The following is a 56,129-nucleotide window of genomic DNA, read 5'->3' on the forward strand; positions in this document are numbered from 1 at the left end:
CGCTGCGCGGGCTGGAGATCGAGTGGCCGGACGGCCCGGTGCCGCTCGACGGCCTGCTGAGCCTGGCCGCCGCCGGCGTGCCGCTCACCGCCGAGCGTGCCGCGCTCCGGGTGCCCGCCGACCTGGCCGACCTGCTCACCGACCGCGGGTGGCTGGCCCACACCGCCGACGGCACCGCCCGCTGCCTGGCCGACCTGCGCCGCGAGGAGCACAGCGTACGCCTGCGCCGCCTCGCCCATCCGTTGGCGGCCGTGCCGCAGGTGAGCATCGTCATGGCCACCAGGCGCCCCGCGTTCGTCGGCGCGCCGCTGGCGCAGATGGAGCGCCAGCGCGACGTCTCGGCGGAGGTGCTGCTCGGCCTGCACGGGGTCGCGTTCGAGCAGGTGCGTGCGGCGGTCGAGTCCTGCTCCCTGCCCGTGCGGTGGGTCGAGGCTGACGCGTCCGTGCCGTTCGGCGACGTGCTCAACCAGGCGGCGGCGATGGCCGGCGGCGACCTGCTGGCGAAGTGGGACGACGACGACTGGTACGGCCCGCGTCACCTGGCCGACCTGTTCATGGCGCTCACGTACGCGGAGGCCGACGTGGTGGGGACGACGGCCGAGTTCTTCTACCTGGAGCCGTTGCGGGCGACGATCAGGCGCACGACGTTCGCGAGTGGGGCGAGTTATCCGAGTGAGGTCTATTCCGATCATGTCGCCGGCGGCACGATCATGGTGTCGCGGGCGAAATTCCAGGAAATAGGCGGCTTTCCGGCCTTGCCGCAAGCCGTCGATCGCGAATTCCTCAAGGCGGCGGAGCAGGCCGGAGCCCGCATCTACCGCACCCACGGGCTGGGCTACGTCCTGCGGCGGGGGCTCAGCGGCGATCACACGTGGCAGTTGCCGCTGGCCCACTTCCTCAAGGTGGCCGTCAACCAGTGGCGGGGCTTCCGCCCGAGCGCGCTCATGGAAGCGGCGTGACCGTCCACGACGGCTCCATGAGCCACCCGGAGGACCGGGGCCCAGGCGGAGCCGAGAGCCCGTCTACGGCAGGCCGGCCGGCGGAGAGCGGGTCGGCGGGAGGTCGGTCGGCGGGGAGTTCGTTCCAGAACGGGGAGCTGGCGGGGAGTTCGTTCCAGAACGGGGAGCTGGCGGGGGGTTCGTTGCAGAACGGGGAGCTGGCGGGGGGTTCGTTGCAGAACGGCGGGTTGGCGGGGAGTTCGGTGGTTCGTCGGGTGCGGGGGAACGACTATCGCGTTCTCGCCAGGCCCGACCAACACTTCACGCCGACCCTGACGGTCAGCGTCGTGGTCCCGGCTTACGGCGGGCAGCAGCAGCTTGACCTGGTGCTCGCCGCGCTGGCCAGGCAGACGTACCCGGCGGAGCTGACCGAGATCATCGTGGTCGACAACGGCAGCGAGCCGCCGCTGCGGCTGCCCGCCGAGCGTCCCGGCCTGACCCGGCTGATCGGCTGCGAACGTCCCGGCCGGGCCGCGGCACGTAACGCCGGGCTGGCCGCGGTCACCGGTGAGGTGATCCACTGGCTCGACTCCGACGTGGTGCTCACGCCGGGCGCGATCGAGGCGCACATGCGGTGGCACCACGCGGCGCCGTACGTGGTGGTGACCGGCTACATCAGGTTCACCGAGGCCGAGTTGCCCGCCGTGCTGCCCGCCGACCTCGAAGGCCACTTCGAGCCGGCCGAGCCGCACGCCTGGATCGTGGACCTGGTCGACCGAACCGACGGCCTCACCGCCAGCCCGCAGCGCCCCTTCAGCCTGCACATCGGCGGCGCGACCTCGGTCAACGCCCGGCTGATCAAGGCGGCGGGGCCGATGGACGACGATCTCGTGCTCGGTCAGGACACCGAGATGGGCTACCGGCTGTGGCAGGCGGGCGCGGTCTTCGTACCGGAGCCGGCGGCGCGCGCCTACCATCTCGGGCCGACGATGCGGATGCGCGACAAGCCGTCCATCGACCGGGTCAGCCACGCGTTCGTGGCCGACCGCATCCCGGCCTACCGCTGGCTGAGGGGGCATCCCGGACGGCAGTGGAAGGTCCCGTACGTCACCGCGGTCGTGGACGGCACGGCCGGGTACGACCCCGTACGGGCCAGCGTGGACGCGTTGCTGGCCGGCACCGTGCCCGACGTGTCGGTGCTGCTGACCGGCCCCTGGGACACCCTCGACCGCGACCGCCGCGCCCCGCTGGAGGACCCGGTCCTGGAGCTGGTGCTGGTCCACGGCCACTACGAGCACGAGGGCCGGGTACACCTGGCCACGACCGGCGACGGCGGGGGACACGCGGGTGGTGAGGCGGCCGTGGACCCGGCCGTCCCCTACGTGCTGCGCCTGCCCGCCGGGTGGATCCCCGGCGAGGACACCCTCGCGCGCCTGCTCGACCTGGCCCGCGACGAAGGGCTCGGCCTGGTGAACGTGCTGCTGCGCGAGTCGGCGGAAGGCGTCGTCACGGCCCGCCTGGAACGCGCCGCGGCCTTCGCCAGGGCCCGCCTGGTCGCCGCGCCGGGGGAGGACCTGGACGACGCGGTGGACACGGTGTCCGGCGTCGTATGGGTGGACGGCGAGACCTACGGCTTCACCACCGAGGCACGGACGCCGGTGGGCCGTCGGGGAGCGTACCGGGCCGGGATCGAGGCGCGGGCGGAGGTGGAGCGGCTGACCGCGGAGGCCGAGCGGCTGCGAGGTCAGATCGCCAAGTGGAAGGAGGAGGCGGGCCGCTGGCGCAAGTCGGCCGTGGAGCTGCGCCGCGAGGTCAGCACACTGCGCCGCCGGGTCGCCGCCGCCGAACGCGCCGCACAGGCACAGGCCCAGCAGGGCCTGCGCACGATGGTGTCGGCCACAAAACGCGCCCTCCGCAAACGCCTACGCGGCTGACACCCCCGCCCGGCCCCGCGCCATTCGGCCCAGCCCGTGCGACCTGGCCCGTGCGGGCGGCGACATGCGGTCCGGCCCAGTGCGGTCGGCCCGTGCGGTCGGCCCGTGCGGTCGGCCCGTGCGGTCGGCCCGTGCGAACTGGCGACGTGTGGTCCGGCCCCGTGCGCGGGCGGGCGTAGGGCGTCGCGCGGTCAGTTCGGGCGTAGGGCCGACTTCAGGCGGCGAAGGAGGGTCTTCTCCGGTGGCTCCACCGTCACCTTCACCGGTGCGGGGATGGTGACCGGGTCGGGCTGCGCGGGAGCGGGCCAGAAGCGGTCCGGTGGCTCGTGGCGTACCCCGTGCGTGGCGTCGATGACCGCGTCGAGGTCGTCGCCGGGCCCGGAGAGCAGCACGGCGCGGCCGAGTGCCGAGGTGCGCTCCAGGCGGGCCGTGCGCCCGTCGGGCAGGTCCACGACGAGCACGCCCGCGAGGTCCTTCTGCACCGACTCGATCATCCGCTCCAGCGTCGCCCGGTGCAGCGGTACGTCCACCGGCCCCCGGTAGCGGAACGGGGTCGGCGCGGGCGTCGGCGCGGCCTCGTCGATGAGCCGGACGCGTTCGTCGTGCGCGAACAGGTCACGCATGAGCCGCAGCTCGAAACACGGGTCCGACAGCGCGAACCGGCGCGAGTCGTCCAGCCGCGACCACGGCCCCACCAGCGTCACCACGACGTCCTGCAGCTTGCCGTCCAGCGCCGCCGCGACCGCCTGCCGCACCACCGACTCCGAGGTGTCGGTCACGTCGAGCACGACCTCCACGTACGGCACCAGCCACCGCCGCCCCCGGTCCTTGCGCAGGTCGCGGCGCAGTGGGATCCGGTGCGCCAGGTACGGCTCCACCGCCCGCACCGCCCGCTCCCTGTCGCGGTGCTGGGCGGGCAGCCCCAGGTGCACGGCCTGGGCGTCGGTGTCGGGCACGAAGACGACGCCGTGCATGGCCAGGCGGTAGGAGAACTCGGTGTCCTCGCCCCGCGCCACGTTCGGGTCGAGACCGCCCACGGCGTGGAAGACCTCCCGGGGCAGGGCGAAGGTCGGGCCGGTGCACACGTGGTACGGATTGCGGCTCTTGCGCAGCCCGTCCGTCTTGGCGATCGTCGCCTCGGTCGAGCTCGACCTGGCCCCTTCGAGGTCGAAGACCTCGTCCAGCCGCTTCGCCGCGGCGATCTGGGCGGCGGTGACGGGCGGCAGCTCGACGAATCTTTTCATCCCGATCGTGACCAGGTAGTCCGTCACGTGGTGCCACCGGGCCAGCGCCTCGATGTGCTCGCGGCAGGCCACCATGTCGGCGTCGAGCCGCTGGATGATCTCGCCGTCGGCCGCCTTGGCGCCGGTGTTGACCGCGTTGGAGATGCCCCAGCCGTCGCGGACCCGTACGAGACGGGTGTTGACCGGGCGCAGCTCGGGCAGCCGGATCGGCGGCCGGCTGCCGTCGTCGACGACCAGCACCTCCATGAGGTGCTCCGGATACGTCTGTACGGACAGCGCGGCCAGCGTCAGATCGAGCTTGTCCTGCCCGCCGTGAGCGGGTATCACCACGCTCACGGAAAGTGCGGGTGACCAGGCGCCGAGCTGCGGTGCCGCCACTGGTGAATAGTCGTTCTGCCTCAGAGCAGGACGCGCGTTCATGGTCGTGACCCCCTGCCGAGACCTTATCGGGAGATGCTGAGAATTTCCTGAATAGTGCTCCTGTCCAATGGACGGGTCCGACCCGTGGACACGGCTCAGCGACGGTCCCCGGCACCCCGTACACTCTGTGCCCAACAGCGCAGGTAGGGAGTCATCATGAGCAGGTCGTGGCGTGGCCTCATCGAGGAGTACCGCGAGCGTCTTCCGGTCACCGCGAAGACGCCGGTCATCACGCTGCTCGAGGGCGGCACGCCGCTGGTGCCCGCGCACCGCGTCTCCGCTCTCACGGGGTGTGACGTCTACCTGAAGGTGGAGGGGGCCAACCCGACGGGCAGCTTCAAGGACCGCGGGATGACGATGGCCATCAGCAAGGCGGTGGAAGAGGGGGCCAAGGCGGTCATCTGCGCCTCCACCGGCAACACCTCGGCCTCGGCCGCGGCCTACGCCGTGCGCGCCGGGCTGACCTGCGCCGTGCTGGTGCCGCGGGGGAAGATCGCCATGGGCAAGCTGGCCCAGGCGCTCGTGCACGGAGCCACGCTGCTGCAGGTCGAGGGGTCGTTCGACGACTGCCTGGAGATGACCCGCAAGCTGTCGTCCAGCTATCCCATCGCGCTGGTCAACTCCGTCAACCCGTTCCGGCTGCAGGGGCAGAAGACGGCGGCGTTCGAGATCGTCGACACGCTCGGCGACGCCCCCGACATCCACTGCATCCCGGTGGGCAACGCGGGCAACATCTCGGCCTACTGGATGGGCTACCAGGAATACTTCGACGACGGGGTCGCCACCAGGCGTCCGCGCATGTTCGGCTTCCAGGCCAGCGGCTCGGCGCCGATCGTCGAGGGCGCGCCCGTCGCCCATCCCCACACGATCGCCACCGCGATCCGCATCGGCAACCCGGCCTCCTGGTCGCTGGCCACCGCGGCCCGCGACGAGTCGGGCGGGACCATCCAGGCGGTGACCGACCGGCAGATCGCGGCGGCGTACAAGCTGCTGGCGCAGGAGGAGGGCGTGTTCGTCGAGCTCGCCTCGGCCGCCAGCGTCGCGGGCTTGCTGCAGGCCCACGCACAGGGCATGGTGGAGCCGGGGCAGCGCATCGTCTGCACGGTCACCGGCAACGGACTGAAGGACCCCGACTGGGCCATCTCGGGGGCGCCGGCGCCGGTGGTCATCCCCATCGACGTCCACGCCGCCGCGGCGGCGCTCAACCTCGCCTGACGGGGGCGCACGGGGGAGTGACGAGAGAAAAGTGAACGCATGAGGACCGTTGCCATCCGCGTGCCCGCCACCTCGGCGAATCTGGGGCCCGGATACGACGCGCTGGGGCTGGCGCTGAGCCTGCACGACGAGGTCAGGGCCACGATCGTCGACGAGCGCGGCGTCCACGTCACCGTGGCGGGCGAGGGTGCGGGGGAGGTGGATCTCGGCGAGGGGCATCTGGTCGTCAAGGCGATGCGCGCGGCGTTCGGCCGCATGGGGGTGCCTCAGCCGGAAGGGATACGCCTGCACTGTCACAACCGGATCCCGCACGCGCGCGGGCTCGGATCGTCGTCGGCCGCCGTGTGCGCGGGCATTCTCGCCGCGCGCGCCCTGGGCGGCGGCGAGCTTTCCGACGACGACGTCTACGCGCTGGCCACCGAGATGGAGGGCCATCCCGACAATGTCGCCCCTTGCCTGGCCGGTGGGCTGACCGTGGCCTGGTTCGACCACGCCGGGGTTCCGCGTATGGTGAAACTGGCTCCCGACCAGCGCGTCCGTCCAGTCGCCGTCGTTCCTTCGACGCGGCTGTCCACGGAGGCCGCGCGGGGGCTCCTGCCGAAGGACGTGCCCCACGAGGACGCCTCCTTCAACGCCGGCCGGGCCGCGCTGCTGATCGCGGCGCTGACCCAGCGGCCGGAGCCGGGGCTCCTGCTCGCCGCCACGGAAGACCGCCTTCACCAGCACTACCGCGCGCCTGCCATGCGGCAGAGCGCGGATCTGGTAGAACGTCTCCGTGCAGTGGGCGTGCCCGCGGTCGTTTCGGGAGCGGGTCCCACGGTTCTTGCGTTTTCGACATCGGATACGCAGGATTTGATCGCGCCAGAAGTGGGTAATGACTGGCACATCCAGCAAATGGACGTCGACCCGGTTGGTGCGGACGTTCAGTTCCCCGAGACACGCTGATACCTCTTTAGACCTTCAGGGAATAGCCGTGTGCGCTGGTGATGTTAGGCTGATAGCCGCACCAGATGCCCCCTTGGTGGGTGCGTGCTTGTCAGCCATACATCGCTGCATCATGCTTCACGTCGCGAGGCGGAAGCAGCGCGGCTGTCTCCCCGGAATCCGTTGCCTCCGGTTGGCCCACACCCGGTTGGCTCAACGTGAGGTGGCGACGACGGGGATCTGCGCGTTCGAATCATCTCGACATCTGGTTGGCGACAGCAATCTGGGGGGTGTCAGCCACGCGCCAAGGGCCATCGGCGGCGTGGACGAACCCCTCCCCAAGAGTGGCGGCTGCCTGAGACGACAGCCGAAGATCGCAGAGTGCACCCCGACCCGGTCTGTCCCGCCGGATCGCAAGCACCTCCGGGACGCCCGGGAGAACGAAACCGGCGCCCGACCCCTGGGAAGGACCTTTTAGTTGAGCGACACCACCGAACTCCTCTCCGACGCATCAGGCGCTGAGCCGGCGTCCGGCGACACCCCCACCCGCGCAGCGGCCAAGCCGCGTGCGCGTCGCTCCGGCACCGGCCTGTCCGCCAAGGTGCTGCCCGAGCTGCAGAAGATGGCCGCGGAGCTGGGCATCAGCGGGACCGGGCGCATGCGGAAGAGCCAGCTGATCGCGGCCATCCAGGAGAAGCAGGGTGGCGGTTCCGGAGACGGCGCAGCGACTGCCGCACCCGCGGCTGAGGCAGCCGCCCCGGCTTCGACGGAGGCGGCCCCCGCGACGGAGCGGCCCACCCGTGCACGCAGGGAACGTTCCCGCTCCAAGACCGCCGAGGACTCCGCTCCGCAGCCCGCCGCCGCGGCGACGGTCGCCGCCGCGGAGCCCGTGGCCGTCGCGCCCGAGCCGGTCGCGGCCCCGGTCGAGACCGTGGTGGAGCAGCAGGCGCAGCCGGTCGAGGCCGGCCAGAGCGACACGCGCGCCGAGCGCGGCGAGAGCCGGCGCGAGCGCCGCAGCCGCGGCGAGCGCCGTGAGCGTGGCGACCGTGGCGACCGCGGTGACCGTTCCGCCGACCGCGGTGAGGGCGGCCGCGCCGAGAGCCGTGACGGCGGGCGCGACAGCGGTCGTGACCGTGACCGTGACGGTCGCGACGGTGGTCGTGACGGCCGTGGCGAGCAGCGCGACCGCTCCGCCGCCGACGCGGGCAGCCGTGGCGACCAGCGCGGTGACCAGCGGGGTGACCAGCGCGGCGACGACGACGACCGCGGCGGGCGCAGCCGCAGGGGCCGCTTCAGGGAGCGCAACCGTGGCCGTGGCCGCGACCGCTTCGACAGCAGCGAGCCCGTCATCGGCGACGACGACGTGCTCATCCCGATCGCCGGCATCCTCGACATCCTCGACAACTACGCGTTCGTCAGGACCAGCGGCTACCTGCCGGGCAGCAACGACGTCTACGTCTCGCTCGCCCAGATCCGCCGCAACGGCCTGCGCAAGGGCGACGTCATCACCGGCGCCGTCCGCCAGCCGCGCGACGGCGAGCGGCGCGAGAAGTTCAACGCCCTGGTCCGCCTCGACACCGTCAACGGCATGGACCCGGAGCAGGCCCGCAGCCGGCCCGACTTCAACAAGCTGACGCCGCTCTACCCGCAGGAGCGCCTGCGCCTGGAGACCGAGCCGAACATCCTCACCACGCGGATCATCGACCTCGTCTCGCCGATCGGCAAGGGCCAGCGCGGCCTCATCGTCTCGCCGCCCAAGGCCGGTAAGACGATGGTGCTGCAGGCCATCGCCAACGCGCTCACCCGCAACAACCCCGAGTGCCACCTGATGGTCGTGCTCGTGGACGAGCGGCCAGAAGAGGTCACCGACATGCAGCGGTCGGTCAAGGGCGAGGTCATCCACTCGACCTTCGACCGTCCCGCCGAGGATCACACCACCGTCGCCGAGCTCGCCATCGAGCGCGCCAAGCGCCTGGTGGAGCTGGGCCACGACGTGGTCGTGCTGCTCGACTCGATCACCCGTCTCGGCCGCGCCTACAACCTGGCGGCCCCGGCCTCCGGGCGCATCCTGTCGGGTGGTGTCGACTCCACGGCGCTCTACCCGCCGAAGCGGTTCTTCGGCGCCGCCCGCAACATCGAAAACGGCGGCTCGCTGACGATCCTCGCCACGGCCCTGGTCGAGACCGGGTCCAAGATGGACGAGGTCATCTTCGAGGAGTTCAAGGGCACCGGCAACATGGAGCTCAAGCTCAACCGCTCCCTGGCCGACAAGCGGATCTTCCCCGCGGTGGACGTCGACGCGTCCAGCACCCGTAAGGAAGAGATCCTCATGGGCAAGGACGAGCTCCAGATCGTCTGGAAGCTGCGTCGCGTGCTGCACGCGCTCGACATGCAGCAGGCGCTCGAACTGCTCCTGGAGAAGATGAAGGAGACCAAGTCCAACGCGGAGTTCCTGCTCCAGGTCCAGAAGACCACGGTGAGCAACGACCGCGACTAGCGTCCGCGTTCGCCGAAGGGGCGGTGGGGGTCTTCCCCGCCGCCCCTTCCGCGTCCGGGCCGGGGCACTGGGGCTAGCCCTACCCCGTGACGGGAGTCATCCGTATTCACCGCGAGGCCCGGCGCGTGCACTCTGAACTACATGCGTTCTGTGGCGTTGAAGGACCGCGTGCCGCTCGGGCCCAAGGGGCCGCTGGGGGTCCTGGTCGACCCGATGACCTGGCGGGCGGCCCCCTACCTGCTGGTCACCGGCTTCGTCGGGCTCGGCTGGTTCGCCGTGCTGAGCATCACGATCCCCCTCTCGCTCACGCTCACAATCGTCTGGGTGGGCGTCCCGCTCATGATGGCCACCGTGCTGATGTGGCGCGGCGGGGCGATGCTGGAACGCCGGCTGCTGCACGCGGCGTTCGGCGTCAGGATCGCCGACCCGTACCGGCCGCGGCCCGAGCGCGGCGTCGGCGCGCACCTGCGCTGGCTGCTGTCCGACCCCGCCACCTGGCAGGACCTGGGCTATCTGCTGATGCTGCTCCCGCTCGGCGCGGTCGAGGTGGGGTTGTCGTTCGGGCTGTGGTTCGCGTCGATCACGTTCCTCCTGCAGCCGCTGCTCTATTTCGTGTACGCGACCGGCGGCGGCTACAACGACCTGCTGGTCGGCGACTGGGCGCCGGGAGCGGTGATCGCCGCGGTCTTCGGCGGCCTGCTCCTCGTGCTGACGGCCTACCTCGTCCGCGGCATGGCCTGGCTGCACGGCACCCTCGCCACGGTGCTGCTCGGCGGCAACGAGGAGGAACGGCTGCGCGCCAGCAGGGCCAGGGGCATCGACGCCGCCGAGGCCGAGCGGCGCAGGATCGAACGCGACCTGCACGACGGCGCCCAGCAGCGGCTGCTGTCGGTCGCGGTGGACCTGGGACGGGCCCAGGCGAAGTTCGACAGCGAGCCCGACGAGGTCAGGACGCTCATCGCCCAGGCGCACGCGGGCACCAAGGCGGCCATCGCCGAGCTGCGGAACCTGGCCAGAGGCATCCACCCGGCCATCCTCAGCGACCGAGGGCTCGACGCCGCCCTGTCGGGGCTGGCCGCGCGGGCGCCCATCCGGGTGGACGTCTCGGTCGAACTGGACGAACGGCCGCCGCCCGCCGTGGAGAGCATCGCGTACTTCATCGTGGCCGAAACTTTGACCAACATGGCCAAGCACTCCGGCGCCACCGAGGCGTCCGTCACCCTCATCAGGGATCATCGCGGCGTGGTCGTGGACGTCTGGGACAACGGCATCGGCGGCGCGGTCCTCAGCCCGGGCGGCGGGCTGTCCGGGCTGGCCGACAGGGCCGCCACCATCGACGGGGTGATGGTCGTGCACAGCCCGGTGGGCGGCCCGACCCTGATCCGCGCGGAGCTGCCCTGCGAGTGGTAGCCGTGCCCGACGCGCGGGGCGATGGACAGCCCGGCGTCCTGCCCTGTAGTCATGGGGCCATGCGCGTGGTCATCGCCGAGGACTCCGTACTGCTGCGCGAAGGGCTCGCGCGCCTGCTCGCCGACGGCGGCATCGAGACGGTGGCGAGCGTCTCCGACGGGCCCGCGCTGGTGACGGCGGTGCTGCGGCACGAGCCCGACCTGGCGATCGTCGACGTGCGCATGCCACCCAGTCACACCGACGAGGGGCTGCGGGCTGCGCTGCAGGTGCGCGCGGCCAGGCCGGACTTCCCGATCCTCGTGCTGTCGCAGTACGTCGAGGAGCGCTACGCGGGCGAGCTCATCGGCAGGGCCGTCGGCTACCTGCTGAAGGAGCGGGTCGCCGACGTGGCCGAGTTCCTGGAGGCGGTGCGACAGGTCGCCTCCGGCGGCACGGTCATCGACCCCGAGGTGGTCGTGCAGTTGCTCAGCCGGCAGCGGCGCGGCGCCCCGCTCGACTCGCTGTCGCCGCGCGAGCGCGAGGTGCTGGCGCTGATGGCGGAGGGCCGCTCCAACACCGCCATCGCCGCCCGGCTGGTCGTCACGGAGGGCGCGGTGGAGAAGCACATCTCCGGCATCTTCGCCAAGCTGGCGCTGGGGCCGGCGCCCGAGGACCATCGGCGGGTGCTCGCCGTGCTGACGTACCTGGGACGCTGAAGCGCCGGCGGGGGCCACGGCGGGAGGCGGTGGGGAATGCCTGATGGCCTGGGATGGTTGCACGATCTGGCACACTGGTAGCTGACCATTTTGCGGTTCCGGTTCCCGCCACGCGTGAAGGCGACCCGGCGGCCGCACCCCGAAAGGACAGCGATGAAGCGCGACATCCACCCTGACTACAACGTGACGCAGGTGACCTGCTCCTGCGGCAACACGTTCACCACCCGCAGCACCGCGAAGAACGGCGTGATCCACGCCGACGTGTGCTCGGCCTGCCACCCGTTCTACACGGGCAAGCAGAAGATCCTCGACACCGGCGGCCGGGTGGCTCGCTTCGAGAAGCGCTTCGGCAAGAAGGCCGCGGGCAAGTAGCTCCACCCACGCCGGCCCGGACGCACGCGTGCGCCGGGTCGGCGTTGTTGGTGAAACGGCCACACTCCACGAAAAGGGACCACGGTGAATCTCGACGAGTTGCTCAAGGAGTATTCCGAGCTGGAGTTGAAGCTCGCCGATCCCGCCGTGCACGCCGACCAGAACAAGGCACGCACCCTCGGCAGGCGCTACTCGCAGCTGACGCCGATCGTCGGCACCTACCGTGAGCTCGAATCGGCCCGCGAGGATTTGACGGCCGCCAAGGAGCTGGCCGGCGAGGACGAGGGGTTCGCCGCGGAGGCCGCCGAGATCGAGGCGCGCATCCCGCAGCTTGAGGACAAGCTCCGGCATCTGCTCATCCCGCGCGATCCCAATGATGACAAGGACATCATCATGGAGATCAAGGCGGGCGAGGGCGGCGAGGAGTCCGCGCTGTTCGCCGGCGACCTGCTGCGCATGTATCTGCGTTACGCCGAGCGGCTCGGCTGGAAGACCGAGGTCATCGACAGCCAGCCCTCCGACCTGGGCGGATACAAAGACGTCACGGTCGGCATCCGGGCCAAGGGCGACGAGGGCGTGTGGTCCAGGCTCAAGTTCGAGGGCGGGGTCCACCGCGTGCAGCGGGTGCCCGTCACCGAGTCGCAGGGCCGCATCCACACCAGCGCCGCCGGCGTGCTCGTCTATCCGGAGGCGGAGGAGGTCGACGTCCAGGTCGACCCCAACGACCTGCGCATCGACGTCTACCGCTCCAGCGGCCCCGGCGGCCAGAGCGTCAACACCACCGACTCCGCGGTCCGCATCACCCACCTGCCCACCGGCGTCGTCGTCTCCTGCCAGAACGAGAAGAGCCAGCTCCAGAACAAGGAGTCGGCGCTGCGCATCCTGCGCGCCCGGCTGCTGGCCATCGCCCAGGAGGAGGCCGAGGCCGCCGCCCAGGCCGAGCGCAAGTCGCAGGTGCGCACCGTCGACCGCTCCGAGCGCGTGCGCACCTACAACTTCCCGGAAAACCGCATCTCCGACCACCGCGTCGGCTTCAAGGCGTATAACCTCGACCAGGTTCTCGACGGTGAGCTCAACGCCGTCACCCAAGCCCTCATCGACGCCGAGATGGCGGAGAAGCTCGCACAACACTCATGACATTTCTGCTGGACGAGATCGCGCTCGCCACCGCCCGGCTGGCCGAGGCAGGTGTGCCTTCGCCGCGCACCGACGCGGAAGAGATCGCGGCATTCGTCCACGGCGTGCGCAGGAGCGAGCTGCACACCGTCAGGGACTCCGAGTTCGACGCGCTGTTCTGGGAGGGCGTCGCCCGGCGCGAGGCCCGCGAGCCGCTGCAGCACATCACCGGCCACGCCTACTTCCGCTATCTGGAGCTCGCGGTCGGGCCCGGCGTGTTCGTGCCCAGGCCGGAGACCGAGGTGATGGCCGGATGGGCGATCGAGACGCTGCGGGAGATGGACGTCACCGCGCCGCTCGTCGTCGATCTCGGCACCGGGTCCGGCGCCATCGCGCTGTCGATCGCCCAGGAGGTGGCGCTGGCCGAGGTCCACGCCGTCGAGGTCGATCCGGGGGCGTACACCTGGGCCAAGCGCAACATCTCCGAGCACGGTCAGGGCCGCACCCACCTGCACCCGGAAGATCTCGCCGAGGCGCTGCCCGAGCTCAACGGCAAGGTCGACCTGGTCATCTCCAACCCGCCCTACATCCCGCCCGGCGCGATCCCGCGCGACCCCGAGGTGCGCGACTACGACCCGTCCCGCGCCCTGTTCGGGTCGGGCGACGACGGGCTCGGCGAGGTCCGCGCGGTCGAGCGCACCGCGCGCCGGCTGCTGCGTCCCGGTGGCTGGGTGGCCGTCGAACACGCCGACGAGCAGGGCAGGGCCGTCTACCTGACCTTCCCCGAGGACAACGGATGGCGTGACGTACGCCTGCGCCAGGACCTCACCAGAAGAGACCGCTTCGTCACGGCCAGGCTGGGCCAGGACTAGGATTCACGCCAGCGGCGCGGCCCCCTCCTGACCAGCAGGAAGCCCGGCGACCGTACCAGGAGGAAGGAGGAGGCCTCGCGAACGCCGCTCCCCGCCGAGCGGAGCGAGGCGATGAGATCGTGGGACGACGTTTTGACTGCTCCAACGCGGAGCAACGGACCGAGGGCCTGACGGAGGCGGCGGCCGCCGTCCGCCGCGGCGAGCTCGTGGTGCTGCCCACCGACACCGTCTACGGCATCGGCGCCGACGCCTTCACCCCTGCCGCCGTCACCTCCCTGCTCGACGCCAAGGGCCGGGGCCGCGACATGCCGCCGCCGGTGCTCGTGGGCACCGTCAGAGCCGCCACAGCGCTCGTGGACGACATGGGGGCATACGGGCAGGACCTGATCGACGCCTTCTGGCCTGGGCCGCTCACGCTCGTCTGCAAGGCCAACAGGGCCCTTTCCTGGGACCTGGGCGACACCAAGGGCACGGTGGCCGTACGCATGCCGCTGCATCCCGTCGCGCTCGACCTGCTCAAGGAGACCGGGCCGATGGCCGTCTCCAGCGCCAACCGCTCAGGCTCTGCCGCCGCGACCACCGCGGAGGAGGCCGAGGAGCAACTCGGCGAGTCGGTCGCCGTCTACCTCGACGCCGGCAAGACCACCGACAACACGCCCTCCACCATTCTCGACCTCACCACGGCCGTGCCCCGGCTGCTGCGTCGCGGAGCCATCCCGGTGGAGAAGCTGCGCGGCATCATCGGCTACGTCGCCACCGACGACTGACGTATACCCGCTGCTTATTCCGGCCGCCATCGCGCTCGGGCCGACACTACGGTGAGGCCCGGAGCGGCGATACGTCGGGGAGTGGCCCATGGGCAAGTACGACGGCATGGATCCCAAGCTGGTCCGCGAACTGCTGGCCGAGGTGCGGCAGGCGGCCACGCGGATGCGCGAGGTCGAGGACCGCGTCAGGGGTGCCATGCGCACCGCCGGGCTGCCCACCCAGACCACACACCGTCCCGTCCAGATCGCCGAGCGGATCGACGCGATGGTGAAGGACGTCGACGGGCGGTTGGGGGACCTGGAGAAACGGGTCGACCCCCGCAAGACCGGCACCGGCCCCGACCCCACCCGCTCCGGAGGGCCCGGCACAGGCACGGGAACCGACACGACCCCGGACGCGAACGGTAAAACGGGCACGGATGGTAAGACTGGCACCGATGGTAGGGCCGGTACCGATCCGGACAGCAAGACCGGTACCCGTACAGACGGCAAGACCGGCACGGAGGGTAGGACTGGCGCCGACCCGGACGGAAAGACCGGCACGGACGGTAAGACCGGCACCGATGGTAGGAACGGGGCTGACCCGGACGGCAAGACCGGTACCGGTACGGACGGGAAGACGGGCACCGGCGCGGACGGGAAGCCTGACGCGGATGGCAAGACCGGCACCGACGGCAAGACGGGCGCTGACGGAAGCACGGGTGCCGACCGGAGAGGCGATTCCGACGGGAAGACCTGCGACGACGCGGGGACCGGCCAGGATCGAGGGACGGGCCAGGATCGCGGCACTGGCAAGGACACGGGAACGGGCCAGGGCACGGGAGTCGGCCAGGGCGACGACGCGGGTCAGGGCAGGGGCACCGGGCGGGACGACGGCGCAGGCCAGGGGGTAGGCGGCGGCCAGGGTGCGGGATCCGACCAGGGAACGGGAACTGGAACGGGTACCGGCCAGGACGGCGGGACAGGCCAAGGCACAGGCACCGGCCAGGACTGCGAAACCGGCAAAGGCACCGAAACGGGTCAAGGCACGGGAGTCGGCCAAGGCGACGGCGCAGGTCAAGGCGAAGGCGTCGGCAGAGGTGACGGCGTCGGCCAGGGCGATGGCATGGGCCAGGGCACCGGGATCGGCCAAGGCGACGGCACCGGTGGGACCGGCCAGGGCACCGGAACCGGTCAGGACGGTGGAACCGGCCGGGATGGCGGCGTCGGCCAGGACGGTCACACTGGAACCGGCCAGGACGGTGACACCGGAGCAGGCCGGGATGATGGCGTCGGTCAAGGTGGTGACACCGGGCAGGGCACCGGCGGCGAGGCCGGTGGTGGTGTGACGGGCACTCCCGTCGGGGACGGCCAGGAGGCCACCAAACCGCAGGTCGTGGTGGTCGACGGGGTCAAGGTGCTGCAGGTGCCGCTCGACCCGCCCACGGCCGCGGCGATCGAGGACATGCTCGAGAACTCCCGCGACGTCCAACCGGCCGACATGCCGAAGGTGTCGCCCGACCGCCCCGACGTCACGAATGTCAGCGGGTACGCCAACGACGGCAGCGACGTGGTCTCCGCCGAAGCGAACCCACCGAACCTGGACGCGCTGAGAACGGTGATCGAGAACCACCGGGACATCGCGCCACAGGACATGCCGAGCGTGGAGATCCCGGCCGGCGAGTACGGCAAGGGCGAGTGGTCGGAACGCACCATCCGACCGGACGGCCCGCCCGGCTCGATCGACGCCGGCAGACCGAACGCGGGCAGCGAATCAGTGCCTCTCCCCCCAAGAGACACCCCCTCAACGGACACTTCCACCACGACGAACACGACCGTGGGCGGCACTCCCACCACGACGGACACCTCCTACGGCGGCGGTGCCAACTCGGCGGCGACGTCCTACGGCGGCGGCTCCGCAACAGCGGACACGACGACCTATGGCGGTGGTTCCGCATCAGGGGACGCCGGCTATGACGGTGGCTCCAGATCGACGGATGCCTCCCACGGTGGCGCCTCCTCGTCGGAGGACACGGGCCGGCGCGGTGGCCCGGCCTCGGGTCACGGCTCTCCCTCGGGAGACGGCACGACGTCAGGTGGCTCGGGCACCCCCGCCCCGACCGACGACCCACGCGGTACGGGGACCGGCAAGGAATGTGAGCCGGGCAAGGACACCACCCCTGACCGCCCGACGGGAGATCGACCTGGCCAGGGCACTGGAGACGGCCAGGGAACCGGCGACCGCGGCACAGGCGAGCGTGGAACTGGTGATCGGGGCGCAGGTGACCGGGGAACGGGTGGCCAGGGCACGGCCGATCGTGGCACAGGCGGCCAGGATCGGCCGGTCACGATCCCACCGACCAACCCGTCCGTCGATCCCCCCGGCGGCTCGCCGACCGGTGGCGCAGGGACGGCGACGGAGCCCGACTCCAGGACCGGCGGTGTCCGGGCGGGCGACAGTGCGGCGGTGTACGGCGTCGGACCAGGCGAAAGGACCGGTGACGGTGCGGTCGTGCACGGCACAGGAGTGGGTGAAAGGGCAGGTGACGGTACAGCGGTGTACGGCATCGGGCCGGGTGAGAAGGCGGATGCCGGGCCGGGGCTGAGGGCGGGTGACGGTACAGCGGCGTATGGCATTGGACCGGGTGAGAAGGCGGATGCCGGGCCGGGGCTGAGGGCCGGTGACGGTGCGGCCGTGTATGGCATCGGACCCGGAGAGACGCCCGGACAGGCGGCCGGGAGTCCCGTTCGGGAATCGCCGATCGCCTACGACGTGCGGACCGAGCCCGACACCACGGCCACCCAGGTCAGCGCGTGGGCGAATGACGGCAGTGACGTCGTGTCGGCCGAGGCGGCGCCGCTCGATCTCGACGCGCTCAGGACCGTGATCGAGGACCACCGTGACATTCCGCCCCAGGAGATGCCGTCCGTGCAGATCCCGCCGGGCGAGTACGGCAAGGGCGAGTGGGCCCCCGAGGACATCAGGCCGGACGGTCCGCCGGGTGAGGTCGGTCCGGGCCGGCCGGAAAGGAGCTCGTGATGTACGCCGACCCACCCGCGCCCAAGGAGCAGGGCCCCGGCGAGACACCGCCCGGTGGCCCGCTGGCGGCCCCTCAGTACTTCAATCCCGACTACGAGCGCCTGGTCGTGGCATGGAAGGCCGTGCTGCCCGAGCTCAACGCCCTCAGAGCGGCCCTCGACAAGGCGTACGGCCTGGCCAGCAACCCCCAGACGTGGGACGCCCCGGTGGGCGAGCGTTACGTCAAGGAGATGCGCGAGTGGCGGACGAGGCTGTCTCTCTACCGCCATTCGGTGCTCACGGCGATCAGCGACGAGGCCGCCGGTACGCCGCGATGGGTGCGGGCCAGGGCGGACGCACCACACGCCTTCCCGGCGTGAGGCACGTCTGGGACCCGGGTGTGGCTGTGTGAGGGCCGCATGGGACCTGCGCGCGGCCGGCGTTGAACCGGCCTGAGAGCGGCCCGAGCCCGCCTGGGTTCGGCCCGCGCCTGTGCCGCGCCCGTCCCGTGTCCCACCGTGCCCGGATCCGGCTCGATCCCGGCCGATCCCGATCGGATCCCGGTCCGAGCCTGGTCAGAGACCAGCCCTGTCCGGCAAGAGAGCGGCCATAGAACGGCATGAGATGAAATTTCCGGGCATGACCGATGTATGGGAGAAACGGACATACGGTCGTACAGTGGGGAAATGGGTACGGAGCCCTACTACGGTCCGGACTTCGGGATGCTGCGGAAGCGGGATCCCGAGATCGCCCGGATCCTGATCGACGAGCTCGACCGGGTACGCGGCGGCATCCAGCTGATCGCGAGCGAGAACTTCACCTCGCCGGCCGTCATGGCCGCCCTGGGCTCCACCCTGACCAACAAGTACGCCGAGGGCTACCCGGGCCGGCGCTACTACGGCGGCTGCGAGGTCGTCGACCGGGCCGAGCGGCTGGCGATCGACCGGGCGCGTGAGCTGTTCGGGGCCGAGCACGCCAACGTGCAGCCCCATTCGGGCGCCTCGGCGAACCTGGCCGCCTACGCAGCCCTGCTGCAGCCCGGCGACACGATGCTGGCCATGGCGCTCCCGCACGGCGGCCACCTCACCCACGGCTCGAAGGTGAATTTCTCGGGAAGATGGTTCGACGTCGTGTCGTACGGCGTGCGTCGCGACACCGAACTCATCGACTACGACGAGGTGCGCGACCTGGCCCTGCGCCACCAGCCGAAGCTCATCGTGTGCGGCGCGACCGCGTACCCGAGGCTCATCGACTATTCGACGTTTCGCGGCATCGCGGACGAGGTGGGGGCCTGGTTGCTGGCCGACGTGGCGCATCCGATCGGGCTGATGGCGGGCGGCGCGATCCCGTCGGCGGTCCCGTACGCGGATGTTGTGACGTTCACCACGCACAAGGCGCTGCGCGGGCCGCGCGGCGGCGCCATCCTGTGCACGGAGGAGCTGGCCAGGCGGATCGACCGGGCGGTGTTCCCGTTCGTGCAGGGCGGGCCGCTGATGCACGTGGTGGCGGCCAAGGCGGTGGCGTTCGGGGAGGCGATGCGGCCGGAGTTCGCCGGCTACGCCAGGCAGGTGATCGTGAACGCGCAGGCGCTGACGGAGGCGCTGGCGGTGCGGGGGATGCGCGCGGTGTCCGGTGGCACGGACACCCACCTGGCGCTGATCGACCTGCGTGGGGTGGGGGTGTCGGGGGCCGAGGCCGAGCGCAGGTGCGCGGCGGCGGGCATCACGCTCAACCGCAACGTGATCCCGTACGATCCCGAGCCCGCGGCCGTCACCTCGGGGATCCGGGTCGGCACCCCGTGCGTGACCACGCAGGGGATGGGGCCCCAAGATCTGAAAGAGGTGGGCGCCCTGGTGGCGCGGGCGGTGCTGGAACCGGCTGGCGCAGGGGAGGTAAGGGCAAGAGTGGCGGCGCTTCTCGCCATCCATCAGCCATATCTGAGCGAATTTTAAGAGGGTCTGTGTCGTTTTCCGGTCACAGTCGGCCGGAGCATCCGGGAAACTAGGTACGTGCGCGAATACCTCTTCATGGCGCTCATCTCAGCGGCGGTGACCTACCTCCTGGTCCCGCTGGTGCGCCGCTTCGCCATCCGTATCGGCGCCATGCCCGAGGTTCGCGAGCGCGACGTGCACACCACGCCGACGCCCAGGCTCGGCGGGCTTGCGATGTACGGCGGGCTGGTGGTGGGCTTGCTGACGGCGAGCCAGCTCACCCATACCGGCCAGGCGCTGGCCGAGTCCGAGGCCAACGCGGTCACGGCGCTCATCGTCGCGGGCGGGCTCATCACGGTGACCGGGTTCCTCGACGACTGGTGGGGCATGGACGCCTTCATCAAGCTCGGGGGCCAGATCGCGGCGGCCGGGGTGCTGGTCTCCTTCAACCTGCGCCTGCTCTACATCCCGCTGCCGAAGGACTGGGGCGGCTCGACCAGCCTCGACTACACGCTCAGCACGATCATCACGATCCTGGTCGTGGTGGTGACCATCAACGCGGTCAACTTCGTCGACGGCCTCGACGGGCTCGCCGCCGGGATCGTCTGCATCGCGGCCATGGCCACCTGGGCCTACTCGATCTTCCTGGCGCAGAGCATGAGCGTCGGCAACATCACCACGACCGCCGCCATCGCCGCCGTGCTGATCGGCACCTGCCTGGGCTTCCTGCCGCACAACTTCCATCCGGCGAAGATCTTCATGGGCGACACCGGCGCGATGCTGATCGGCCTCGTGCTGGCCTCCTCGATCGTCACCGTGACCCCGCTCGACCCGGCCGCCATCGAGGACATGAACAAGGTCCCCGTGCTGCTCCCGCTGATGCTGCCCGCCGCGGTGCTGGTGCTGCCGCTGATCGACCTGATCACCGCCGTGGTGCGGCGCACCTCGCAGGGCCTGTCGCCGTTCGCGCCCGACCGCGGCCACCTGCACCACCGGCTGCTCGACATCGGCCACTCGATGCGCCAGTCGGTGCTGATCATGTACGCGTGGGCGTTCCTGTTCGCCTTCGGCGTGGTGCTGATGTCCCGCCAGGGTGTGCCGGTATTGATGTTCCCGGTGGTCATCATCCTCGCGGTGGCCGTGCTCGTGCTGATGGCCGCCCCGCGCTGGCGGGGCAGGGGCGGGTCCCACTCGGCGCCGAGAGGCAAGCAGCCCGAGGACGACGACGGCCCGCCGACCGGGCCGATGCCGCCGATCGTGCCGGAGGCCCAGGTCAGACAGCAGCCGCCGCCGCCGGAGGGCGGCCCGTCCGCGCCGCGGGCGACGGCCGACGGCAATCCGGTCATTCCCGCCTTTCCGAGCCGTTCTTGATCGCGAACTAGAAACGGCAGGTAAAAGCGGTCTTCCGTGAGCTTGTGATATCTTTCACGAGCAGGGACTCCAGACGTACCGGTTCTGGGGGTAGCAAACGCTCGCTTGATAACTTGCTGATGGAGCTTTGATGCAGGCCAACGACGTGCGCGTACTCAAGAGCGCCGCGATCCCGACCCTGGCGGTCGGAGTGGTCGCCGTGGTCGTGGCGCTGCTGGCGGCAGGTGGCAAGGGAGCGCTCGGCGCGGCCATCGGCGCTCTGCTCGTCGGGATCTTCTTCAGCATCAGCGTGGTCGCGGTGTCGTACGCCGCCCGTGTCTCCCCGCAGATGATGGCGATCGCCGCGATGCTCAGCTATCTGGTCAAGGTCGTCGTCATCATGCTCGTGCTGAGCGCCTTCGGCGACACCACGGCCTGGAACTCCAGGGCTTTCGCCTGGACGGTCGTGGTCTGCACGCTGGTGTGGACCGCCTTCGAAGTGCGCGCTTTCGTCAAGACGAAGATGCTTTACGTCGACCCCGAGGGTCGGGTCCCCGGCAAGGGCGACTCATGACTCCGGTTCCCGGACGGGGTCCGATATGACTAGTCCTCCACTCGCCTGCTATCGTCGGGGCCGCGATGAGCGCACAGGAACGCCGACCGGAAGAAGACGGTCGCGACTTCGCCGACGCCATGTGGTCAGTCCCCAGCTATCTGCTCGCAGGGATGGCTTTCTACGGCGGTCTCGGCTGGTTGCTGGACCGCTGGTTGGACATGTCCGCGTTCTTCCCCATAGGCGTCGTCCTGGGGGTCGTGCTCGGTGGCTATCTGGCCTACCGGAAGTCCGGTCGCTAGCCCGACGCAGCGATCGCTTCGCTGAGGAAACCCTTGTGAATCACTACGACGTTGAAGGGAACGCCGCGTGAACGCGCTGACGGTCCTCGCTCCACCAGCCGACCAGTTCGGGGCGCCTACGCCTGAAGAGCTGTTCAACCTGCCCCCCATCATTCCCGGGGTCGAATGGTTCACCAAGCCGGTCCTGCTCGCGCTGCTCAGCGGAGTGTTCGTGATCGGCCTGTGCTGGGCCGCGTTCGCCAGCCCCAAGGTCGTCCCGAGGGGTGTGCAGAACGTCGTCGAGTACGGCTACATGTTCGTCCGCGACCAGGTCGCCCGGCCCTTCCTGGGCAAGGACGCAGACCGGTGGATGGGCCTGCTGGTGACGCTGTTCTTCACGGTCCTGGTCTGGAACCTGATGGGCGTCATCCCGCTGCTGCAGTTCCCGGTGGCCTCGCACATCGCCTTCCCCGCCGTGCTCGCGATCGTGATCTACGTGCTCAAGGTCTACCTCGGCATGAAGCACCAGGGTCCCTGGGGCTACTTCAAGAACATGATGTTCCCCCCCGGGCTGCCGAAGCCGATCTACCTGCTGCTGTCGCCGATCGAGTTCCTGTCGAACCTGATCATCGCGCCGTTCACGCACGCGGTCCGACTGTTCGCCAACATGTTCGCCGGGCACATGCTGCTGGCGTTCTTCAGCATGGTCGGCTTCTGGTTCCTCTTCGAAAAGCTCTCGCCGCTGGGCGCCCCGATCGGTGTCGTCGGCGTGGTGATGACCATCATCCTCACGGGTTTCGAGATGTTCATCCAGTTCCTGCAGGCATTCCTGTTCGCGATGCTGGCCGCGATGTACATCGGCGGCTCGCTGCACGCAGAGCACTGAGATCCACATACCGGAATATCCATGACCGGTGACACCCGAGTCGCCGGCCGTCCAGTAAAGGAATAACAGCAATGAGCGTTCTCGCTGAGGTCTCCGGCAACGTCACCGCCATCGGTTACGGTCTCGCCGCCATCGGCCCCGGCATCGGCGTCGGCATCATCTTCGGTCAGGGCGTGCAGGCCATCGCCCGCCAGCCGGAGGCTTACGGCCTGATCCGCCAGAACATGCTCCTCGGCTTCGTCCTCACCGAGGCCCTCGCCCTGATCGGCCTCGTCGCGCCGTTCATCTTCCAGGGCATCTGATAGACCGCCCTTCTGACGAAAGGCTGCACTCATGACATCCATGGCAGCTAGGCTTCTCGCCGCGCCGGAGGAGCACGCAAGCAACCCGCTCATCCCGCACACGTACGAGCTGGTCGTCGGTATCTTCGCGTTCGCCGTCGTCTTCTTCGTCGTCGGCCGGATGCTCGTCCCGCGGATCCAGAAGACGCTGGCCGAGCGCACCGACGCCATCGAGGGCGGCATCAAGAGGGCGGAGGAGGCGCAGGCGGAGGCCCAGGCCCTGCAGAAGCGCTACACCGAGCAGCTCGAAGAGGCCCGTCGCGACGCCGCCAGGCTGCGCGAGGAGGCTCGCGAGCAGGCCGCGCAGGTCAAGGCCGAGCTGCGCGAGGAGGCCCAGGCCGAGGCCCGCCGCCTCGTCGAGGCCGCGCACGCGCAGATCGAGGCGGACCGCCAGGCGGCCTTCGCCCAGCTCCGCACGGAGATCGGCCGCCTGTCGACCGACCTGGCCGGCCGCATCGTCGGCGAGTCCCTTGAGGACGAGGCTCGTCAGAGCCGCATCGTCGACAGGTTCCTCGACGAGCTGGAGAGCTCGAACGCGCAGGCGGTGCGCTGATGCGCGGTCTGAGCAGGGCCTCGCTGGCCGACGTCGAAGAGCGCTTCAACGCGGTCGCCGGTAGTGCCGACCTCGGTGCGCTCTCCGACGAGCTGTTCGCGGTCGCGGATCTGCTCGACCGCGAGCACGGCCTGCGCCGCGCCCTGTCCGACCCGGCCAGGCCGGCCGAGCAGAAGGCGCGCGTCGTCGGCAACCTGCTCGACGGCAAGGTCGGCGCGGCGGCCCTGGCCACCACCGAGGCCGCGGTCTCGGCGAAGTGGTCGCGGGCCGGTGACCTGGCCGACGTGCTCGAACGGCTCGGTGTCGTCGCCGCGGCGGCGGAGGCCGAGGGCCAGGGCAGGCTCGACGACGTGGAGGACGAGCTCTTCCGCTTCGGCCGCATCGTCGCCGGCAACCCCGAACTGCGTCGCGCGCTCGCCGACGCGGCCGCTCCCGAGGAGGGCAAGCGCGAACTGCTGCGCGGCCTGCTCGAGGGCAAGGTGGCCCAGTCCAGCCTGCGCCTGATCGCGCAGCTGGTTGTGCACCCGCGCGGGCGTAGCCTGGAGACAGGCCTGGAAGAGGTCGGCCAGCTCGTGGCCCAGCAGCGCCAGCGCCTCGTGGCGGTGGTGCGCAGCGCGGTCGAGCTGACCGAGGCGCAGAAGGCGCGCCTGGTGACGTGGCTGAGCTCCTCTTACGGGCGTGACGTGCACCTGAATGTCGAGGTGGACAAGCGAGTGCTCGGTGGGTTCTCGGTCCGCATCGGCGACGAGATCATCGACACCACAATCGTGGGACGAATCGAAGAAGTCCGCCGCCGGTTGGCCGGCTAGGCGAAGAGGGAGACAGAGTAGAGATGGCGGAGCTTACGATCCGGCCGGACGAGATCCGGGACGCGCTTGAGCGCTTCGTCCAGGCGTACGAACCGGAAGGCGCCGCGCGCGAGGAGATCGGGACCGTCGTCGACGCCGGCGACGGCATCGCCCATGTCTCCGGCCTTCCCTCGGCGATGGCGAACGAACTGCTTGAGTTCGAGAACGGCACGCGCGGCCTGGCACTCAACCTCGACACCCGCGAGATCGGTGTCGTCATCCTGGGTGAGTTCAGCGGCATCGAGGAGGGCCAGACGGTCCGCAGGACGGGCGAGGTCCTGTCCGTGCCCGTCGGCGACAACTTCCTCGGCCGCGTGGTCGACCCCCTGGGCAACCCGCTCGACGGCAAGGGAGCCATCGAGGCCGAGGCCACGCGTGCCCTCGAGCTTCAGGCCCCCACGGTCGTCCAGCGCCAGCCCGTGAAGGAGTCGCTGGCCACAGGCATCAAGGCGATCGACGCCATGACGGCGATCGGCCGCGGTCAGCGCCAGCTGATCATCGGCGACCGCGGCACCGGCAAGACCGCGATCGCCGTGGACACCATCCTCAACCAGCGCGAAAACTGGGCCTCCGGCGACCCCGCCAAGCAGGTCCGCTGCGTCTACGTCGCGGTCGGCCAGAAGGGCTCGACCGTCGCGCAGGTGCGCGCCCGCCTGGAGGAGGCCGGCGCGATGGAATACACCACCATCGTCGCCGCTCCCGCGTCCGAGGCCGCGGGCTTCAAGTACATCGCTCCTTACGCCGGCTCGGCGATCGGTCAGCACTGGATGTATCAGGGCAAGCACGTCCTGATCGTCTTCGACGACCTGACCAAGCAAGCGGACGCCTACCGCGCCGTCTCGCTGCTGCTGCGCCGCCCGCCGGGCCGTGAGGCCTTCCCCGGCGACGTCTTCTACCTCCACTCCCGGCTGCTGGAGCGCTGCGCCAAGCTCTCCGACGACATGGGCGGTGGCTCGATGACCGGTCTGCCGATCATCGAGACCAAGGGCAACGACGTCTCGGCCTTCATTCCGACCAACGTCATCTCCATCACCGACGGCCAGGTCTTCCTTGAGACCGACCTGTTCAACGCCGGTGTGCGCCCCGCGATCAACGTCGGCGTCTCGGTGTCGCGAGTCGGTGGTTCCGCCCAGGCCAAGGCCATGCGGAAGGTCGCGGGCACGCTGCGGCTGTCGCTGTCGCAGTACCGCGACCTCGAAGCGTTCGCGTCCTTCGCCTCCGACCTGGACGCCGCCTCCAAGGCTCAGCTCGAGCGCGGTCAGCGGCTGGTCGAGCTGCTCAAGCAGGCCCAGTACAGCCCGTTCTCGCTGGAGCGCGAGGTGGCCTCCATCTGGGCGGGCACCACGGGCGAGCTGGACGACGTGCCGATCGAGGACGTCCGCCGCTTCGAGACCGAGTTCCTGGACTACATCCAGTCCTCGCACAAGGGCATCTTCGACACCATCCGTGAGACCAGGGAACTGGTCGACGACACGGTGACCGCTCTGAAGGACGCCATCACGGAGTTCAAGAAGGGCTTCACCACCTCTTCGGGCGAGCTGCTGGTCAAGGACGAGCCGGTCGAGCCGCTGGCCGCCGGCGAGGTGGGCCAGGAGAAGATCAAGAAGGTCGTCCGGCCGGCGGAGAAGAAGTAGGACATGGGTGCCCAGCTAAGGCTGCTGCGGCGGCGGATCAGCTCGGTCAAGTCGACCGCGAAGATCACGCGCGCCCAGGAGCTCATCGCCTCTTCACGGATCGTGAGGGCGCAGCAGCGGATGCAGGCGGCGCTGCCGTACGAGCGTGAGATCACTCGCGCCGTCACGGGCGTCGTCAGCAACGCCGCGAGCGTCGACCATCCGCTGACCGTGGCGAAGGAGAACCCCGCCAAGGCGGGCGTCCTCGTCGTCACCAGCGACAGCGGGTTCTGCGGCGGCTTCAACGCCAACGTGCTGCGCGAGGCCGAGGCCCTGCGCGGCCTGCTGGAGAGCCGCGGGCTCGACGTGGTGCCGTTCGTCACCGGGCGCAAGGGTGTCACCTGGCACACCTTCCGCAACCGGGAGATGGGCGGCAACTGGGTCGGGTTCTCGCGCAAGCCGGCCTACGCCGACGCCAAGGAGATCGCGAACACGCTGATCGACTCGTTCAAGGACGACAACGGCATCGACGAGATCCACATCGTCTCGACCGAGTTCGTCTCGATGCTCACGCAGAACGTCGTGGTCAAGCGGGTCCTGCCGCTGGAGGTCGAGGAGACCGAGGCGTCGGAGTCCACCGCGATCCCGCCGTACTTCGAGTTCGAGCCGACCGCGGGCGACGTGCTGGAGTCGCTGCTCCCGCGTTACGTGGAGTCGCGCATCTTCACCGCGCTGCTCCAGTCCGCGGCCTCCGAGGAGGCCGCGCGGCGGCGCGCGATGAAGTCCGCGACCGACAACGCCAACGAGCTGATGCGGGTGCTCACCCAGCAGATGAACCAGGCTCGCCAGGCCGAGATCACCCAGGAAATCAGCGAGATCGTCGGTGGCGCCAACGCGCTCGCTGACGCCGCAGCGGGGAAAGAGTGAAATGACTGCAGAGGCTGTTGAAACTGTAGAAGCCGCCGCGGCCGGCACTGGCCGCGTGGCCCGAGTCACCGGCGCCGTCGTCGACGTGGAGTTCCCCGTCGAGGCGATGCCCGACATCTATAACGCGCTCAAGGTCGAGGTGACCCTCGGCGGCGAGACCAAGGCGCTGACCCTCGAGGTCGCCCAGCACCTGGGTGACAACATCGTCCGCGCCATCTCCATGCAGCCCACCGACGGCCTGGTCCGCGGCCAGGCGGTCACCGACACCGGCGCGCCGATCTCGGTGCCGGTCGGCGACGTCGTCAAGGGCCACGTGTGGAACGCGCTGGGCGAGACGCTCGACGTGCCGACCTCGTCGCTGAAGATCGAGGAGCGGTGGGGTATCCACCGTCCGTCCCCGGCCTTCGACCAGCTCGAGTCGCGCACCGAGCTGCTGGTCACCGGCATCAAGGTCATCGACCTGCTCACCCCGTACGTGCAGGGTGGGAAGATCGGCCTGTTCGGCGGCGCCGGCGTCGGCAAGACCGTCCTCATCCAGGAGATGATCCGCCGGGTCGCCCGTAACTTCGGTGGCACCTCGTGCTTCGCCGGTGTGGGCGAGCGCACCCGTGAGGGCAACGACCTCTGGCTGGAGATGGAGGAGGCGGACGTCCTCAAGGACACCGCGCTCGTCTTCGGCCAGATGGACGAGCCGCCGGGCACCCGGCTGCGGGTCGCCCTGTCGGCGCTGACGATGGCGGAATACTTCCGCGACGTGCAGAAGCAGGACGTGCTGCTGTTCATCGACAACATCTTCCGCTTCACCCAGGCAGGTTCCGAGGTCTCGACCCTGCTCGGCCGTATGCCGTCCGCCGTGGGTTACCAGCCCACGCTGGCCGACGAGATGGGTGTGCTCCAGGAGCGCATCACCTCGACGCGCGGTCACTCGATCACCTCCATGCAGGCGATCTACGTGCCCGCCGACGACATCACCGACCCGGCGCCGCACAACGCGTTCGCGCACCTCGACGCGCAGACCGTGCTTTCGCGGCCGATCTCGGAGAAGGGCATCTACCCCGCGGTGGACCCGCTCGACTCCTCCTCCCGGATCCTCGACCCGCAGATCGTCGGCGAGGAGCACTACCGGGTGGCCCAGGAGACCAAGCGGATCCTGCAGAAGTACCGCGAGCTCCAGGACATCATCGCGATCCTCGGTATCGACGAGCTGTCCGAAGAGGACAAGGTCACCGTGCAGCGGGCCCGCCGCATCGAGCGCTTCCTGTCGCACCCGATGTACGCGGCCGAGGCCTTCACCGGTCAGCCGGGTGAGACCGTGCCGCTGGACGAGACCATCGCCTCGTTCAAGGGCCTGTGCGCCGGGGAGTACGACCACCTGCCCGAGCAGGCGTTCTTCATGGTCGGTGGCATCGAGCAGGCCATCGCCAAGGCCAAGGAACTCGAGCGCCGCTAATCGCCCACGGTGGCGGCGCGGGCTTCCCGGAGCCCGCGCCGCCATCTGATCGGAAAGGAACCTACAAAGGTGGCGAAGCTACGCGTAGGGGTTGTCTCACCCGAGCGTGAGATCTGGTCGGGCGAGGCCGACATGGTGATTGCCAAGACCGTGGACGGCGAGATCGGTATTATGCCGCAACACGCACCTGTTCTCGGCGTCCTCGTCGAGGGCGGCGTGCTTCGCGTGAAGCGGGAAGGCGAGCAGGAGCTGGTCGCCGCGGTGCACGGGGGTTTCATCTCCGTCGCCGACGACGAGGTCTCCGTGCTGGCCGAGGTGGCCGAGCTCGGTTCCGAGGTGGACGTCGCGGCGGCCCGTGACGCTCTCGACCGGGCCCAGGCCTCGATCGAGGCCGACCAGGAGGACGCCGACGCGGCTGTCGAGGCCAAGCGTGCCAGGGCACGTCTGCGCGCGGCGGGCGAAGAGGTTTAATACAGGTAAGCAGGGCTCAGGGGGGCGGCATGGTAGCGACGGTTGTGATTCTCGTGGTGCTGCTGGCCGCCCTCGTCGTGTTGCGCGCCGTCATGCTGACGCGCTCGCGCGGGAGCGTACCCTGTCGCCTGCGCGTAGCGGAGCACGGATGGCAGAGCGGGATAGCCCGCTACGCCGACGGGGAGCTCCACTGGATTCCGCTCCTGGGCGTCCGACTGAGGCCGCGCCACGCTATCGCGAGGCGCGGCCTCGTCGTTTCCGCCCGTCGTGAGATCGACGGCGGCCTCTACGCGGTCGACTGCGGGGGCAGCACGCGGGGCATCTCCCTCGCGATGAGCGCCGACGCGCTCACCGGCTTCCTGGCCTGGCTGGAGTCCGCCCCGCCCAGCGCCTACCTCGACGTCGCGTAACGACCGGGCGCCACCTCGATCAGCGGGTGCCGCCGGGCTTCCAGAGGATCTCGTCGCCGGCGTGGGCCACGCGGCAGGCGATGAAGAGCAGGTCCGACAGGCGATTGAGGTATTTCGCGGTCAGCGGGTTGACGTCGTCGTGGGCCTGCAGAGCCGCCCAGGCCGTACGCTCGGCCCTGCGCACGGTCACGCGGGCCACATGCAGCGCCGCCGTGGCGGGGTCGCCGCCCGGCAGGATGAAGCTCCGCAGCGGCTTGAGGTCCGCGTTGAGGCGGTCGCACTGCTCTTCCAGCCACTCGATGTACGACGGCTCCACCCGCAGCGGCGGGAACTCGGGATTCTGGACGACCGGCGTGGCGAGATCGGCCCCGACGTCGAAGAGTTCGTTCTGCACCCGGATCAGCACCGCCACGAGGTGGGCCGGCAGCGTGCCGTGCGCGAGCGCCAGGCCGAGGTGGGCGTTGGCCTCCTCCACGTCCGCGTAGGCGGCCAGCCGGGGATCGGTCTTCGCGGTGCGGCTCCCGTCGACCAGCCCTGTGGTGCCGTCGTCACCGGCCCGGGTGTAGATCTTGGAGAGGACGACCGGTTTGTCCTTGTCGGCGCGCGTCATGGCCACAGCGTAACGGCCCCCGCCGGCGGCTCCCGCTGACGGCCCGCGCCGGTGTCCTGCCCGCGATGGCGCCAGGCCGTGAGAGGGCGTCCTGCCTGTGGGGATGGGCGCGAGATGACAAATGTCATCGTGATCGGACGCGAGATCCATATCGGGCGGATGATTTCCACGACTACCAGGCCGAACACCGCGAAAGCCACTATGGACCCATGATGAAGGAGATGACCTGATGCTCGAGATCAACGAGCTGCGCAAACGTTTCGCGGGCGGCCCCGACACCCCCGGCGGCAAGCTCGCCCTCGACGGGATCGGGTTCACCGTGAAGCCAGGCGAGATGTACGGCTTCGTCGGCGCGAACGGCGCGGGCAAGACCACGACGATGCGCATCGTGATGGGCGTGCTCCAGGCGGACTCCGGCTCGGTGAGCTGGCGGGGCAGGCCCCTCACGTACGACGATCGCCAGCGGTTCGGCTACATGCCGGAAGAGCGCGGCCTGTACCAGAAGATGCGGGTCGCCGAGCAGATCGAGTACTTCGGCCGCCTGCACGGCATGGCCATCCCGGTCGCCAAGAAGGCCACCGACGACCTGCTGGAGCGGCTCGGCCTCACCGAGCGCAGGGGCGAGACCGTGCAGGCGCTGTCGCTGGGCAACCAGCAGCGCGTGCAGCTCGCCGTGGCGCTGGTGCACGACCCCGAGGTGCTCATCCTGGACGAGCCGTTCTCCGGGCTGGACCCGATCGCGGTGGACGCGCTGGCAACGGTGCTGCAGGAGCGGTGCAGGGGCGGCGTGCCGGTGATCTTCTCCAGTCACCAGCTCGAACTCGTCGAGCGGCTGTGCGACTCCGTCGGCATCGTCTCGGCCGGCCGGATGGTGGCCACCGGCACGGTGGAGAACCTGCGCGCCGCCGAGAGCAACATGCTGCGCGTGGTCGTCCGCGACCCGGCCCCCGGCTGGGCCGACGGCCTGCCCGGCACGGTCACCGTGGACGGCGACCGCCACACCCTGCGTACGGCCGGCGGCGACGACCAGGAGATCCTGCGCCGCGCCGTGAAGGCCGGGCGGGTCGAGCACTTCGGCGTCGAGCAGCCGACCCTCACCGAGATCTTCAAGGAGGCCGTGGCGTGAACGGATTGTTGCTGGTGGCGCGCCGCGAGGTGGCCACCCAGGTCAGGACGAAGGCGTTCGTCATCGGCCTGATCGTCACGGGCCTGCTGGTCGCGGCGCTCTCCTTCGCCCCCAAGCTGCTGGGCGGGGACGGCGACGTCTACAAGATCGGTCTGGTCAACTCCCAGCAGCTGCCGCTGCACACCGCCGCGCCCGACATCGAGTTCGAGTGGCGCAAGTTCGCCGACGAGCCGGCCGCCAAGCAGGCCGTGCTGGACGGAGATGTGGACGCGGCGCTGGTCGACGGCGCCAGGGTGCTCACGGACGGCGAGATCGACACCCAGCTGGGCGTGCTCATGCAGAGCGTGAACCGGGAGTTCAAGCTCGGCGCGGCCGGCGTGGCCATCCCGCCGCTGGAGATGCAGTCGGTGGGGGCCGACACCCGGTACGAATCGGCCCGCAAGGGCATCGCCACCGTGCTCGTCCTGGTGCTCTTCATGCTGATCATCGGACAGGTCGTGATGGTCGCCATGGGCGTGGTCGAGGAGAAGGGCAGCCGGATCGTGGAGATCCTGCTCTCCTCCGTACGGCCGTGGCAGCTGCTCGGCGGCAAGATCGTCGGCCTGGGCGTGCTCGGCCTGATCAACCTGGTCGTGATCCTGGGGGTCGGGCTCGGCGCGGCGATGGCCTCGGGGCTGGCCGCCGAGTTCCCGCCCGGCATCCCCGGGCTGGTGGCGGCGGTGCTGGGCTGGTTCGTGCTCGGCTATGCCTTCTTCGCCACGCTGGCGGCGGCCTTCGCCTCGCTGGTCTCGCGCCAGGAGGAGGTGAACAGCGTCCTGACGCCGCTCACCATGGTCATCATGGGCACCTACTTCGTCAGCTTCTATGCCACGAACGATCCCACGGGTACGCTGGCCACGGTCATCTCGTACATCCCGCCGTTCTCCTCCATGGTCATGCCGGTGCGGATGGCGGCGACGGAGGTGCCGATGTGGCAGGTGGGCCTGTCGATGGCCGCGATGGTGCTGGGCGTGCTGGCGGCGCTGGCCTTCGGCGCCAAGGTGTACGAGCGGGCCGTGCTGCGGACGGGGGCTCGGCTGAAACTCGGCGACGTGCTGCGTAGCCGGTAGATGGACACGATCGAGCAGGCGCGGCGGACGACCTGGAAGGTGCTGGTCGTCAACTTCGTCGCCATGTGGGTCCTGATCGCCATCTCCGTCCTGGCCCCCCTCGGGGCGGGCCGGTTCGACGGATGGTGGCGGATCGGGCCCGCGCTGGTCGCCGCTGTCTGCTTCACCTGGCTCTGCACCCGCATCATGCGCCTGATCCTGGACCGCCGTCACTACCCCACCAAGCAGGTGGCGGTGGCGGCGGTCTTCGCCGTGATCGCGACCGGCCTCGGCGGGGCCGATCCGTTCGGCTGGGGCTTCGTGGCGCTGTGCTGGCTGGGCGTGGCCACGCTGGAGATCCCCAAGAGTGCGGTCCGGCTGCTGCAGATCGGCACGTTCGTGCTCTGCCTGGGGCTCAGCACCCTGCCCTGGCAGACGGGCACGCTGGGCGTCCGGGCCGCGCTGACGGGCCTGCACGTGGAGCCGGCCAGCTGGCAGACGCTGGCCTACCACGCGCTCTCCTTCGGCGTCTTCTGCCTGATCGTGCCGCCCTCCAACCGGATCTGGGTGTGGATCTGGCGGCTGGCCGTGGAGGCGCACCGGGGCAGGGAGGCCCACACCAGGCTGGCGCTGGCGGAGGAGCGGCTGCGCTTCGCCAGGGACCTGCACGATCTCGTGGGGCACCAGTTGTCGGCCATCGCCGTGAAGACCGAGCTCGCCGTACGGCTGTCCGATGTGGACGCGGGCCGGGCCAAGGAGGAGATGGCCGAGGTCAACCGGCTGACCAGGAAGGCGCTCAAGGACCTGCGCGAGGCCGTACGGGGCTACCGCGAGCTTGACTTGGCCGCTGAGCTGAATAGCGTGAAAGGTGTGCTCGAAGCGGCGGGGGTCCGCTGTGAGGTGCGTCTGCCCTACCGCGACCTGCCCGCGGGCGTGGCCCCGGTGTTCGCCTACGCCGTGCGCGAGGCGGTGACCAATGTGCTCAAGCACAGCACTGCGACCTTCTGCGACATCACGATCCGCTTCACCGAGCAGGAGGCGGAGCTGACGGTGCGCAACGACGGAGTGGCCCGGCGGCAGGCCGACGATCTGGGCAGCGGACTGACCGGGATGTCCGAGCGACTGGCCGCCGTGGGCGGCACGATGAAGGCCCGGCTGGTCGAAGACCAGGAGTTCCTCCTCCATGCTGTCGTGTCATTGCCGATAGATGGGTAGGGGAGTCATGTGGGGGGTTCGGCCCCTGTGAGCGCTTGGCGAAGGCATCTGACTACGCTACGCGCGTGACTGAGGAGGTGGCATGCGCGTCCGGGGCAATCCGAGAGCCCAGGTGGTGCGGATCGGCGCCCGGCTCGACGCCGGCACGTCGGCGGGAGTGCGTGAGCGGCTGCACGAGGCTCTGGACTCTGGCGAGGGTGACCTCATCCTCGATCTCTCCAAGCTGGAGATGATCGACGCGACCGGGCTCGGGGTGCTCGTGGGCGCGCATCGGCGCGCGCTGAGCGTGCAGCGCCGCCTCGTTCTTCGGGGGGTGCCACCGAGGATCATGCGGATACTCGCGGTGACCCGGCTGAATCGGGTGCTGCACGTGGAGGCTCCGGCGGCCGCGGTGGCCTGATGTGACATATCGAGCGGGTGACGATCAGCCGTCACCCGCTCTTTTCACGGAAAGACAAAATGGCGATTACGGATGTCCGATTGCGCGAAACAGGAATGGCATTCTTGACGCGATCAGGTGTCGCCGAGACTTCGGTTGAAGATGTGCACGGCCGCGGCCACCAACTCGTCGATCTCCGGCTGCTCTTCCGACAGGAGCCATTCGATCAGCAACTCTTGTAACGCTCCGACGACACCGAGTGCCAGCAGCCGCGGATTCACGGGGGCGGCCTGCGGGAAATCGGCCGAGGCGTCCTGCACCAGACGCGCGAACGCGTCCACCGCGCGCTGCCGCGACACGGCCAGGACATCACCCGATCTCCGCACTTCGACGTGCATGATGCGGGCCCGCCGCCAGTCCGCGGTGGCGAATTCGATATAGGCGCGAATCCCCGCCCTGGCCCTTCCCTCGATCGAGGCGGGCGCCTCCTCCAGCGCCTTGGCGACGACCGCGAGGCTCTCCTCGACGCAGCGCTCGTGTAAGGCCCGCAGGAGCTCCTCGCGCCCACCGAAACATTCGTAGAAGGCGCGGTTGGAGATCCGTGCCTCCGAGCACAGCCTTTCGATGGTCGTCGCCGCGAAACCAGGCTTCGCGTATAGCGTGTACGCGGCCGTCATCAGCCGCTCGCGTCTGTCCGCCAGCCTTTGCTCAGCAGACATTCCCCGGTAAGACCGGTTCACATTCCACCCGTCCAACATGATCGTGGCCCCCAGAGCACACAATTATGGTCGGATGATCCGTTTTGGGAAAGGGTAAGAAGATTAACTTTTACGTCGGCCGTGCAAGAACGTGACAAGCCTGATCAGCCGCTCAAGCTCGGCGGGGCCCCTTGTGAACGAGGTCAGGTTCATGCCGGGCATGGCGAAGCGCTGCCGCGAGATCGCTTTGGGCCTGGCGAACTCACGCAGTCCGTCGGCCCCGTGGATCCTGCCGAAACCCGAATCGCCGATTCCGCCGAAAGGCAGGGCGGGCACCCCGGCGAAGGAGATGACCGAGTTGATCGCCGTCATGCCGCTGCGCATCCGGCGGGCCAGCTCCGTCGCGCGGCGGGCGTTGCGGCTGAAGACCGTGCCGCCCAGCCCGTACGCCGAGGCGTTGGCCAGCTCCAGCGCCTCGGCCGCGTCGCGGGTGCGGCGCACGGTGATGGTCGGGCCGAACGTCTCCTCGCGCACCGCGGGGGAGTCCTCGGGAACGTCCTCGACGATCACCGGGTCGACGTACGGGGCCCGCACCGACGCGGGGCCGCCCGCGACCGTGCGTCCCGACTTGGTGGCGTCGTCGATGTGCCGCTTGATGACGTCGACCTGGCCGGGCATCGTGATCGGGCCGTAGTCCTCGCCGGCCCTCACCTTTGTCACCCTCTCGGACAGCTCCCGCATGAAACTTTCATAGACGGCGTCGACGACGTAGACCCGCTCGACGCCCACGCACGTCTGCCCGGCGTTGGACAGGGCGCCCCACAGGCAGGCGTCGGCGGCGGCCGCGAGGTCGGCGTCGGCGTCCACGATGAACGCGTCCTTGCCGCCGCACTCGGCCACGATGGGCGTGAGGTTCTCGGCGCAGGCCGCCATGACGCGCTTGGCGGTGGCGGTGGAGCCGGTGAAGGCGACCTTGCGCACCCTGGGGTCGGCGGCCAGCGCCGCGCCCGTCTCGCCAAGACCGGTGACGGTCTGGAACACCTCGTGCTCGGGGACCGACTCCCTGAACAGCTCGGCCAGCCGCACGCCGATGCCCGGCGTCAGCTCGCTGGGCTTGAACACCACGGCGTTGCCCGCGGCGAGCGCGTACGCGATGGAGCCCATGGGGGTGAAGACCGGATAGTTCCACGGGCCGATGACGCCGACGACGCCGAGCGGGAGGTATTCGAGCGTGGCGGCCAGGTTGAGGCCGATCATGCCGGTGGAGACGCGGCGGCGGCCGAGCACCTTGTGCGCGTTGCGGGCGGCCCAGTCGAGGTGGGTGATCGCCAGCACCACCTCAAGGGTGGCGTCGCCGACCGGTTTGCCGGTCTCCTGGTGCACGAGCCCGGCCAGCTCCTTGAGGTGCTGGGTGAGGACCGCCTTGTAGTCGAGCAGCCGGCGCCTGCGCTCGGCGTGCCCCAGCCCGCCCCACCACGCGGCCGCCTCCTCCGCCCGCCCGACGGCCTCGTGCACGGTGTCGGCGGACTGCTTGGGATGACTCCCGACGACCTCACCGGTCGCCGGATTAACCGAGTCGAACGTCATCGTCATGGAGCCACGATAGTCTGGTAACTTACTACTTACTAGCCCATCCGAACCCGTGGAAACACGCGCGCCACCGCCACAATGGCCCCTCGACGCGCCTGATCCCGCCCCTCAGCGCCGCAGGCGGGGCAGTGGTGCCGAGGGCCATACCGGGACATGGCGGGCCGTGAGCGCTCAGCAGGGGCGCTGGTACCACGAAGGGGGCCCACAAACGCTCCGTTATGGCGGGCCACCACTGAAGGGTCAGCGGCCGTTTCCCTGGAGGGCCCTCAGCCGAAGTGCGGCGGGAGGCAGGCCGCCGCGAAGCCGTGAAAGATCAGAACAGGGTTGGGTTCTCCGGTTCGATGCCGCGGAGGGCGTCGTAGTCGAGGGTGTGGCACGAGATGCCGCGGTCAGTCGCCAGCACGCGGGCCTGGGGCTTGATCTCTTGGGCGGCGAAGACCCCGCGCACGGGCGACAGCAGGGGATCGCGGTTGAGCAGCTCCAGATAGCGGGTCAGCTGCTCGACCCCGTCGATCTCGCCCCGCCGCTTGATCTCCACCGCCACCGTCGCCCCCGTCGCGTCGCGGCACAGGATGTCGACCGGGCCGATCGCCGTCATGTATTCGCGGCGGATGAGCGAATAGCCGTCGCCCAGCGTCGTGATGTGCTCGGCGAGCAGCTCCTGCAGATGGGCCTCGACGCCGTCCTTGATCAGCCCCGGGTCCACCCCCAGCTCGTGGCTGGAGTCGTGGAGGACCTCCTCCATGGTCAGGACCAGCTTCTCGCCGGTCTTGCCGTGGGTGACCGTCCAGGTCGCGCCGTCCTCCTTGAGCTTGCACGGCGGATTCATCCAGTTGAGCGGCTTGAAGGCGCGGTCGTCGGCGTGGATGCTCACGCTGCCGTCCGCCTTGATGAGCACGAGCCTGGGCGCCATCGGCAGGTGTGCCGTGAGCCGTCCGATGTAATCCACGCTGCAGCGCGCGATGACCAGCCGCATGACCATCCACCTTAGTGCCTCTGGAAAACTGGGCGCATGGCGTTTGAACGGGTGAGGCCGACGACCGAGCTCCCTCCACGATGAGTCCGCGTCGCGCCCGCCGCAGGGAGTCCTCCCGTCCCTTCGGTTTCCCGACCGGCCTGGACAAGGTGGAGGAGTGGCCCGACGGCGAGTGGAAGGTCCGCATGCTCACCGGCGCCTCCTCCGCCAAGAACTACCGGTGCCCCGGTTGCGACCAGGAGATCCGCAGCGGCCAGCCGCACGTGGTGGCCTGGCCCAACTGGCCGGGCGGCGACGAGGAGCGCCGGCACTGGCACCCGACCTGCTGGCGTAAGAGACTCGACCGCGGCCCCGGCCGCAGCCGTTACTGAAGGGATCGATGGTGGAGATTCGCGCGGCGACCGTGCTGCCCGCCCGGCGCGAGCCGATCGAACTGCACACGGGCGACGGATTGGCCCTGGTCGGCGAGCTGGCCCAGCCGCTCGACCGCCCCCCGGTCGCCACACTGGTGACCCTGCACCCGCTGCCCACCCACGGCGGGTTCATGGACAGCCACGTGTACAAGAAGGCCGCCAACCGGCTGCCCGCGCTCGCCGACCTGGCCGTGCTGCGCTTCAACACCCGCGGCACCTCCTCCGACCGGGGCACCTCGCAGGGGGCGTTCGACGGGGGCGAAGGTGAGCGGTTCGACGTGGCCGCGGCGCTGGAATACGCCGAATACCACGATCTGCCCAACGTGTGGGTGGTCGGCTGGTCGTTCGGCACCGAGCTGGCGCTCAAGTGGGCGCACGACCCGCTGGTGGAGGGCGCGATCCTGCTCTCTCCGCCGCTGCACAGGGCCACGGACGCCGATCTGGACGCCTGGGCCCGTTTCGGCCGGCCGCTGGTGGCGCTGGTGCCGGAGTTCGACGACTACCTGCGGCCGGAGGAGGCGCGCACGCGGTTCGCCCGGGTTCCGCAGGCCGAGGTGATCGGGGTGGAGGGCGCCAAGCACCTGTGGGTGGGTGAGCCGTACGTGCGCATCGCCCTCGACGAGATCGTCAAGCGGGTCAATCCGGCCGCCCATCCGCTCCCGACCGAGGTCTGACGGTTATCTCCCTGCGGGGTTCCGGTCATGAAAGATATTTTGAGCACAATGCACAAAACTCTGGACCTCCACCTCCACCCAGGGTGAGAATCCGATCGTCAACCGAAGATCGTGGAGACGCCGGGTGCGCGCTGCCCGCGCGTAACCTCTGCTCAGCATGGGCGGTCACGTATGCGGGTAGTGCACGGGCTGGTGGCGGCGGCGTTATCTCTCACCACCCTGGCGGTGGTGCGGCCGGTGGTGGCGGAGGAACGGCCACAGACGACGCAGCCCCCTCCGGACAAAGAGGTAGCGGCGGTCGCCCAGGCGCGTAGCGCCGGCCGGCCGGTCGAGATCGAGTCGATGCGCAGCGAGACCCGCACGGTCTTCGCCAAGCCCGACGGCACGCTGTCCATGGAGCTGAACGTCAGGCCCATCCGCGTGCGCAAGAACGACCGCTGGGTGCCCGTGGACACCACCCTGCGCCTGCGCCCCGACGGCGCCGTCGAGCCGGTCGCCACGGCGGTCGGCCTGACCTTCTCCGGCGGCGGCTCCGCCCCGCTCGCCCGGCTGGCGCGGGGCGCCAAGGCGATGGAGCTCGGCTGGACGGGCACGCTGCCCACTCCGACGCTCAACGGCGACACCGCCACCTACGCCGAGGTCATGCCGGGCGTGGACCTCCAGGTCACCGCCGACGTGGACGGCTTCTCGCACGTCCTGGTGGTCAAGAACAGGGACGCCGCGGCGAAGCTGACCGAGCTGGCCTTCCCGCTGTCCGCGACCGGCCTGACGCTGGAGTCGGACAAGGCGGGCAACCTGGAGGCCACCGACAAGAACGACGGCACGATCTTCATCGCCCCCACCCCCAAGATGTGGGACTCCGAGGGGATCTCCAGCCCGCAGGCGCTCAAGGAGGGCCGCTCGCCCGAGGCCCGCGAGGCCACGATGGGCGTGGAGCTGGCCGGCAGGCAGCTGCGGCTCAAGCCCGACCGCAAGATGATGACGGACCCGGACACGAAGTTCCCCGTCTACCTCGACCCGTACTTCTCGGCCGCGCGCAACGCCTGGACCGCGGTCTGGAGCAACTGGCCCAACTCCAACTACCTCAACTCCAGCGACGTCGCCCGGGTCGGGCACGTGGAGTCGCAGAAGAACCGCACGTTCTACCAGATGAACACCGGCTCGACGATCCACGGCAAGCAGATCATCAAGGCCACGCTGCGGACGTACGAGACGTGGTCGTACTCGTGCAGCGCCCGCAAGGTCGAGGCGTGGGCGACCAACAAGATCAGCAAGAGCACGACCTGGAACAACCAGCCCGCCTGGGTCACCAAGCTCTCCACCGTGAACGTGGCCAAGGGCTGGGGCGCGTCCTGCCTGCCCGGCGGCGTCGAGTTCGACGTCACCCCGCAGGTCGTGGACGCCGCCGCCAAGAACTGGCCGAACGTCACCATCGGCCTGCGGGCCACCAGCGAGACCGACGTCTACGCCTGGAAGAAGTTCAAGAACAACCCGAGCCTGGTCATCGAGTACAACTCGCTGCCGGCCGTCCCCGTGGCCGCCGACGTGTGGTCGGACCCGGGCGGCCCCTGCGTCTCGGGTGACGACCGCCCGGTCATCAGCACCAACGCCCCCAAGCTGTGGGCGAAGCTGAAGGACGCCGACAACTCGGTCAAGGGCCGCTTCGAGTGGTACAAGGAGGACGGCACCAAGATCGGCGAGTACGTCACCGCGCTCGGCTCCACCGGCACCGCCTTCTCCGCCTCGATCCCGACGACCCTGTACGCCGACGGCCAGCTGATCCGCTGGCGCGTGCGGGCCGAGGACGGCAAGGCCAGCAGCGCGTGGAGCCCCTGGTGCGAGGCCACCGTGGACGCCACCGCCCCCGGCCGCGAGCCGCTGGTCTCCTCGCCCACCTTCACCGAGAACGGCTGGAGCGACGGCGTCGGCCTGCCCGGCACGTTCGCGTTCGGCCCGAACGGGATCACCGACGTGACCTCCTACGTCTGGGGCCTGGACACCACGCCCAAGACCGAGGCGGCGGCGAACCAGGACGGCACGGCCACGATCGCGCTGACCCCGCGCCACGACGGCCCCAACGTGCTCGTCGTGCGCAGCAAGGACCGCGCGGGCCAGCTCGGCCCCATCCGCACCTACGTCTTCAACATCAACGCGGGCCGCGGGCCCAGCGGTCACTGGCCGATGAACGAGGGCACGGGCAGCGTGGCCGCCGACGCCACCGGCGCCCATGCCGCCACCCTGACCTCGGCCACCTGGACCTCGGGCAGGACCGGCGGCGGGCTGAAGCTGACCGGCGGCTACGGCCAGACCGCCGGCCCCGTCATCGACACCAGCCGCAACTTCACCGTCTCCGCCTGGGCCAGGCTGACCGGCAACGGCGCCACCGCCACCGCCGTCACCCAGGAGGGCGGCAGGACGGGCGCGTTCGCGCTGCAGTACTCCAAGGCCGACGACCGGTGGGCGCTGAGCGTGACCGGCTCCGACGCCGACGGCGCGGCCACCGTGCGCGCCAAGTCCGCCGCCGCGCCGAGGCTGAACGAATGGACCCACCTCACCGGCGTCTACGACAGCGCGGCGGGCCAGATCACGCTCTACGTGAACGGACGGCTGGAGTCCACGGTCGCCGTTCCGCAACCATGGAACGCCACGGGCCCCCTGACGATCGGCCGCGGAAAGGTCGGCGGGGCGGCTGCGGACAACTGGCAGGGAGACGTCGACGAGGTGCGCGCCTACGGCCGCGCCATGTTCGCCGACGAGGTCGCCGACCTGGTCAACAGCGCTGCCACGCTGGTGGGCCACTGGCGGCTGGACGAGGAGTCCGGCACCTCCGCCGCCGACTCCTCGGGCCGCGCGGGCGCGGCGACGTTGTCCGGAGCCGCCTCGTGGACGCCCGCCTGGCTGGACGGAGGGCTGGCGCTCGACGGCGTCAACGGCTTCGCCCAGACGACCGCTCCCGCGGTCAACACCAGGAACGGCTTCACCGTCGCCGCGTGGACCCAGCTCGACTACCTGCCCACCGCCGACACCGCGGCGGTGGCCCAGCCGGGCAGCCGGGCGGCCGGGTTCCAGCTCGGCTTCGACAAGGAGCAGGGCAGGTGGGCCCTCGGGATGGCTGCCGCCGACACCGACACGGCCGCTCTCGTACGCACCCGCTCCGACGCCATCCCCAACGCGCTGGAGTGGACGCACGTGGCCGGCGTGTACGACCCGCTGGCGGGCCAGCTGCGCATCTACGTCAACGGCCGCCTGTCCACCACCACGATCACCGACCACCTGAGCGCCTGGAACGCCACCGGCGCGCTGCAGCTCGGCCGGACCAAGGCCGCGGGCGCCTTCACCGGCTACTGGCCGGGGATCGTGGACGACGTCCGCACCTATGACGGTGTGCTGAGCGCCGAGCAGATCGCCCAGCTGGCCGCCCAGTGATCCACCCGGGCGGGGCCCTCGCGGCTCCGCCCGGTGATCCGCCCCGGAGCCTTCCCGGCTCCGCTTGTTGAGCCATCCCGGCGCGGAGCCCTTTCCGGCTCCGCGCCGGTGGCGTTCCGGGGCCCGGTGTTAATAGAATCTCGTTCGGTTCTGCGGTTGGTCGTCAGAGGAGGCGGCGTGGGCGCGTTCGATCTCAGTGGGAAACAGGCTCTGATCACCGGGGCGTCGAAGGGGATCGGGCGGGCCATCGCGCTCGCGTACGCGGGGGCGGGGGCCGACGTGGCGCTCGTGTCCCGCTCGGCCGAGACCCTGGCCGAGGTGGGCAAGGAGATCGAGGCGCTCGGGCGGCGCGCGGTCGTCATCCCCGCCGACCTCACCGACCGCGAGGCCGCGACGGGCGCCGTGGCGGCGGCCCTCGACGGGCTAGGGCACCTCGACATCGTGGTCAACAACGCCGGCGGGTCGAACTTCCTGGTCGAGTTCAAGGACCTGCGGCTGTCGGGCTGGGACAAGCTGATGCGGCTCAACCTCGACTCCGCCATGGCGGTCTGCCACGCGGTCGCGCCGCACCTGCTCGGGCGGGGCGACGGGGTCGTCATCAACGTGGCGTCGGTGGCGGCGCTCGGCGCGCCCTTCCTCGCCCCGTACGCCGCGGCCAAGGCCGGGCTGGTGGCGCTGACCAAGACGCTGGCCGTGGAGTGGGCTAGCGCCGGGGTGCGGGTCAACGCCCTGTGCCCCGGCTGGACGGCCACCGACCTCAACCGCAACCTGTGGGAGAACGAGGCGTCCTCCGCCGCCACGATCGCGGGCGTGCCCATGCGGCGCTGGGGGAGCGCCGAGGAGATGGCTCAGCCGGCCGTGTTCCTGGCCAGCCCGGCCTCGGCGTACATGACCGGGCAGGTGCTGTTCATCGACGGCGGGGCCACCGCCATCTGATCGGACGGCCGTCGCCCGCTCAATAGGGCTGCGGTCAGGCGGGCGGCGGGCCGTCGCCCAGGGGTTCGTACACGAAGACGATGTACGTCTCGCACGCCTTCGGGCCCTGGCCGGACACGCGGGCGGCGCCCATGGCCGTGCAGGCCGGCCGGAGCAGCCGGTCGAGGTCGTCGCGCTCGTCGCGGTCGTCGTACCAGGAGGCCACCGCGTCGGCCGCGCCGCGAATCTCCTCGCCCTGGCTCCAGAACGCGCTCTCGCCGGTCCCCGCGCGCAGGCCCTCGTGCCCGGCCCGCAGCCCCTCGTGCCGGGAGAGGTCTGCCGTCCTGGCCTTGGCGTACTCGACCAGCAGCGGGTCCATCGCCAGGGGCGGCGCGCCGTGCCCGGCGCGGTGGGCGTTCGCCTCGCGCAGCGCCTGGAGCAGGAATTCGCCGTTGGTGGCGTCGGGGAGGGCGGGACGGGTCCCTGTGGTTCCGGTGCCTGCCATGCTCGTCACCTCGGGGGTGCGCGGTATCCGTGTCTGGATTGTGCGCGGAAATGCCAGGTCAGGCAATGTCGTATATATCCCCGGCATTTCCGGGGCGGGGATACAGGTGCGCTGCGGGGACGGATCGTCGGAGAAGCGGTCAGGACTGTCAGGGGATATCGGCATACGTCATTGAGTGATTGTTCCCGTGAACCGCGTTACCGTGTGGTCCGTGCAGCTCTACACGAGATCTGCCGGGACCGGGCTCCCGGTTGTGCTGCTTCACGCGTTCCCGCTGTCGTCGGCCATGTGGCTGGCCCAGCGGGAAGGGCTGGCCAGGGTCTGCCGGGTCATCACTCCTGACCTGCGCGGCTTCGGCGGGTCGCGGCTGGGCGACGATGATCCGTCGATCGACCTGATGGCCGACGACGTCTCCAGGCTGCTCGACGAGGAGGGCATCGACAGGGCGGTGGTCGGCGGGCTGTCGATGGGCGGCTACGTGACCATGGCCTTCTGCCGCCGGCACCCCGACCGGGTGCTCGGCGTGATCCTGGCCGACACCAAGGCCACCCCCGACCCGCCCGCGGCCAGGGACAACAGGGAACGCATCGCGCGGGCCGTGCTGTCGGACGGCAGCGACGTGCTGGTCAGCGAGGTGCTCCCGGCGCTCATCGGCCAGACCACCAAGGAGCGGCGGGCCATGGTGTTCGGCCGGGTCAAGGGGCTCGTGCAGTCGGCCCCGCCGGGCGCGGTGGCTTGGGCGCAACGGGCCATGGCCGCGCGTCCCGACTCGTTCGAGACGCTGAGCGCGCTCAAGGTCCCGCTGCTGATCATCGTGGGGGAGGAGGACGAGCTCTCGCCGCCCGCCGACGCCGACGCCATGGTCCGGGCCGTGCCCGAGGGCAAGCTGGAGATCATCCCCAAGGCCGGCCACCTCAGCGCGGTCGAGCAGCCGGAGGCGTTCAACGCGGCGGTGACCGAGTTCCTGCGCACGGAACTGGGCGCCACCGGTCCCGGACACTGAGCACGGGGCCCTGCGGGCGGGGCCGCGGACGTCGAGCGAGGGTCGGACGTCGATGGCGGGGGCCGGACGGCCGGGTGTCGCGGGCGGGGGTCGGGGCGGGGAGCAGCCTCAGGCGTGGTCCTGGCGTGGCAGCACGATCTCGCGGATGATCAGCGAGATCGCCGCCGCCACCGGGATGGCCAGCAGGGCGCCCACGATGCCGAGCAGCGCGCCGCCGAACAGCGCGGCGATCACGGTCACCGCCGGAGTCACGTCCACCGAGCGCTTCATCACCCGGGGATAGATGAAGTAGTTCTCGATCTGCTGGTAGATCACGAAGAAGATCGCGCACGCGATCCCGGCGGGCAACGACTCCAGCAGCGCCACGCCGGTCACGAGCACGGCGCCGATCGTGGCGCCCACCAGCGGGATGAGGTCAGTCAGGGCGACGACGAGGGCCAGCGCGAGCGCGTACTGGACGTCGGCGATCGACAGGAAGATCCAGGTCAGCACGCCCGCGATGACGGAGATCAGCACGTTGCCCGCCACGTAGCCGCCGATGCCGCCGAGGATCTCCTCGCTGATCGCCCGCGTGCGCGGCCGGCGCGAGGCCGGGACCAGCTTGAGCAGGTAGTCCTTGATCGTGTGCAGCGAGCCGAGGAAGTACAGCATCAGCACCAGCAGCGTCACCGTGGTGAACACGCCGTTGAGCACCACCAGGCCCGCGCCCATGATGCCGGTCGCCAGTGACGGCCCGAGCGTGCTCGTCACGAACGTGCGCAACTGCGGCAGGATCTGGTAGTCGGCGTCGAGCTGGCGCAGCGTCGGATGGTTGCTCAGCTCGGTGATGTAGCCGGGCACCGCGTTGACGAACTCCGTGAGCTGCTTGCTCACCGGCGGCACGATGGCCAGCCCGAACAGCACGAACGCGACGATGACCCCGGCGAACACGATCGTGATCGCGGCCCTCCTGGTCACGCCCCTGCGCTGCAGGGACTCGACGGCCGGGTTGAGCCCGACGGCCAGGAACATCGCCACCACGACCAGCACGATCGTGCTCAGCGACGCGACCACCATCTGCGCGATGGCGATGGCGGTCAGCACCCCCAGTCCGCCGACCAGGCCGAACAGGAACGGGCCGCGGGCGAACGGCTTGCCGGGCAGTCCGTACGGCTGCACGCCCTCCTCGCCCTTGACCGCCGCCCTCGGCGCCTGTTCCTGGGGCTCCGGCTCCGGCGGCGCCTGTTCCTCCGGCGGCTGGGGGCTCTCGGCCTTTTCCTGCTCGGCCGTGAACTCGACGTCTGCGGACAAGGGGACTCCAAGGGGGGATCGACGACTGAGGATGACGGACCGGTGTCGGTTCGTACATGCCCGGCGGCAAAGAGAGAGCCTAGCGACCATTCGATCGCCAGGCTCTCCCAGCCGTCATTCAGCCCCCGTGCGTGTCCGTCGGCGTTACTCCTGCCACCACTCCGAGTCGTCCTCGGACTTGGCGGCCGTCACCTTGGGCGCCGGGGTGGCCGGCGCGGCCGCCGGGGCCGGAGCGGGAGGCTCGGGCGCGGCGAGTGCGGCCTTCGGCGCGGCAGCGGCGACCGCGGGCTCCGGCTCCATGCCCGGCAGGGCGGCGCCGCCGAGGAGCTGGCGGAGCTGAGCCAGGTGGCTGGTGATGCTGTCGCGCTGGCGGGTGAGCTCGTCGACCTGGCGCTGCATCGCCGTGCGGGTGCGCTCGGCTTCGTTCTTCGCCTCGGTGACGATGGTCTCCGCGCTCGACTTGGCCTCGGCCACTATCGTCTCGGAGCTCTTGCGGGCGTTGGCGACGAGCTGCTTGGCGTGCAGGTCGGCCTCGCGGCGGGTCTGCTCGGCCTGCTGCGTGGCCTTCGTGGCCCGCGACTCGGCCGTGGCGGCGCGCTGCTCGGCCTCGGCGACCAGCTTCTGTGTGGCGGCCTGCGCGGTGGCGTGGCGCTCGGCCTCCTGACGCTCGGCCTCCTCGCGGCGGGCGGCGAGCTGGATCTCGAACTCCGCCTCGTCCTGCGCCCGCTTGGCCTCCGACTCCTCCAGCACCCGCTGAGCCTGCGCGCGCATCTCGTCGGCCTGACGCTTGGCCGTCGTCAGCACCTCGTCGCGCTCGCGCTTGGTCGAGGCGCGCAGCTGCGCGACCTCGCGCTCGGTGGTGGTGCGGAGCTTGGCGATCTCGCGCTCGGCGTCGGCGCGCTTCTCGGCCACCTCGTGATCGGCCGTGGCGCGCAGCTTGGCGGCCTCGCGCTCGGTCGTGTTGGTGAGCTCGTCGGCCTCGCGGCGGGCGGTCGAGCGGATGTCCTCGGCGTCCCGCTCGGCGCTCGTGCGCATCTCGTCGCTCTCGCGGGTGGCCTGGGCGCGCTTCTCGGCGGCCTCGGCCTCGGCGGCGGCCCTCAGGTCGGCGGCCTCGACCTTGGCCGCGGCCTTGATCTCGTTGGCCTCGGACCTGGCGGCCTGGACGAGCTCGGTCGCCTGTTCCTCGGCCAGCCGGAGCAACTGCTCGATCCGGGCGCCGAGACCGGAGTAGGTGGGGCGCTCCTGCTCCTGCAACTGGCGCTGGGAGTCGGACAGATCGCGCTGGAGGCCGACGACCTGCTCGCGCGCCTGCCGCAGCTCCCCGTCGAGCTGCTTGAGATGATCATGGACCTGGTGCCGGTCGTAACCACGGAGCACCACGTCGAACTCGCGGGCTGGGGCGTCCTCGAAGAAGTTGTTGAGCTGGGCGTCGATGTCGGACTGCATGGAGGCTCGATCCTGGGTTGTCGAGACGGCTACACGGGCCGGACGGGGGGTTCGGGGCATCCGTACCAGGAGCCTGTGCCTCTCGGCAGGCCCCATGTCCGGTGGAAGGTCAAGCGTACTCCGCTGGTGCCGCGTGCGAAGCCCCGTCCAACTTTCTGCGTGACTAGTTACATATGAACGTTTTTTGCGTTTTGTGGTGATTTGTCAGGGTTTGGGGGCTTGGACTAGCTCGGTCAGCATTCCGCCTACATCCTTGGGGTGCAGAAACGCGATCTGCGAGCCCATCGACCCGTGCCGGGGGCGCTCGTCCAGCAGCCTCACACCTTTCTCGCCGATCGTCGTCATGGCCTCCGCGATATCGGGCACCCCGAACGCCACATGATGGACGCCCTCGCCCCGCTTAGCGAGGAATTTTCCCACAGGCGAGTCGCCGGAGAGAGGCTCAAGGAGCTGAATGTAGGAGCCCCCACCTTCGCCGTCGGCGATGTGCAGCATGGCCTCCTTGACGCCCTGCTCCTCGTTCACCTCCCGCGCCACGACCGTCAGCTCGAACGTCCTCGAGAAGAGCTCGATCTTCTCTTCAAGATCGCGGCAGGCGATCCCGATGTGGTCGATCCGCATGAACATGTGTGGCCTACCTCCATGGCGAGCGACGGCGTACTCGTGGGTATGGTGTCAAAGACCGGACGCGCGAGCACAGGAGGCCGTTGTCATGTCCAGTTCCGTCATTGTCGCCGGAGCTCGCACCCCCATCGGCAAACTGCTCGGCTCCCTGTCCGGACTGTCGGCCGTCGAGCTCGGCGGCGTCGCCGTCAAGGCCGCCCTGGAACGTGCCGGGGTCGCTCCCGAATCCGTCGAGTACGTCATCATGGGCCAGGTCCTCCAGGCCGGAGCCGGGCAGATCCCCTCCCGCCAGGCCGCCGTCAACGCCGGCATCCCCATGACCGTCCCGTCCGTCACCATCAACAAGGTGTGCCTGTCGGGCCTCGACGCCATCGCCCTGGCCGACCAGCTCATCAGGGCGGGCGAGTTCGACATCGTGGTGGCCGGCGGCATGGAGTCCATGACCAACGCCCCCCACCTGCTGCCAGGGCTGCGCAAGGGCGTGAAGTACGGCGGCTCCGAGGTCGTCGACTCGATGGCCCACGACGGCCTGTTCTGCGCGTTCGACCAGTGCGCGATGGGCGAGTCCACCGAGCGGCACAACACCCGGCTCGGCATCGGCCGCGAGGAGCAGGACTCCCTGTCGGCCCGCTCCCACCAGCTCGCCGCCGCGGCCGTCAAGAACGGCGTCTTCGAAGAGGAGATCGTCCCGGTGGAGATCCCGCAGCGGCGCGGCGAGCCGGTGATCGTCAAGGAGGACGAGGGCGTACGCGGCGACACGACCGTGCAGACCCTCGCCAAGCTGCGTCCCGCCTTCGCCGCCGACGGCACCATCACGGCCGGGTCGGCCTCCCAGATCTCCGACGGCGCCTGCGCCGTGGTCGTCATGTCCAAGGCCAAGGCCGAGGAGCTGGGCCTGCCCTGGCTGGCCGAGATCGGCCGCCACGGCAACGTGGCCGGGCCCGACGCCTCCCTGCAGTCCCAGCCGGCCAACGCCATCAAGCAGGCCATGGCCAAGCAGGGCGTCACGGCCGGCGACCTCGACCTGGTGGAGATCAACGAAGCCTTCGCCAGCGTGGTCGTCCAGTCGGCCAAGGAGCTCGGCGTCCCGCTCGACATCGTCAACGTCAACGGTGGCGGCATCGCCCTGGGGCACCCCATCGGGGCGTCGGGGGCGCGGATCGTGCTGACGCTGGCGTACGAGCTCAAGCGCCGGGGCGGCGGCCTGGGCGCGGCGGGGCTGTGCGGAGGCGGCGGCCAGGGCGACGCCCTGCTCATCACCGTTCCCAAGTCCTGACGGCGCGCTGCCCGCCGGCGTCCCCGTGGACCGACGGGGGCGGCGCTACTTCTCGTTGATCGTCTGGTCGCCGCCGGCCTGGTAGACGCGGCCCTGCCCGGACGCCTCCGCGCGCATTCGCATGTTGGTCGTCCCGTCGCCCGTGCTGATGATCCCCGAGTTGTCGCCGCCGATGGCGACCGACCTCGGCCCCGACGCCGAGACGCCGGGCGCGGATACGTCCTGCCCCGGTGCAGCGCCGTCCGACACGGGGGGTGGCGGGGAGGTCGGGTCGTCGCCCGGTCGTCCGCCGGTCAGCCCGCGGATCGAGATGCCCAGCCCTGCCAGCGCCACGAAGAGCCCGATCACGCTGGCCAGCTTGTCGGCCTCGTCCAGCCCCACCCGGGCGAGATATACGGCCAGAGCCGCGACGGCGGACACCGCGACCACGGCCCCGCCCCAGACGAGCACCCGTTTGCGCATAGGGGCATCATCATCCCTGCGACCAGGCCCCACAAGCGAAATCGAGCGGAGCCCCGCGACCGGACGAGGGGAGAGCCGCATGACGTTCATCTTCCCTGGAGACAGCACGATGCCCCGGCCCAACCAGGAATGGACCGGGGCTTCGTGCATGTGGCACCGCGACCTGACCAGGAATTCGGGTCACGAGCGCCGACGCCCCTAAGGGGGCGCCTCAGCCCGGCCGCGAGGGAGGTTGCGGCCGGGCTGCTTGTGGGCGGTCATGAGGCGAAGAGCCGGGCGATGACCGAGCGGTGACGGCGCTCGGCCGGGTTGCCCGTGCGCGCCTGGCGGGCGCGGCGGTGCTCCGCTGCCGCCTGCCGCAGCTCGGAGGCGTGGTGCTGCATGATGCTGTATTCGAGTTCGGCGTTCACGAGTTTCTCCTTGTTCGTTTTCCCGCACTCTCAAGACTCGGCCTAAGGCCCCTAGGGACACATCGGGCGTATGCCTTATCTCTCGGTACGGGCACGCTGAAGAGATACCTAGGACGGCTCACCGCGTCCCTAAGGCGGGGGTGAGGCGGCTAAGCCTCGTCGGTGAACTTGACCGTGACCTTCGAGAACCCGAGCGACTTGAGCATGCCCGTCAGCATCGCCTTGGTGTTGGCGTCCGCCCTGGCCCGCAGGTCGCTGGACACCGCCGCCTCGGTGATCTTCTTCTCGGCCAGCAGATAGAGCTCCCGCTGGTCGCCGGGCGAGCCCGACAGGAAGTCCTGGACCCGGTCGAGCAGGCCGCGCTGCTGCGCGAACACGTAGGAGCGGCTGTTGTCGAGGTTGGGCTTCTCCAGCTGCGCGCGCGGAAGGCGGATGGTGGCCTCGGTGCGGTCCTGCGACACCGTCACCCCGTCGGCCGCGACGGCGGAGAAGTCGACGTAGGCGTCGACCCCGCCCGCGCCGACGAACAGCGTGCGCGTGCCCTTGACCGCGTCGGGCAGGAAGTTGGCGTCCTTCTCCAGGTCCACGACCACCTGGAAGGTGCCGGTCGCGGCCTGGAACCTGCTCATGTCCTTGATGGACTGCAGCAGCACCGGCTGGCTGCGGTCGATGCTCCGCTCACCGAGCGGGTTGAGCCAGGACCAGGCCAGCCGGCCGCCGACCACCAATAACACGGCGAGAACCAGCAGGCCCGCCACATATCGCCACCGGCGACGCCGACCGGGGCTCGCCTCGGGCGGCGTCGTACGCGAAGTCGTCATGCGAGCATGACTACCCGTTCGGCGATCATCAGTGCCAGCTCTTCGGTGACATCTTCGATCCTCAGCCGGCCTGCTCCGCGGACGGCCCCTCCTCGGGGACCCGAGCCGGCGCCGCGGCGGGCCCCTCCACCGGCGCCGACACAGGCTCCGCGACCGGCGCCGACCCCGCAGCCGAAGCCGGGCCTGAAATCGGCGCGGAGACCGGGCTCGCAGCCGGGCCCGAAACCGACGCCGTCTGGGGAGACGTCTCCGACACCGGCGACGCCTGACGGTAGGCGCCCGACCCGGGCGCGACGCCCGCGGTCGCCTCGGAGGCGTGCACCGGCCAGCCCTCCCCGGACGTGTCGGGCGTCCAGCCCCCCGCCGGCTCCGACGAGGCCCAGCCGGCTGCCGGAGCCTCCGGGGTCCAGCCGGTCTGAGGCGCCTCCTGCGTGGCCCCGCCCCCGGGCGCGCTCGACGCCGAGCCGGTCGTCGCGGTGCCGCCGGGCCCCGGATAGACGGGGTAGGCGTGGCTCGACCCGGGGGTGGGCCGCGCGGACGGCGCGACCTGCGCGTGCCCAGGGCCGCCGCCGAAGTGCGTGCTCGACAGGCGGCAGCCCTGGAAGTCGCTGTAGAACATGCGCAGCCACTCTCTGCGCTGGGGCTCGCTCAGGGAGGAGAACCACGACGTCGCGTACTGGTGCTCGGCCAGCGGCGTGCCGGGCAGCGGCTCGCCGCGCAGCCAGGCCACCACGATCTGCCGGTATCCCTCAGCGACCGTGCTCTGGCACCTGGGGGACAGGGCCTCGATGTACTCGTACGCGGCCTCCTCGGCGAACCCCGCCGACAGGTCGGGCACGTGCACGGGCGCCAGCCCGTTCGCCGGCTTCAGCGCGTCGTCCAGCGGACGCTGCTCCACCCGTGTGAAGGCGGCGGGCGTCCCGGCCAGGCGGGAGGCGATCTGCGTGAACGCCGCCCCCAGCTCGGTCAGCCCCGCCCGCATCCCCGGATGCACGCACACCGTGATCGGCCACTCCTGGCAGCTGTAGGCGATGTCCACGGCCGCGGCCGGCTTCGGCTGCGCCAGCACCCGCGACACGCCCATGGCCGCGGCCAGCACCGACAGCAGCGCGCACGCCAGCACCAGGGCCTGCCTGGTCACCAGCGCCGCCCAGCCGAGCAGCAGCGCCGCCGTGATGCCGAGCAGCCAGATCGTCTGGTCGAAGAACGGCGCGCCGTTCCAGCCCTGGAACAGGTCGTACGGCTCCCCGGTCCCCGGCGCCAGCCGGTCGGCCCAGCCCCGGTCGTCGGCCAGCCAGGTGAACAGCCCGTAGCAGGCCAGGCCCGCGACCGGCGGCGTGTACGGCCGCGGCAGCACCCACCCGGCCACCCACCCGATCACCGAGTACAGGGCCAGCCCCGCCATGCCCATCCCCAGCCCCGACAGGCTCAGCCGGCCGGCCTGGTCGGTGAGCACCGTCTTGACCGCCAGCACCAGCACGGTGGCCGCGAACGACCCCAGCACCACCATCACGATCGCCAGCGGCGCCTTGAGCGCCCGCCAGGTCGTGAGCGAACGGCCGCGCAGCGCGCGCCGTTTGCGCAGCGCCACCCAGGCGGCGAAGGCCGCCGCCACCGGCCCGGTCAGCCGGAGCGAGCCGATGACCGCGGCCACGATGTTCTCCCACGCGTCTACCCCGGGTATCAGGACGTTCCACGCGGCGATCAGGCCGACAGCCAGCAGCACGGCAACCGTGACGGCCGCGCTCTGCTTCAGCTCCTCTCGTGAAACGCCCGCGTGCTCACGCACCCGTTTCCCCGTTGACGTTCATCAAGCGCACCCCCCGTGCCCCTCGGTGAGGCGGAGGCGCTCGGTCCCGGCCGGTCCCCACAGGCCCATGGACTTGGCTTCCGCGTCACCATACGTAGGAGAACCATAACTGAGCGTGATGATTGATGTCCGGATTCTTGGTCAAGCGAAGGATCCTGTCGCGGAGGGTGACCCGACGAACCGGGACGAGGGGCGCGCTACCGTAGCGCTGTGTCGCAGCAGAAGCCGCTCAACCTGTCGTTCGACCCCATCGACCGCGCCGCCGAGAGCTGGCGCGCCCACTTCGGGCCGTCGGCCGCCATGGCCGCCGTGACCTCGGTCATGAGAGCGCACCAGATCCTGCTGTCGCAACTTGACTCGCTCCTGAAGCCCTACGACTTGACCTTCGCCAGATACGAGGCGTTGGTTCTGTTGACCTTCAGCAAGACGGGCGCGCTGCCGCTGTCCAAGATCGGGGAGCGACTGATGGTTCATCCCACGAGCGTCACGAACACGGTGGACAGGCTGGAGAAGTCAGGGTTCGTCCGCAGGCTGCCCAACCCCCGCGACGGACGGGGCGTGCTCGCCGAGATCACCAGCGCGGGTGAGGACGTCGTGCGCCGTGCCACCGCCGATCTCATGGCCGCCGAGTTCGGCCTCACGATGTACGCCGAGGACGAACTCCAGCAGATGTTCGACCAGCTGCGCACGCTACGGGTGGCGGCTGGTGACTTCCCAGCCTCGGTCATGCGGCAAGATGAAGGGCATGGCGGACTTCTCTAGGCCCGGGTCACTCTACGGAGCTGTGGACCTGGGCGCGCGCAAGCAGGCACTGGAGGCGCAGACCCGGCGGGAGGCGGCAGGTCCCCAGGCGGCCTCGTCGGCTTCTGTCGTCGACGTGACCGAGGAGACGTTCACGACGGACGTGATCGACCGGTCGATGACCGTGCCGGTCGTCCTCGACCTCTGGTCGCCCCGGGCGCCGGGCAGCGCCCAGCTCAGCCCGGTGCTGGAGAAGGTCGTCGGCGACCTGGGCGGCAAGGCGATCCTGGCCAAGGTCAACGTCGACGCCAGCCCGCAGATCGCCCAGGCGCTGCGGGTGCAGGCCGTGCCGACGGTGCTGGCGATCTTCCAGGGCCAGGCGGTCACCGGTTTCCAGCAGGTGCTGCCCGAGCAGGAGGTGCGGCGCTGGCTCGATGAGCTGATGGGCGCCGTCGAGCAGTTCTACCAGGCCAACCCCGGCGCCCGGCCGCCGGCCGAGCCCGGCGCTCCCGAGGAGCCCGCGGGGCCGCCCGCCGACCCCGACCTCGTCGCGGCCGAGCAGGCCATCGAGAACGGCGACTTCGACGCGGCGATCGAGGCCTACCAGCGGCTGCTGGCCCGCGCGCCCGGCAACGAGGACGCCAAGATGGGCCTGGCCGGCGTCAATTTGATCAAGCGCACGTCCGACGTCGACCCCGCCGAGGTGCAGCGCAGGCTGGAAGACCCGGCCGACATCGACGCCCAGCTGCTCGCGGCCGACCTGGAGATGTTGTCCGGTTCGGTGGACGAGGCGTTCAACCGGGTCATCGCCGTGGTCAAGCGCACCTCGGGTGACGAGCGTGACCGGGTCAGGCGGCATCTGCTCGGACTTTTCGACGCGTTGCCGGCAGAAGACCCATCTTTGGCGAAAGCCCGTAGAGCTTTGGCGAGCGCCCTGTTCTAACCTGGGGATATGCGGGTCGTCACCATATCCGCCACTTACGGCACGGCCGGGAGCCAGATCGGCCCGGCCGTGGCCGAGCGGCTCGGCGTGCCCTTCGTCGACCGAGCCATCCCCAGCGCCGTGGCAGAAGAGCTGGGCTGCACCCTCGAAGAGGCCCTGGCCCACGACGACCGGGCCGAGCACGGCCTGAGCCGGCTGTTCTCCGGGGCGATGCGGCTGCCGACCGTCACGTTCGGCGGCGTCGACATGTACGTCCCCGGCGCGATGCCGCTCGCCCCCGAGGAGTTCGTCCGCCGTACCGAGCGGATGCTCAAAGACATGGCCCGCGACCAGGGCGGCGTCTTCCTGGGCCGGGGCGGGGCGATGGTCCTGGCCGGCCACCCCGGCGCGCTGCACGTCCGGCTCGACGCCCCGGCCAAGCGCAGGATCCGGCAGGTGGCCGCGCTGAGCGGGATCGGCGAGCGCGAGGCCCGCCGCGTCGTCGAGGACAACGACCGGGCCAGGACCGCCTACGTACGCCACTTCTACCGGGCCGATCCCGGCGATCCCTGCCATTACCACCTGGTGCTCGACAGCACCACGATTCCGGCCGAGACCTGCGCCGAGCTGATCGTCCTGGCCGCCGAGGCGCTCGATTGACCCAACTCCCCCTAACATAGGAGGGATTCTTGGTCAGTCCCGAAGGAGCGATTGACGTGGCGACCGTCCCGAGTGTGTCGTACTCCATCACCGTGCGTCTCGAGGTGCCGGCCGGCGGCAAGGCCGTCAGCCAGCTCACCCACGCCGTAGAGTCGGCCGGGGGTGTGGTGACCGCCCTCGACGTCACCAATGCCGGGCATGAGAAGCTCCGCATCGACGTGACGTGCGCCGCGAGGGACACCGACCACGCGCAGGCCATCGTCGACCAGCTTGAGGCGGTCGAGGGCGTCGTCATCCACAAGGTGTCCGACCGCACCTTCCTCATGCACCTCGGCGGCAAGATCGAGATGGTCTCCAAGGTGCCGCTGCGCAACCGCGACGAGCTGTCCATGGCCTACACGCCGGGCGTGGCGCGCGTGTCGATGGCGATCGCGCGCAACAAGGAGGACGCGCGGCGGCTGACCATCAAGCGCAACACCGTGGCGGTCGTCACCGACGGCTCCGCCGTGCTGGGGCTGGGCAACATCGGGCCCGAGGCGGCGCTGCCCGTCATGGAGGGCAAGGCGGCGCTGTTCAAGCGGTTCGCGGGCATCGACGCCTGGCCCATCTGCCTCGACACCCAGGACGTCGACGAGATCGTGCGCACCGTGCAGGTGATCGCGCCCGGCTTCGGCGGCATCAACCTGGAGGACATCGGCGCGCCGCGCTGCTTCGAGGTCGAGCGGCGGCTGCGTGAGCTGCTCGACATCCCGGTCTTCCACGACGACCAGCACGGCACCGCGATCTGCGTGCTGGCCGCGCTCACCAACGCGCTGCGGGTCGTCGACAAGAACATCGAGCACGTCAAGATCACCATGGCGGGCGCGGGCGCGGCGGGCAACGCGGTGCTGCGCCTGCTGCTGGCCGCCGGGGCGCGCAACGTCATCGTCTGCGACTACCTCGGGGCCGTGCACAAGGGCCGTGACGACCTCGACGAGTCGCTGCAGTGGATCGCCGACCACACCAACGCCGAGGGCTACTCCGGCGACCTGCGCGGAGCCGTCAAGGATGCCGACGTCTTCGTCGGCGTGTCCGCGCCCGGCATCCTGACCGGCGACGACATCGCGTCGATGGCCACGGACGCGGTGGTGTTCGCGCTGGCCAACCCGGAGCCTGAGGTGTCGCCCGACGACGCCCGCGAGCACGCCGCGGTGGTGGCCACGGGCCGCTCCGACTACCCCAACCAGATCAACAACGTGCTGGCCTTCCCCGGGGTGTTCAGGGGGCTGCTGGACGCGCAGGCGGGCGGGGTGACGCAGGAGATGCTGCTGGCCGCCGCCGGCGCGCTGGCGGCCGTGGTGACGCCGGAGGAGCTGGGCCCCAACTACATCATCCCCAGCGTCTTCCACCCCGATGTGGCTACTGCGGTCGCCGCGGCGGTGCGAGAGTCTGCTGGTGGCCGTGCGCGAGGCTTCACCGAAGCATAAGGTCTCTTATCTTTTACGGCGGTGCCGGCGGCACTCCAACCGTCGTGCGGGGCTGGGGGCCTCCAGGGGGACGCTTCTAGACCCGCACATGGCGGGCCGCCGTGACGGCGCATCGTGGGCCGGTTGCCGGGGTTCAAACCCACGGCACCGGCTATGGCAGTGTTCGCGGCACTGGTTATGGGTAGCGGACGGCACTGGCTAGGGAGCGTGGTCTCGGCGCTGGTTTCCGTGGGTCCACGGCGCCCCGGCTACGGTGTCGCGGGTGACGCGGTGATTGCCGGGATCACCCGGTAGCTCTCCTGGAAGACCAGGTTGTGGGCGTCGGCTGCGGCTATCACGCGCATCGTGTTGAGCTGGCCGATCGCGTCCTGCTCCGTGAAGACGTTCAGGGGCCAGTCGCCCACCGTGTTGCCGCGCAGGTGCGGGTGGTGGAAGTCGCAGCCGTAGTGGGCGACCACCGCGATCGGCTGTGCGCCGCAGGCGCGCTGCTCCTGCCACGTCAGCGACCACATGGCGTTCAGCCCGCCCTCGTGCGACCTGGTGAGCCCGCTCGCCACCACCTCCCCG

The 56,129-nt window shown here is 70.3% G+C and carries 54 protein-coding genes (1 of these 54 only partly in view); 40 read left to right on the forward strand and 14 right to left on the reverse strand.

The window, feature by feature from the left end:
* Both ABFX54_RS17360 and ABFX54_RS17365 read left to right on the forward strand, forming a co-directional pair.
* Nucleotides 1-959 (forward strand): glycosyltransferase family 2 protein (locus ABFX54_RS17360; RefSeq protein ID WP_346105977.1); only part of this gene is annotated, 959 nt, incomplete at its 5' end.
* 242 nt (nt 960-1,201) lie between these two features.
* Nucleotides 1,202-2,872, forward strand: a complete 1,671-nt coding sequence (locus ABFX54_RS17365) for a glycosyltransferase (protein ID WP_346105979.1) — start codon at nt 1,202-1,204, stop codon at nt 2,870-2,872.
* Between the two features lie 191 nt (nt 2,873-3,063).
* Here the strand turns inward: ABFX54_RS17365 and ABFX54_RS17370 are convergent, their stop codons facing one another.
* Nucleotides 3,064-4,452 carry a glycosyltransferase family 2 protein gene (locus ABFX54_RS17370; protein WP_346105980.1) on the reverse strand — a complete coding sequence of 463 codons (1,389 nt, stop codon included), beginning with the start codon at nt 4,450-4,452 and terminating at the stop codon, nt 3,064-3,066.
* A 240-nt stretch (nt 4,453-4,692) separates the two neighbouring features.
* On the opposite strand from ABFX54_RS17370, the gene thrC reads away from it, so the two are divergent.
* The 24 genes from thrC to ABFX54_RS17490 all read left to right on the forward strand — a co-directional run bounded on the left by thrC (nt 4,693) and on the right by ABFX54_RS17490 (nt 29,016).
* On the forward strand, nt 4,693-5,751 hold the full coding sequence (gene thrC, locus ABFX54_RS17375) for a threonine synthase (protein WP_346105981.1): 1,059 nt from the start codon (nt 4,693-4,695) through the stop codon (nt 5,749-5,751).
* A gap of 39 nt (nt 5,752-5,790) precedes the next feature.
* Entirely contained in the window at nt 5,791-6,696 is a 906-nt protein-coding gene (thrB, locus tag ABFX54_RS17380; protein ID WP_346105982.1) for a homoserine kinase, read from the forward strand.
* Nucleotides 6,697-7,153: 457 nt separating this feature from the next.
* Entirely contained in the window at nt 7,154-9,172 is a 2,019-nt protein-coding gene (rho, locus tag ABFX54_RS17385) for a transcription termination factor Rho (protein ID WP_346105983.1), read from the forward strand.
* Between the two features lie 141 nt (nt 9,173-9,313).
* A complete protein-coding gene (locus ABFX54_RS17390) occupies nt 9,314-10,582 on the forward strand; it encodes a sensor histidine kinase (protein ID WP_346105984.1) in 1,269 nt (422 codons plus the stop codon).
* Nucleotides 10,583-10,641: 59 nt separating this feature from the next.
* Nucleotides 10,642-11,277 carry a response regulator gene (locus ABFX54_RS17395; RefSeq protein ID WP_346105985.1) on the forward strand — a complete coding sequence of 212 codons (636 nt, stop codon included), beginning with the start codon at nt 10,642-10,644 and terminating at the stop codon, nt 11,275-11,277.
* Between the two features lie 153 nt (nt 11,278-11,430).
* Nucleotides 11,431-11,649 carry a 50S ribosomal protein L31 gene (gene rpmE, locus ABFX54_RS17400; RefSeq protein ID WP_346105986.1) on the forward strand — a complete coding sequence of 73 codons (219 nt, stop codon included), beginning with the start codon at nt 11,431-11,433 and terminating at the stop codon, nt 11,647-11,649.
* 84 nt (nt 11,650-11,733) lie between these two features.
* Complete coding sequence (gene prfA / locus ABFX54_RS17405) at nt 11,734-12,786, forward strand: peptide chain release factor 1 (RefSeq protein ID WP_346105988.1); 1,053 nt, start codon at nt 11,734-11,736, stop codon at nt 12,784-12,786.
* Nucleotides 12,783-13,637, forward strand: a complete 855-nt coding sequence (gene prmC, locus ABFX54_RS17410) for a peptide chain release factor N(5)-glutamine methyltransferase (RefSeq protein ID WP_106248156.1) — start codon at nt 12,783-12,785, stop codon at nt 13,635-13,637. Before prfA ends, prmC begins: the two co-directional genes overlap by 4 nt.
* Nucleotides 13,638-13,756: 119 nt before the next feature.
* Nucleotides 13,757-14,404 (forward strand): L-threonylcarbamoyladenylate synthase, encoded by a 648-nt coding sequence (locus ABFX54_RS17415; protein ID WP_346105990.1) that lies wholly within the window; start codon nt 13,757-13,759, stop codon nt 14,402-14,404.
* 163 nt (nt 14,405-14,567) lie between these two features.
* On the forward strand, nt 14,568-17,423 hold the full coding sequence (locus ABFX54_RS17420; protein WP_346105991.1) for a hypothetical protein: 2,856 nt from the start codon (nt 14,568-14,570) through the stop codon (nt 17,421-17,423).
* A complete protein-coding gene (locus ABFX54_RS17425) occupies nt 17,423-17,782 on the forward strand; it encodes a hypothetical protein (RefSeq protein ID WP_346105993.1) in 360 nt (119 codons plus the stop codon). Before ABFX54_RS17420 ends, ABFX54_RS17425 begins: the two co-directional genes overlap by 1 nt.
* A 306-nt stretch (nt 17,783-18,088) precedes the next feature.
* Complete coding sequence (locus ABFX54_RS17430) at nt 18,089-19,354, forward strand: serine hydroxymethyltransferase (protein ID WP_346105994.1); 1,266 nt, start codon at nt 18,089-18,091, stop codon at nt 19,352-19,354.
* A gap of 57 nt (nt 19,355-19,411) precedes the next feature.
* Nucleotides 19,412-20,704 (forward strand): glycosyltransferase family 4 protein, encoded by a 1,293-nt coding sequence (locus ABFX54_RS17435; protein WP_346105995.1) that lies wholly within the window; start codon nt 19,412-19,414, stop codon nt 20,702-20,704.
* A 130-nt stretch (nt 20,705-20,834) separates the two neighbouring features.
* A complete protein-coding gene (locus ABFX54_RS17440) occupies nt 20,835-21,257 on the forward strand; it encodes a Cg1360 family ATP-synthase-associated protein (RefSeq protein WP_346105996.1) in 423 nt (140 codons plus the stop codon).
* 65 nt (nt 21,258-21,322) lie between these two features.
* Entirely contained in the window at nt 21,323-21,538 is a 216-nt protein-coding gene (locus ABFX54_RS17445) for an AtpZ/AtpI family protein (protein ID WP_245956295.1), read from the forward strand.
* A gap of 67 nt (nt 21,539-21,605) precedes the next feature.
* Nucleotides 21,606-22,403, forward strand: coding sequence for a F0F1 ATP synthase subunit A (atpB, locus tag ABFX54_RS17450; protein ID WP_346105997.1), 798 nt, complete (start codon nt 21,606-21,608; stop codon nt 22,401-22,403).
* Nucleotides 22,404-22,474: 71 nt separating this feature from the next.
* Nucleotides 22,475-22,705, forward strand: a complete 231-nt coding sequence (atpE, locus tag ABFX54_RS17455; protein ID WP_138666586.1) for an ATP synthase F0 subunit C — start codon at nt 22,475-22,477, stop codon at nt 22,703-22,705.
* A gap of 31 nt (nt 22,706-22,736) precedes the next feature.
* The gene (locus ABFX54_RS17460; RefSeq protein ID WP_346105999.1) at nt 22,737-23,297 is read left to right on the forward strand and encodes a F0F1 ATP synthase subunit B; all 561 of its coding nucleotides are present in this window, start codon (nt 22,737-22,739) and stop codon (nt 23,295-23,297) included.
* Nucleotides 23,297-24,106 (forward strand): F0F1 ATP synthase subunit delta, encoded by an 810-nt coding sequence (locus tag ABFX54_RS17465; protein ID WP_346106000.1) that lies wholly within the window; start codon nt 23,297-23,299, stop codon nt 24,104-24,106. The genes ABFX54_RS17460 and ABFX54_RS17465 overlap by 1 nt, the downstream gene beginning before the upstream one ends.
* A gap of 23 nt (nt 24,107-24,129) precedes the next feature.
* The gene (gene atpA / locus ABFX54_RS17470) at nt 24,130-25,779 is read left to right on the forward strand and encodes a F0F1 ATP synthase subunit alpha (RefSeq protein ID WP_346106001.1); all 1,650 of its coding nucleotides are present in this window, start codon (nt 24,130-24,132) and stop codon (nt 25,777-25,779) included.
* A gap of 3 nt (nt 25,780-25,782) precedes the next feature.
* Nucleotides 25,783-26,685 carry a F0F1 ATP synthase subunit gamma gene (locus tag ABFX54_RS17475; protein ID WP_346106003.1) on the forward strand — a complete coding sequence of 301 codons (903 nt, stop codon included), beginning with the start codon at nt 25,783-25,785 and terminating at the stop codon, nt 26,683-26,685.
* Between the two features lies 1 nt (nt 26,686).
* Nucleotides 26,687-28,135, forward strand: coding sequence for a F0F1 ATP synthase subunit beta (atpD, locus tag ABFX54_RS17480; RefSeq protein ID WP_346106004.1), 1,449 nt, complete (start codon nt 26,687-26,689; stop codon nt 28,133-28,135).
* Nucleotides 28,136-28,204: 69 nt separating this feature from the next.
* The gene (locus ABFX54_RS17485) at nt 28,205-28,606 is read left to right on the forward strand and encodes a F0F1 ATP synthase subunit epsilon (protein WP_106248183.1); all 402 of its coding nucleotides are present in this window, start codon (nt 28,205-28,207) and stop codon (nt 28,604-28,606) included.
* Between the two features lie 29 nt (nt 28,607-28,635).
* Nucleotides 28,636-29,016, forward strand: a complete 381-nt coding sequence (locus ABFX54_RS17490) for a DUF2550 domain-containing protein (protein WP_346106006.1) — start codon at nt 28,636-28,638, stop codon at nt 29,014-29,016.
* Between the two features lie 19 nt (nt 29,017-29,035).
* Here the strand turns inward: ABFX54_RS17490 and ABFX54_RS17495 are convergent, their stop codons facing one another.
* Nucleotides 29,036-29,626, reverse strand: coding sequence for a cob(I)yrinic acid a,c-diamide adenosyltransferase (locus ABFX54_RS17495; protein WP_346106008.1), 591 nt, complete (start codon nt 29,624-29,626; stop codon nt 29,036-29,038).
* A gap of 229 nt (nt 29,627-29,855) precedes the next feature.
* Here ABFX54_RS17495 and ABFX54_RS17500 point away from each other — a divergent pair, with 229 nt between their 5' ends.
* The 4 genes from ABFX54_RS17500 to ABFX54_RS17515 all read left to right on the forward strand — a co-directional run bounded on the left by ABFX54_RS17500 (nt 29,856) and on the right by ABFX54_RS17515 (nt 33,455).
* A complete protein-coding gene (locus tag ABFX54_RS17500) occupies nt 29,856-30,752 on the forward strand; it encodes an ABC transporter ATP-binding protein (protein ID WP_346106010.1) in 897 nt (298 codons plus the stop codon).
* Nucleotides 30,749-31,861 (forward strand): ABC transporter permease, encoded by a 1,113-nt coding sequence (locus tag ABFX54_RS17505; protein ID WP_346106011.1) that lies wholly within the window; start codon nt 30,749-30,751, stop codon nt 31,859-31,861. Before ABFX54_RS17500 ends, ABFX54_RS17505 begins: the two co-directional genes overlap by 4 nt.
* The gene (locus ABFX54_RS17510) at nt 31,862-33,055 is read left to right on the forward strand and encodes a sensor histidine kinase (RefSeq protein ID WP_346106013.1); all 1,194 of its coding nucleotides are present in this window, start codon (nt 31,862-31,864) and stop codon (nt 33,053-33,055) included.
* Between the two features lie 82 nt (nt 33,056-33,137).
* Nucleotides 33,138-33,455, forward strand: coding sequence for an STAS domain-containing protein (locus ABFX54_RS17515; protein WP_106248193.1), 318 nt, complete (start codon nt 33,138-33,140; stop codon nt 33,453-33,455).
* Nucleotides 33,456-33,568: 113 nt separating this feature from the next.
* On the opposite strand, the gene ABFX54_RS17520 is transcribed toward ABFX54_RS17515, so the two are convergent.
* The 3 genes from ABFX54_RS17520 to nucS form a co-directional block, all read right to left on the reverse strand.
* Nucleotides 33,569-34,153 carry a TetR/AcrR family transcriptional regulator gene (locus ABFX54_RS17520; protein WP_346106015.1) on the reverse strand — a complete coding sequence of 195 codons (585 nt, stop codon included), beginning with the start codon at nt 34,151-34,153 and terminating at the stop codon, nt 33,569-33,571.
* Between the two features lie 102 nt (nt 34,154-34,255).
* Nucleotides 34,256-35,725 (reverse strand): aldehyde dehydrogenase family protein, encoded by a 1,470-nt coding sequence (locus tag ABFX54_RS17525; RefSeq protein ID WP_346106016.1) that lies wholly within the window; start codon nt 35,723-35,725, stop codon nt 34,256-34,258.
* 310 nt (nt 35,726-36,035) lie between these two features.
* Nucleotides 36,036-36,698: an endonuclease NucS gene (gene nucS / locus ABFX54_RS17530; protein ID WP_346106018.1), complete on the reverse strand. Its 663-nt coding sequence runs from the start codon at nt 36,696-36,698 to the stop codon at nt 36,036-36,038.
* An 80-nt stretch (nt 36,699-36,778) separates the two neighbouring features.
* Between nucS and ABFX54_RS17535 the strand changes: the two genes are divergently transcribed.
* The 4 genes from ABFX54_RS17535 to ABFX54_RS17550 all read left to right on the forward strand — a co-directional run bounded on the left by ABFX54_RS17535 (nt 36,779) and on the right by ABFX54_RS17550 (nt 42,147).
* On the forward strand, nt 36,779-37,069 hold the full coding sequence (locus tag ABFX54_RS17535; protein WP_346106020.1) for an ATP/GTP-binding protein: 291 nt from the start codon (nt 36,779-36,781) through the stop codon (nt 37,067-37,069).
* Nucleotides 37,070-37,080: 11 nt separating this feature from the next.
* On the forward strand, nt 37,081-37,785 hold the full coding sequence (locus ABFX54_RS17540) for an alpha/beta hydrolase (protein ID WP_346106070.1): 705 nt from the start codon (nt 37,081-37,083) through the stop codon (nt 37,783-37,785).
* Between the two features lie 171 nt (nt 37,786-37,956).
* Complete coding sequence (locus ABFX54_RS17545; RefSeq protein WP_346106022.1) at nt 37,957-41,211, forward strand: LamG-like jellyroll fold domain-containing protein; 3,255 nt, start codon at nt 37,957-37,959, stop codon at nt 41,209-41,211.
* 177 nt (nt 41,212-41,388) lie between these two features.
* Nucleotides 41,389-42,147: an SDR family NAD(P)-dependent oxidoreductase gene (locus ABFX54_RS17550; protein ID WP_346106023.1), complete on the forward strand. Its 759-nt coding sequence runs from the start codon at nt 41,389-41,391 to the stop codon at nt 42,145-42,147.
* A gap of 34 nt (nt 42,148-42,181) precedes the next feature.
* Here the strand turns inward: ABFX54_RS17550 and ABFX54_RS17555 are convergent, their stop codons facing one another.
* Complete coding sequence (locus tag ABFX54_RS17555; protein ID WP_346106025.1) at nt 42,182-42,631, reverse strand: CAP domain-containing protein; 450 nt, start codon at nt 42,629-42,631, stop codon at nt 42,182-42,184.
* Between the two features lie 253 nt (nt 42,632-42,884).
* On the opposite strand from ABFX54_RS17555, the gene ABFX54_RS17560 reads away from it, so the two are divergent.
* A complete protein-coding gene (locus ABFX54_RS17560; protein WP_346106026.1) occupies nt 42,885-43,634 on the forward strand; it encodes an alpha/beta fold hydrolase in 750 nt (249 codons plus the stop codon).
* A gap of 108 nt (nt 43,635-43,742) precedes the next feature.
* Here the strand turns inward: ABFX54_RS17560 and ABFX54_RS17565 are convergent, their stop codons facing one another.
* The 3 genes from ABFX54_RS17565 to mce all read right to left on the reverse strand — a co-directional run bounded on the left by ABFX54_RS17565 (nt 43,743) and on the right by mce (nt 46,997).
* On the reverse strand, nt 43,743-44,924 hold the full coding sequence (locus ABFX54_RS17565; protein ID WP_346106028.1) for an AI-2E family transporter: 1,182 nt from the start codon (nt 44,922-44,924) through the stop codon (nt 43,743-43,745).
* A 144-nt stretch (nt 44,925-45,068) separates the two neighbouring features.
* Nucleotides 45,069-46,370 carry a DivIVA domain-containing protein gene (locus ABFX54_RS17570; protein ID WP_346106029.1) on the reverse strand — a complete coding sequence of 434 codons (1,302 nt, stop codon included), beginning with the start codon at nt 46,368-46,370 and terminating at the stop codon, nt 45,069-45,071.
* A gap of 204 nt (nt 46,371-46,574) precedes the next feature.
* On the reverse strand, nt 46,575-46,997 hold the full coding sequence (gene mce, locus ABFX54_RS17575) for a methylmalonyl-CoA epimerase (RefSeq protein ID WP_346106031.1): 423 nt from the start codon (nt 46,995-46,997) through the stop codon (nt 46,575-46,577).
* Between the two features lie 85 nt (nt 46,998-47,082).
* Here mce and ABFX54_RS17580 point away from each other — a divergent pair, with 85 nt between their 5' ends.
* Nucleotides 47,083-48,270: an acetyl-CoA C-acetyltransferase gene (locus ABFX54_RS17580; RefSeq protein ID WP_346106033.1), complete on the forward strand. Its 1,188-nt coding sequence runs from the start codon at nt 47,083-47,085 to the stop codon at nt 48,268-48,270.
* Nucleotides 48,271-48,315: 45 nt separating this feature from the next.
* Here ABFX54_RS17580 and ABFX54_RS17585 read toward each other — a convergent pair whose 3' ends face one another.
* The 4 genes from ABFX54_RS17585 to ABFX54_RS17600 all read right to left on the reverse strand — a co-directional run bounded on the left by ABFX54_RS17585 (nt 48,316) and on the right by ABFX54_RS17600 (nt 51,752).
* On the reverse strand, nt 48,316-48,732 hold the full coding sequence (locus ABFX54_RS17585; protein ID WP_346106035.1) for a hypothetical protein: 417 nt from the start codon (nt 48,730-48,732) through the stop codon (nt 48,316-48,318).
* A gap of 257 nt (nt 48,733-48,989) precedes the next feature.
* Nucleotides 48,990-49,142 (reverse strand): hypothetical protein, encoded by a 153-nt coding sequence (locus tag ABFX54_RS17590; protein WP_346106036.1) that lies wholly within the window; start codon nt 49,140-49,142, stop codon nt 48,990-48,992.
* 149 nt (nt 49,143-49,291) lie between these two features.
* A complete protein-coding gene (locus ABFX54_RS17595) occupies nt 49,292-49,963 on the reverse strand; it encodes a DUF4230 domain-containing protein (RefSeq protein ID WP_346106038.1) in 672 nt (223 codons plus the stop codon).
* 61 nt (nt 49,964-50,024) lie between these two features.
* On the reverse strand, nt 50,025-51,752 hold the full coding sequence (locus ABFX54_RS17600) for a hypothetical protein (RefSeq protein ID WP_346106040.1): 1,728 nt from the start codon (nt 51,750-51,752) through the stop codon (nt 50,025-50,027).
* A 231-nt stretch (nt 51,753-51,983) separates the two neighbouring features.
* On the opposite strand from ABFX54_RS17600, the gene ABFX54_RS17605 reads away from it, so the two are divergent.
* Genes ABFX54_RS17605 through ABFX54_RS17620 form a run of 4 tightly spaced genes read left to right on the forward strand, consistent with a single transcriptional unit; the run spans nt 51,984 to nt 55,562 of the window.
* Nucleotides 51,984-52,535 carry a MarR family winged helix-turn-helix transcriptional regulator gene (locus tag ABFX54_RS17605; RefSeq protein WP_346106042.1) on the forward strand — a complete coding sequence of 184 codons (552 nt, stop codon included), beginning with the start codon at nt 51,984-51,986 and terminating at the stop codon, nt 52,533-52,535.
* On the forward strand, nt 52,519-53,457 hold the full coding sequence (locus ABFX54_RS17610; protein WP_346106044.1) for a tetratricopeptide repeat protein: 939 nt from the start codon (nt 52,519-52,521) through the stop codon (nt 53,455-53,457). The genes ABFX54_RS17605 and ABFX54_RS17610 overlap by 17 nt, the downstream gene beginning before the upstream one ends.
* Before the next feature lie 9 nt (nt 53,458-53,466).
* On the forward strand, nt 53,467-54,096 hold the full coding sequence (locus ABFX54_RS17615) for a cytidylate kinase-like family protein (RefSeq protein WP_346106046.1): 630 nt from the start codon (nt 53,467-53,469) through the stop codon (nt 54,094-54,096).
* A gap of 56 nt (nt 54,097-54,152) precedes the next feature.
* Nucleotides 54,153-55,562 carry an NAD-dependent malic enzyme gene (locus ABFX54_RS17620; protein ID WP_346106048.1) on the forward strand — a complete coding sequence of 470 codons (1,410 nt, stop codon included), beginning with the start codon at nt 54,153-54,155 and terminating at the stop codon, nt 55,560-55,562.
* Between the two features lie 248 nt (nt 55,563-55,810).
* Here the strand turns inward: ABFX54_RS17620 and ABFX54_RS17625 are convergent, their stop codons facing one another.
* Nucleotides 55,811-56,129, reverse strand: the 3' portion of a protein-coding gene (locus tag ABFX54_RS17625) for a hypothetical protein (RefSeq protein WP_346106050.1). It continues 179 nt past the right edge of the window; 319 of the gene's 498 nt are visible here — the last part of the coding sequence; the start codon falls outside the window, past its right edge — the gene reads right to left on this strand; its stop codon occupies nt 55,811-55,813.

Origin of the sequence: Nonomuraea maheshkhaliensis, assembly GCF_039529435.1 — a bacterium.
Lineage (GTDB): Bacteria > Actinomycetota > Actinomycetes > Streptosporangiales > Streptosporangiaceae > Nonomuraea > Nonomuraea maheshkhaliensis.

What these genes read in the sequence shown, in the direction of transcription:
- ABFX54_RS17490 (WP_346106006.1), top strand. Translation starts at nt 28,636, where the DNA reads ATGGTAGCGACGGTTGTGATTCTCGTGGTGCTGCTGGCCGCCCTCGTC.
- ABFX54_RS17395 (WP_346105985.1), top strand. Translation starts at nt 10,642, where the DNA reads ATGCGCGTGGTCATCGCCGAGGACTCCGTACTGCTGCGCGAAGGGCTC.
- ABFX54_RS17615 (WP_346106046.1), top strand. Translation starts at nt 53,467, where the DNA reads ATGCGGGTCGTCACCATATCCGCCACTTACGGCACGGCCGGGAGCCAG.
- ABFX54_RS17555 (WP_346106025.1), bottom strand. Translation starts at nt 42,631, where the DNA reads ATGGCAGGCACCGGAACCACAGGGACCCGTCCCGCCCTCCCCGACGCC.
- ABFX54_RS17475 (WP_346106003.1), top strand. Translation starts at nt 25,783, where the DNA reads ATGGGTGCCCAGCTAAGGCTGCTGCGGCGGCGGATCAGCTCGGTCAAG.
- ABFX54_RS17390 (WP_346105984.1), top strand. Translation starts at nt 9,314, where the DNA reads ATGCGTTCTGTGGCGTTGAAGGACCGCGTGCCGCTCGGGCCCAAGGGG.
- ABFX54_RS17535 (WP_346106020.1), top strand. Translation starts at nt 36,779, where the DNA reads ATGAGTCCGCGTCGCGCCCGCCGCAGGGAGTCCTCCCGTCCCTTCGGT.
- ABFX54_RS17460 (WP_346105999.1), top strand. Translation starts at nt 22,737, where the DNA reads ATGACATCCATGGCAGCTAGGCTTCTCGCCGCGCCGGAGGAGCACGCA.
- ABFX54_RS17440 (WP_346105996.1), top strand. Translation starts at nt 20,835, where the DNA reads ATGCAGGCCAACGACGTGCGCGTACTCAAGAGCGCCGCGATCCCGACC.
- ABFX54_RS17500 (WP_346106010.1), top strand. Translation starts at nt 29,856, where the DNA reads ATGCTCGAGATCAACGAGCTGCGCAAACGTTTCGCGGGCGGCCCCGAC.
- nucS (WP_346106018.1), bottom strand. Translation starts at nt 36,698, where the DNA reads ATGCGGCTGGTCATCGCGCGCTGCAGCGTGGATTACATCGGACGGCTC.
- atpE (WP_138666586.1), top strand. Translation starts at nt 22,475, where the DNA reads ATGAGCGTTCTCGCTGAGGTCTCCGGCAACGTCACCGCCATCGGTTAC.
- atpA (WP_346106001.1), top strand. Translation starts at nt 24,130, where the DNA reads ATGGCGGAGCTTACGATCCGGCCGGACGAGATCCGGGACGCGCTTGAG.
- ABFX54_RS17610 (WP_346106044.1), top strand. Translation starts at nt 52,519, where the DNA reads ATGGCGGACTTCTCTAGGCCCGGGTCACTCTACGGAGCTGTGGACCTG.
- ABFX54_RS17585 (WP_346106035.1), bottom strand. Translation starts at nt 48,732, where the DNA reads ATGCGCAAACGGGTGCTCGTCTGGGGCGGGGCCGTGGTCGCGGTGTCC.
- thrB (WP_346105982.1), top strand. Translation starts at nt 5,791, where the DNA reads ATGAGGACCGTTGCCATCCGCGTGCCCGCCACCTCGGCGAATCTGGGG.
- ABFX54_RS17510 (WP_346106013.1), top strand. Translation starts at nt 31,862, where the DNA reads ATGGACACGATCGAGCAGGCGCGGCGGACGACCTGGAAGGTGCTGGTC.
- ABFX54_RS17520 (WP_346106015.1), bottom strand. Translation starts at nt 34,153, where the DNA reads ATGTCTGCTGAGCAAAGGCTGGCGGACAGACGCGAGCGGCTGATGACG.
- atpD (WP_346106004.1), top strand. Translation starts at nt 26,687, where the DNA reads ATGACTGCAGAGGCTGTTGAAACTGTAGAAGCCGCCGCGGCCGGCACT.
- ABFX54_RS17580 (WP_346106033.1), top strand. Translation starts at nt 47,083, where the DNA reads ATGTCCAGTTCCGTCATTGTCGCCGGAGCTCGCACCCCCATCGGCAAA.
- ABFX54_RS17570 (WP_346106029.1), bottom strand. Translation starts at nt 46,370, where the DNA reads ATGCAGTCCGACATCGACGCCCAGCTCAACAACTTCTTCGAGGACGCC.
- ABFX54_RS17430 (WP_346105994.1), top strand. Translation starts at nt 18,089, where the DNA reads ATGGGTACGGAGCCCTACTACGGTCCGGACTTCGGGATGCTGCGGAAG.
- ABFX54_RS17465 (WP_346106000.1), top strand. Translation starts at nt 23,297, where the DNA reads ATGCGCGGTCTGAGCAGGGCCTCGCTGGCCGACGTCGAAGAGCGCTTC.
- mce (WP_346106031.1), bottom strand. Translation starts at nt 46,997, where the DNA reads ATGTTCATGCGGATCGACCACATCGGGATCGCCTGCCGCGATCTTGAA.
- ABFX54_RS17425 (WP_346105993.1), top strand. Translation starts at nt 17,423, where the DNA reads ATGTACGCCGACCCACCCGCGCCCAAGGAGCAGGGCCCCGGCGAGACA.
- thrC (WP_346105981.1), top strand. Translation starts at nt 4,693, where the DNA reads ATGAGCAGGTCGTGGCGTGGCCTCATCGAGGAGTACCGCGAGCGTCTT.
- ABFX54_RS17515 (WP_106248193.1), top strand. Translation starts at nt 33,138, where the DNA reads ATGCGCGTCCGGGGCAATCCGAGAGCCCAGGTGGTGCGGATCGGCGCC.
- prmC (WP_106248156.1), top strand. Translation starts at nt 12,783, where the DNA reads ATGACATTTCTGCTGGACGAGATCGCGCTCGCCACCGCCCGGCTGGCC.
- ABFX54_RS17525 (WP_346106016.1), bottom strand. Translation starts at nt 35,725, where the DNA reads ATGACGATGACGTTCGACTCGGTTAATCCGGCGACCGGTGAGGTCGTC.
- ABFX54_RS17545 (WP_346106022.1), top strand. Translation starts at nt 37,957, where the DNA reads ATGCGGGTAGTGCACGGGCTGGTGGCGGCGGCGTTATCTCTCACCACC.
- ABFX54_RS17495 (WP_346106008.1), bottom strand. Translation starts at nt 29,626, where the DNA reads ATGACGCGCGCCGACAAGGACAAACCGGTCGTCCTCTCCAAGATCTAC.
- rpmE (WP_346105986.1), top strand. Translation starts at nt 11,431, where the DNA reads ATGAAGCGCGACATCCACCCTGACTACAACGTGACGCAGGTGACCTGC.
- ABFX54_RS17420 (WP_346105991.1), top strand. Translation starts at nt 14,568, where the DNA reads ATGCGCGAGGTCGAGGACCGCGTCAGGGGTGCCATGCGCACCGCCGGG.
- ABFX54_RS17595 (WP_346106038.1), bottom strand. Translation starts at nt 49,963, where the DNA reads ATGACGACTTCGCGTACGACGCCGCCCGAGGCGAGCCCCGGTCGGCGT.
- ABFX54_RS17445 (WP_245956295.1), top strand. Translation starts at nt 21,323, where the DNA reads ATGAGCGCACAGGAACGCCGACCGGAAGAAGACGGTCGCGACTTCGCC.